The 48,942-nt window shown below is 41.8% G+C and carries 56 protein-coding genes and 3 tRNA genes; 17 read left to right on the forward strand and 42 right to left on the reverse strand.

What is annotated here, in order from left to right; all coding sequences use genetic code 11:
* Positions 1–244: 244 nt before the first annotated feature.
* On the reverse strand, positions 245–856 hold the full coding sequence (locus RH40_RS06455; protein ID WP_009600617.1) for a DUF2913 family protein: 612 nt from the start codon (positions 854–856) through the stop codon (positions 245–247).
* 328 nt (positions 857–1,184) lie between these two features.
* Between RH40_RS06455 and RH40_RS06460 the strand changes: the two genes are divergently transcribed.
* Positions 1,185–2,816, forward strand: coding sequence for a methyl-accepting chemotaxis protein (locus RH40_RS06460; protein WP_039954376.1), 1,632 nt, complete (start codon positions 1,185–1,187; stop codon positions 2,814–2,816).
* 50 nt (positions 2,817–2,866) lie between these two features.
* Positions 2,867–4,090: an alanine racemase gene (gene alr / locus RH40_RS06465; protein WP_009600619.1), complete on the forward strand. Its 1,224-nt coding sequence runs from the start codon at positions 2,867–2,869 to the stop codon at positions 4,088–4,090.
* Positions 4,091–4,164: 74 nt separating this feature from the next.
* On the opposite strand, the gene RH40_RS06470 is transcribed toward alr, so the two are convergent.
* Positions 4,165–4,241: transfer RNA gene (locus RH40_RS06470), tRNA-Arg, on the reverse strand.
* 206 nt (positions 4,242–4,447) lie between these two features.
* Between RH40_RS06470 and folD the strand changes: the two genes are divergently transcribed.
* The gene (gene folD, locus RH40_RS06475) at positions 4,448–5,308 is read left to right on the forward strand and encodes a bifunctional methylenetetrahydrofolate dehydrogenase/methenyltetrahydrofolate cyclohydrolase FolD (protein ID WP_009600620.1); all 861 of its coding nucleotides are present in this window, start codon (positions 4,448–4,450) and stop codon (positions 5,306–5,308) included.
* A gap of 456 nt (positions 5,309–5,764) precedes the next feature.
* On the opposite strand, the gene RH40_RS20880 is transcribed toward folD, so the two are convergent.
* The 14 genes from RH40_RS20880 to RH40_RS06535 all read right to left on the reverse strand — a co-directional run bounded on the left by RH40_RS20880 (position 5,765) and on the right by RH40_RS06535 (position 12,124).
* The gene (locus RH40_RS20880; protein WP_009600622.1) at positions 5,765–5,917 is read right to left on the reverse strand and encodes a hypothetical protein; all 153 of its coding nucleotides are present in this window, start codon (positions 5,915–5,917) and stop codon (positions 5,765–5,767) included.
* A complete protein-coding gene (locus tag RH40_RS06480) occupies positions 5,910–6,329 on the reverse strand; it encodes a hypothetical protein (RefSeq protein WP_009600623.1) in 420 nt (139 codons plus the stop codon). The genes RH40_RS20880 and RH40_RS06480 overlap by 8 nt, the downstream gene beginning before the upstream one ends.
* A gap of 91 nt (positions 6,330–6,420) precedes the next feature.
* A complete protein-coding gene (locus RH40_RS06485; RefSeq protein WP_009600625.1) occupies positions 6,421–6,828 on the reverse strand; it encodes a hypothetical protein in 408 nt (135 codons plus the stop codon).
* Between the two features lie 17 nt (positions 6,829–6,845).
* Positions 6,846–7,085, reverse strand: coding sequence for a phage tail assembly chaperone (locus RH40_RS06490; RefSeq protein WP_009600626.1), 240 nt, complete (start codon positions 7,083–7,085; stop codon positions 6,846–6,848).
* Entirely contained in the window at positions 7,085–7,912 is an 828-nt protein-coding gene (locus RH40_RS06495) for a hypothetical protein (protein ID WP_009600627.1), read from the reverse strand. Before RH40_RS06495 ends, RH40_RS06490 begins: the two co-directional genes overlap by 1 nt.
* Entirely contained in the window at positions 7,909–8,178 is a 270-nt protein-coding gene (locus RH40_RS06500) for a hypothetical protein (RefSeq protein ID WP_009600628.1), read from the reverse strand. Before RH40_RS06500 ends, RH40_RS06495 begins: the two co-directional genes overlap by 4 nt.
* Complete coding sequence (locus tag RH40_RS06505) at positions 8,175–8,780, reverse strand: hypothetical protein (protein WP_009600629.1); 606 nt, start codon at positions 8,778–8,780, stop codon at positions 8,175–8,177. Before RH40_RS06505 ends, RH40_RS06500 begins: the two co-directional genes overlap by 4 nt.
* Complete coding sequence (locus RH40_RS06510; RefSeq protein ID WP_009600630.1) at positions 8,780–9,352, reverse strand: hypothetical protein; 573 nt, start codon at positions 9,350–9,352, stop codon at positions 8,780–8,782. Before RH40_RS06510 ends, RH40_RS06505 begins: the two co-directional genes overlap by 1 nt.
* On the reverse strand, positions 9,352–9,768 hold the full coding sequence (locus RH40_RS06515; protein ID WP_039954377.1) for a hypothetical protein: 417 nt from the start codon (positions 9,766–9,768) through the stop codon (positions 9,352–9,354). Before RH40_RS06515 ends, RH40_RS06510 begins: the two co-directional genes overlap by 1 nt.
* Positions 9,765–9,974, reverse strand: a complete 210-nt coding sequence (locus RH40_RS06520; RefSeq protein WP_009600632.1) for a hypothetical protein — start codon at positions 9,972–9,974, stop codon at positions 9,765–9,767. The genes RH40_RS06515 and RH40_RS06520 overlap by 4 nt, the downstream gene beginning before the upstream one ends.
* Positions 9,971–10,123 carry a hypothetical protein gene (locus RH40_RS20885; RefSeq protein WP_009600633.1) on the reverse strand — a complete coding sequence of 51 codons (153 nt, stop codon included), beginning with the start codon at positions 10,121–10,123 and terminating at the stop codon, positions 9,971–9,973. Before RH40_RS20885 ends, RH40_RS06520 begins: the two co-directional genes overlap by 4 nt.
* 9 nt (positions 10,124–10,132) lie before the next feature.
* Positions 10,133–10,402, reverse strand: coding sequence for a hypothetical protein (locus tag RH40_RS06525; protein WP_009600634.1), 270 nt, complete (start codon positions 10,400–10,402; stop codon positions 10,133–10,135).
* Between the two features lie 11 nt (positions 10,403–10,413).
* Positions 10,414–11,217, reverse strand: coding sequence for a major capsid protein P2 (locus tag RH40_RS06530; RefSeq protein ID WP_009600635.1), 804 nt, complete (start codon positions 11,215–11,217; stop codon positions 10,414–10,416).
* 247 nt (positions 11,218–11,464) lie between these two features.
* Positions 11,465–12,124 (reverse strand): hypothetical protein, encoded by a 660-nt coding sequence (locus RH40_RS06535; protein ID WP_009600637.1) that lies wholly within the window; start codon positions 12,122–12,124, stop codon positions 11,465–11,467.
* A gap of 159 nt (positions 12,125–12,283) precedes the next feature.
* On the opposite strand from RH40_RS06535, the gene RH40_RS06540 reads away from it, so the two are divergent.
* A complete protein-coding gene (locus RH40_RS06540; protein WP_009600638.1) occupies positions 12,284–12,937 on the forward strand; it encodes a hypothetical protein in 654 nt (217 codons plus the stop codon).
* A 52-nt stretch (positions 12,938–12,989) separates the two neighbouring features.
* Here RH40_RS06540 and RH40_RS06545 read toward each other — a convergent pair whose 3' ends face one another.
* The 9 genes from RH40_RS06545 to RH40_RS06580 all read right to left on the reverse strand — a co-directional run bounded on the left by RH40_RS06545 (position 12,990) and on the right by RH40_RS06580 (position 17,114).
* Positions 12,990–13,217 (reverse strand): hypothetical protein, encoded by a 228-nt coding sequence (locus tag RH40_RS06545; protein WP_009600639.1) that lies wholly within the window; start codon positions 13,215–13,217, stop codon positions 12,990–12,992.
* Positions 13,198–13,683 carry a hypothetical protein gene (locus RH40_RS06550; RefSeq protein WP_009600640.1) on the reverse strand — a complete coding sequence of 162 codons (486 nt, stop codon included), beginning with the start codon at positions 13,681–13,683 and terminating at the stop codon, positions 13,198–13,200. Before RH40_RS06550 ends, RH40_RS06545 begins: the two co-directional genes overlap by 20 nt.
* On the reverse strand, positions 13,683–14,060 hold the full coding sequence (locus RH40_RS06555) for a hypothetical protein (protein ID WP_009600641.1): 378 nt from the start codon (positions 14,058–14,060) through the stop codon (positions 13,683–13,685). The genes RH40_RS06550 and RH40_RS06555 overlap by 1 nt, the downstream gene beginning before the upstream one ends.
* A complete protein-coding gene (locus RH40_RS06560) occupies positions 14,060–14,239 on the reverse strand; it encodes a hypothetical protein (RefSeq protein WP_009600642.1) in 180 nt (59 codons plus the stop codon). The genes RH40_RS06555 and RH40_RS06560 overlap by 1 nt, the downstream gene beginning before the upstream one ends.
* A gap of 11 nt (positions 14,240–14,250) precedes the next feature.
* Positions 14,251–16,086, reverse strand: coding sequence for a replication endonuclease (locus RH40_RS06565; protein WP_009600643.1), 1,836 nt, complete (start codon positions 16,084–16,086; stop codon positions 14,251–14,253).
* Positions 16,087–16,305 (reverse strand): hypothetical protein, encoded by a 219-nt coding sequence (locus tag RH40_RS20300; RefSeq protein ID WP_081454981.1) that lies wholly within the window; start codon positions 16,303–16,305, stop codon positions 16,087–16,089. It lies immediately after the preceding gene.
* An 18-nt stretch (positions 16,306–16,323) separates the two neighbouring features.
* The gene (locus RH40_RS06570; RefSeq protein ID WP_009600644.1) at positions 16,324–16,515 is read right to left on the reverse strand and encodes a hypothetical protein; all 192 of its coding nucleotides are present in this window, start codon (positions 16,513–16,515) and stop codon (positions 16,324–16,326) included.
* Positions 16,515–16,697: a hypothetical protein gene (locus RH40_RS06575; RefSeq protein ID WP_009600645.1), complete on the reverse strand. Its 183-nt coding sequence runs from the start codon at positions 16,695–16,697 to the stop codon at positions 16,515–16,517. The genes RH40_RS06570 and RH40_RS06575 overlap by 1 nt, the downstream gene beginning before the upstream one ends.
* Positions 16,698–16,859: 162 nt before the next feature.
* The gene (locus tag RH40_RS06580; protein ID WP_009600646.1) at positions 16,860–17,114 is read right to left on the reverse strand and encodes a hypothetical protein; all 255 of its coding nucleotides are present in this window, start codon (positions 17,112–17,114) and stop codon (positions 16,860–16,862) included.
* A 118-nt stretch (positions 17,115–17,232) separates the two neighbouring features.
* On the opposite strand from RH40_RS06580, the gene RH40_RS06585 reads away from it, so the two are divergent.
* Together RH40_RS06585 and RH40_RS06590 are read left to right on the forward strand one after the other, a co-directional pair.
* Positions 17,233–17,943 carry a peptidase gene (locus tag RH40_RS06585; RefSeq protein ID WP_009600647.1) on the forward strand — a complete coding sequence of 237 codons (711 nt, stop codon included), beginning with the start codon at positions 17,233–17,235 and terminating at the stop codon, positions 17,941–17,943.
* Positions 17,940–18,968: a phage integrase gene (locus tag RH40_RS06590; RefSeq protein WP_009600648.1), complete on the forward strand. Its 1,029-nt coding sequence runs from the start codon at positions 17,940–17,942 to the stop codon at positions 18,966–18,968. The genes RH40_RS06585 and RH40_RS06590 overlap by 4 nt, the downstream gene beginning before the upstream one ends.
* Before the next feature lie 212 nt (positions 18,969–19,180).
* Here the strand turns inward: RH40_RS06590 and RH40_RS06595 are convergent, their stop codons facing one another.
* From RH40_RS06595 to RH40_RS06625, 7 genes are all read right to left on the reverse strand, one after another.
* Positions 19,181–20,380, reverse strand: coding sequence for a NupC/NupG family nucleoside CNT transporter (locus tag RH40_RS06595; RefSeq protein WP_009600649.1), 1,200 nt, complete (start codon positions 20,378–20,380; stop codon positions 19,181–19,183).
* Positions 20,381–20,606: 226 nt separating this feature from the next.
* Positions 20,607–21,536 carry a LysR family transcriptional regulator gene (locus tag RH40_RS06600; protein ID WP_009600650.1) on the reverse strand — a complete coding sequence of 310 codons (930 nt, stop codon included), beginning with the start codon at positions 21,534–21,536 and terminating at the stop codon, positions 20,607–20,609.
* Positions 21,537–21,630: 94 nt separating this feature from the next.
* The gene (locus RH40_RS06605) at positions 21,631–23,130 is read right to left on the reverse strand and encodes a hypothetical protein (protein ID WP_009600651.1); all 1,500 of its coding nucleotides are present in this window, start codon (positions 23,128–23,130) and stop codon (positions 21,631–21,633) included.
* 784 nt (positions 23,131–23,914) lie between these two features.
* On the reverse strand, positions 23,915–24,853 hold the full coding sequence (locus RH40_RS06610; RefSeq protein WP_009600652.1) for a LysR family transcriptional regulator: 939 nt from the start codon (positions 24,851–24,853) through the stop codon (positions 23,915–23,917).
* Between the two features lie 623 nt (positions 24,854–25,476).
* Entirely contained in the window at positions 25,477–26,421 is a 945-nt protein-coding gene (locus tag RH40_RS06615) for a LysR family transcriptional regulator (RefSeq protein ID WP_009600653.1), read from the reverse strand.
* A 42-nt stretch (positions 26,422–26,463) separates the two neighbouring features.
* Positions 26,464–27,435 (reverse strand): lytic murein transglycosylase, encoded by a 972-nt coding sequence (locus tag RH40_RS06620; RefSeq protein ID WP_009600654.1) that lies wholly within the window; start codon positions 27,433–27,435, stop codon positions 26,464–26,466.
* Between the two features lie 44 nt (positions 27,436–27,479).
* Positions 27,480–27,767, reverse strand: a complete 288-nt coding sequence (locus tag RH40_RS06625) for a YcgL domain-containing protein (RefSeq protein WP_009600655.1) — start codon at positions 27,765–27,767, stop codon at positions 27,480–27,482.
* 158 nt (positions 27,768–27,925) lie between these two features.
* Between RH40_RS06625 and minC the strand changes: the two genes are divergently transcribed.
* The 5 genes from minC to RH40_RS06650 all read left to right on the forward strand — a co-directional run bounded on the left by minC (position 27,926) and on the right by RH40_RS06650 (position 31,659).
* Positions 27,926–28,588, forward strand: coding sequence for a septum site-determining protein MinC (gene minC, locus RH40_RS06630; RefSeq protein ID WP_009600656.1), 663 nt, complete (start codon positions 27,926–27,928; stop codon positions 28,586–28,588).
* 18 nt (positions 28,589–28,606) lie between these two features.
* Positions 28,607–29,419: a septum site-determining protein MinD gene (gene minD, locus RH40_RS06635; RefSeq protein WP_009600657.1), complete on the forward strand. Its 813-nt coding sequence runs from the start codon at positions 28,607–28,609 to the stop codon at positions 29,417–29,419.
* The gene (minE, locus tag RH40_RS06640) at positions 29,420–29,683 is read left to right on the forward strand and encodes a cell division topological specificity factor MinE (RefSeq protein ID WP_009600658.1); all 264 of its coding nucleotides are present in this window, start codon (positions 29,420–29,422) and stop codon (positions 29,681–29,683) included.
* 437 nt (positions 29,684–30,120) lie between these two features.
* Positions 30,121–30,759 carry a YchE family NAAT transporter gene (locus RH40_RS06645; RefSeq protein ID WP_009600659.1) on the forward strand — a complete coding sequence of 213 codons (639 nt, stop codon included), beginning with the start codon at positions 30,121–30,123 and terminating at the stop codon, positions 30,757–30,759.
* Positions 30,760–30,810: 51 nt separating this feature from the next.
* Positions 30,811–31,659 (forward strand): ion transporter, encoded by an 849-nt coding sequence (locus RH40_RS06650; protein ID WP_009600660.1) that lies wholly within the window; start codon positions 30,811–30,813, stop codon positions 31,657–31,659.
* 71 nt (positions 31,660–31,730) lie between these two features.
* Here RH40_RS06650 and asd read toward each other — a convergent pair whose 3' ends face one another.
* Complete coding sequence (gene asd, locus RH40_RS06655; protein ID WP_009600661.1) at positions 31,731–32,843, reverse strand: aspartate-semialdehyde dehydrogenase; 1,113 nt, start codon at positions 32,841–32,843, stop codon at positions 31,731–31,733.
* 390 nt (positions 32,844–33,233) lie between these two features.
* On the opposite strand from asd, the gene nhaC reads away from it, so the two are divergent.
* Positions 33,234–34,661, forward strand: a complete 1,428-nt coding sequence (nhaC, locus tag RH40_RS06660) for a Na+/H+ antiporter NhaC (RefSeq protein ID WP_009600662.1) — start codon at positions 33,234–33,236, stop codon at positions 34,659–34,661.
* Positions 34,662–34,703: 42 nt separating this feature from the next.
* Here nhaC and RH40_RS06665 read toward each other — a convergent pair whose 3' ends face one another.
* The 8 genes from RH40_RS06665 to RH40_RS06700 form a co-directional block, all read right to left on the reverse strand.
* The gene (locus RH40_RS06665; protein ID WP_009600663.1) at positions 34,704–35,927 is read right to left on the reverse strand and encodes an Hpt domain-containing protein; all 1,224 of its coding nucleotides are present in this window, start codon (positions 35,925–35,927) and stop codon (positions 34,704–34,706) included.
* Positions 35,928–36,020: 93 nt separating this feature from the next.
* Positions 36,021–36,371: an Hpt domain-containing protein gene (locus RH40_RS06670; protein WP_009600664.1), complete on the reverse strand. Its 351-nt coding sequence runs from the start codon at positions 36,369–36,371 to the stop codon at positions 36,021–36,023.
* A gap of 26 nt (positions 36,372–36,397) precedes the next feature.
* Positions 36,398–37,723 (reverse strand): response regulator c-di-GMP phosphodiesterase, NosR family, encoded by a 1,326-nt coding sequence (gene nosR, locus RH40_RS06675; RefSeq protein WP_009600665.1) that lies wholly within the window; start codon positions 37,721–37,723, stop codon positions 36,398–36,400.
* Positions 37,724–37,726: 3 nt separating this feature from the next.
* Positions 37,727–39,346 carry an EAL domain-containing response regulator gene (locus RH40_RS06680; protein WP_009600666.1) on the reverse strand — a complete coding sequence of 540 codons (1,620 nt, stop codon included), beginning with the start codon at positions 39,344–39,346 and terminating at the stop codon, positions 37,727–37,729.
* 19 nt (positions 39,347–39,365) lie between these two features.
* A complete protein-coding gene (locus RH40_RS06685; RefSeq protein ID WP_009600667.1) occupies positions 39,366–40,673 on the reverse strand; it encodes a PAS domain-containing sensor histidine kinase in 1,308 nt (435 codons plus the stop codon).
* Positions 40,674–40,688: 15 nt separating this feature from the next.
* The gene (locus RH40_RS06690; RefSeq protein WP_009600668.1) at positions 40,689–41,276 is read right to left on the reverse strand and encodes a chemotaxis protein CheX; all 588 of its coding nucleotides are present in this window, start codon (positions 41,274–41,276) and stop codon (positions 40,689–40,691) included.
* Positions 41,273–41,641 (reverse strand): response regulator, encoded by a 369-nt coding sequence (locus RH40_RS06695; protein WP_009600669.1) that lies wholly within the window; start codon positions 41,639–41,641, stop codon positions 41,273–41,275. The genes RH40_RS06690 and RH40_RS06695 overlap by 4 nt, the downstream gene beginning before the upstream one ends.
* A gap of 9 nt (positions 41,642–41,650) precedes the next feature.
* Positions 41,651–42,802: an HDOD domain-containing protein gene (locus RH40_RS06700; RefSeq protein ID WP_009600670.1), complete on the reverse strand. Its 1,152-nt coding sequence runs from the start codon at positions 42,800–42,802 to the stop codon at positions 41,651–41,653.
* A 369-nt stretch (positions 42,803–43,171) separates the two neighbouring features.
* Between RH40_RS06700 and RH40_RS06705 the strand changes: the two genes are divergently transcribed.
* Positions 43,172–43,250 (forward strand) — tRNA-OTHER (locus RH40_RS06705).
* 47 nt (positions 43,251–43,297) lie between these two features.
* On the opposite strand, the gene yejK is transcribed toward RH40_RS06705, so the two are convergent.
* Positions 43,298–44,302: a nucleoid-associated protein YejK gene (gene yejK, locus RH40_RS06710; protein WP_009600671.1), complete on the reverse strand. Its 1,005-nt coding sequence runs from the start codon at positions 44,300–44,302 to the stop codon at positions 43,298–43,300.
* Positions 44,303–44,386: 84 nt separating this feature from the next.
* On the opposite strand from yejK, the gene RH40_RS06715 reads away from it, so the two are divergent.
* The 4 genes from RH40_RS06715 (at position 44,387) to RH40_RS06730 (ending at position 48,927) form a co-directional block, all read left to right on the forward strand.
* Complete coding sequence (locus tag RH40_RS06715) at positions 44,387–44,602, forward strand: YejL family protein (RefSeq protein WP_009600672.1); 216 nt, start codon at positions 44,387–44,389, stop codon at positions 44,600–44,602.
* A 34-nt stretch (positions 44,603–44,636) separates the two neighbouring features.
* Complete coding sequence (locus RH40_RS06720; RefSeq protein ID WP_009600673.1) at positions 44,637–46,445, forward strand: DUF3413 domain-containing protein; 1,809 nt, start codon at positions 44,637–44,639, stop codon at positions 46,443–46,445.
* Positions 46,446–46,806: 361 nt separating this feature from the next.
* The gene (locus tag RH40_RS06725; protein WP_009600674.1) at positions 46,807–48,717 is read left to right on the forward strand and encodes a methyl-accepting chemotaxis protein; all 1,911 of its coding nucleotides are present in this window, start codon (positions 46,807–46,809) and stop codon (positions 48,715–48,717) included.
* Positions 48,718–48,850: 133 nt separating this feature from the next.
* A tRNA-Pro gene (locus RH40_RS06730) sits at positions 48,851–48,927 on the forward strand.
* Positions 48,928–48,942: the final 15 nt, after the last annotated feature.

Below are 48,942 nucleotides of genomic sequence, written 5' to 3' on the forward strand. Positions count from 1 at the left end.
GTAATATTCATTGGAGCAATAACTAAGCCAACTTTTAAATTAGTTTTAACTCAATCACTTAAATGCATTAAAAGACAAATTCTTGTTTGAGACACAGAGAGATGGGTGGGTTTCCACCCATTGTTTTTATCAATATGGGTGAATTGCCACTCAAGTAGTTAAGATAGAGTAAGATATATCGAAGCGTTGGTTTCCTTGATTGAAGAGTAATAGAAAGACACATTTCAATGGGTCTGAAAACCTCTTAGCTTTGTAGTTTTAACGTGAACCTTAAGAAATAAGAATCATCGAATTCGACCGTATAATCAAAAATTGAAGATGCATAAATTGCTCTCAATAGAGCATGCTTTTCTCCATTTGTGCCTCTAAATAACATTGATACTGATTTGACTAGCTCATTTCGGTTATTGAAATGTGCATTCAGATCACTAGCTAAAACACACAACAAACAGCTATTTGAGTTATGTTCCAAGTCCACTTTTTCCGGACTTGAAACAAGAACAGTTGTATTTAGCTCTTTTTCTAAAATATTAATCAGTAATAAGAAGCTATCCAGATTAGGTAGCTCATCTCCTTCATTGCAAATAGCTAACTCGTTTAACAGTAGCTCAATATCAAGGCGACTCGCTCGTGCTTGAGAAACAAGGGTACGTATTTTCTTTTTGAGAGGTTTATACTTTTTGCTTGAAACCGCTCTGTTTAACCAAGCAGACAGGATATCGTTTTTTTCAGCACAACTTTTACGGCTTAGTAACTTGACTGAATGAGCGGAAAAAAGATGCAGTAATGCATGCAAGGCCAGCTCATTAAGTAGTGGTTCGAATTCAGATTTTATTTTTGTATGGATACTGCGCATGGGCTTACAAGAGTACGCTAATCGAGTGCTGCTCTATTTAGTTAATGTGGCTAAAAGACGGATATGCTATCCAAAACTATCCCCTATGTACAGTGTCTTACATCACGTATTATCACACTTCCACCAGACTTCAGGTACCAATCTTTAGAACAAATAATGTAACCAAGATTCAAGGTAACTAGAGAATAAATATATTTGTTACGCTAAATCTTAATGAGCCTTCTATAATTAGGTCTATGCATTAGCCCGTTCTTCGATTTGTTGCGTTCACATAGGACACGCACGTAGTACAGAGGGTATTGCGCCCAAATTAGATATTAGGTTGTCCATAGTTATGAAAAATTTATCAATCGGTAGGAAAATTGCACTCTGCTTTTCAGTCATCGCTCTAATTAATTTGGGCTTTGCCCTGTTTCTGCTCAAAGAATTGTCCAGCATTCAGGCCGAGCTCCTCAACTATACTGATGACACACTACCTGCGGTAGAAAGCGTTGATGGCATAAGAGATAAGATGTCATATTGGCGTCGTACGCAATTCGCTGTGTTTGCGATGAGTGATCACAACAAAATTGTGTCAAAAATAAAAGTGAATGAGAAGATAAGAGAAGAGATAGGCACCGCATTGAATGCGTATGGTAAAACTGTTTGGCCTGGGGAAGAAACCGAGATTTATAATCGCTTGATCAGTAAGTGGCAAAAATACCTTGCAACTATGGATGCCTTCAATCAGGCTATGACCGACGACAACAAAACCAAAGCCTACCCCATTCTCACCCAATCACTCGCTAATTTTGAAAGCATTGAATCAGACATGAATGCACTTGTGGGTATTTTAAAAGGGGCAATGGAAAGTAATAAAAATCAGATCCTCAAATCCATACATGACCTAGATTATACAACCATTATCAGCAACGTCGTAATGCTCATTATTATGATCGCCATCGTTGTCTCCCTTACACGTATGATTTGCCGCCCACTAGCAAGGGTTGTACAACAGGCAAATGCCATTGCTGATGGTGACTTATCAAAAGAACTTGTCCGAAAAGATATCGGTAATGATGAACTGGGTGACCTCGCCGACTCTACCATCCAAATGCAATCTAACCTAAAACAATTGATTGACCAAAGTAAAGAAGTCGTCAAACAGCTTGGTGAAGCCGTTGAGCAAATGACGCATATCGCTGAAACGTCCTCTGCAGACATGCAAAAGCAACAGAGCCAGATTAGCGAAGTGGCAACTGCAATGACGCTGATGAAATCTTCAGTCGCGGATGTTGCTAAAAATACCGATGATTCGGCAGAACAAGCCAATCAGGCAAACCAGAGAACACAAGAAGGTGCTCGTGACAACCAAGCCATGGTCACATCAATTCAGAACGTTGCGCAGGTCATTGGTGACGCGGGCGACACAGTCTCTGAATTAGAGCAACAATCTAGCCAAATTAATGTTGTCGTTGACGTGATTCGTGATATCGCGGAGCAAACTAACCTGCTCGCTCTGAATGCAGCCATAGAAGCGGCAAGGGCTGGGGAATCTGGCCGCGGTTTTGCCGTGGTAGCAGATGAAGTAAGAACACTCGCCGGGCGAACTCAAGACTCGACCAGCGAAATTACGACCATCATCGAAAAGCTTCAATCTTTCTCAGCGAAAGCGAAAGAAGCAACAGAAAACTCCCGAACCAGTATCGATAAATGCGCAGAGCAAGGCCATCACTCTCAAGAGCTTATGGTGTCAATAGAGCAGGCTATTGCAAACATCGCCGATATGGGGATTCAAATCGCCAGTGCTTGCGGTGAACAAGATTCTGTCGCTGATGAGCTGAGCAGAAACATTGAAGAAATACAGGTAGCCTCGCAAGATGTCGCGAAGGGCTCTGAACAAACAGTCAAATCATGTAGGGAGTTAGCTAACCTATCATCCTCTCTTCATGAATCGATGTCGCGCTTTAAGCTCCATTAAAGGTTGTCCATAGATGCGCGTTGTTATTTTTTAATGTCTTGAGAGGTATTATGAAATTTCAAATCACATTTCTATCACTGACTATAGCGACAGTGTTGAGCAGTGCACCCGCCATAAGTGCCCCTGTATCAATAGAATATAACCCCTCAGAATCTCGCCAAGCACTTATATCGAATTCATGGCTTGAAGTAAACCTGAGTCAGTTCAGAGCCAACATCGAACAGTTCGAAACTCATCTTGCACAAGGAACTCGAATTTGTGCAGTGATGAAGGCAGATGCTTACGGTAATGGTATCTATGGCTTAATGCCGATTATTATCGAGAAAAAGATACCTTGTATTGCAATAGCAAGTAATAGTGAAGCGAAAGCAGTAAGAGAGGCAGGGTTTAAAGGTGAGTTGATTAGGGTAAGATCTGCCAACCTCAAAGAAGTAAAAGAGGGTCTTGGCCTTAATATAGAAGAGCTGGTCGGTACCGTTGATCAAATTAAAGAATTTGAGGAGTTGTCTAGAGAGCAAGCGACTCCAATCAAAATCCATCTCGCACTTAATGATGGGGGAATGGGGCGTAATGGTTTAGATATGACCACAGATGAAGGACAAGCGCATGCGGTCAGAATAATAGAAAGCCCTAACATCGAAATTGTGGGAATTATGACGCACTTCCCTAATTATGACGCTGATGAAGTCAAGCAGAAGCTCGCAAGCTTTAAAACAAATACTCAATGGATTTTTGACAATACAACGTTAGAGCGCAAGGACGTAATTTTACACGTTGCAAACTCCTATGCCTCAGTGAATGTTCCAGAATCACAACTTGATATGGTTAGACCCGGTGGCGTTTTGTACGGTGATTTGCCCACCAACCCAGAATACCCATCGATCGTTTCATTCAAAACACGAATAGCTTCTCTCCATAATCTGCCTGCAAACAGTACTGTTGGCTACGATAGCACTTATACGACAGAGAAAAAAAGCGTATTAGCCAACCTCCCTGTCGGTTACTCTGACGGTTATCCAAGAAAGATGGGTAATAGAGCGCAGGTTTTGGTTAATGGGCAGCGCGCGAAGGTCGTCGGTGTCACTTCAATGAATACGACAATGGTGGATGTGTCAAACGTCAAGGGCGTGTTACCGGGTCAAGAAGTCACCTTATTTGGACAACAAAAGCAAGAAGCGATATCCATTGGTGAAATGGAGGAACATGCCGATGTCATTTTCCCAGAACTTTATACTGTTTGGGGAAATGCGAACCCACGTTATTACGTCGAATAGCGTCTCATTTTTTAGGAAAAATTCGCTAGAGAAACGAATAGGCCCCAGTGTATTGCACTGGGGCCTTATAATAATGGCACGCCCTGTAGGATTCGAACCTACGACCACATCCTTAGAAGGGACGTGCTCTATCCAGCTGAGCTAAGGGCGCGCTACAGGAAAGAATTATACGAATTCACCGCCTGAACACAAGAGGTTTTATTAACATTATGATCTGACTGACCAAAAAAAGGACAAAGACGCCAAATCTGTTTAAAATAACCGCAAGGCAAACGTTTGCTTATAGAAGTTAATTAAAGAATCTGCGAGAATAGAAGTCAAACGTCTACTCTTTTCATTTATTTCCTAAGGAAAACCATGACTGCTCAAAATATCGATGGCACCTTAATTTCACAAACTGTCCGCTCAGAAGTGGCAGCTCGCGTGAAGGCTCGAGTTGATAATGGCCTGCGCGCCCCAGGCCTTGCAGTTGTCCTCGTGGGGGACGATCCTGCCTCACAAGTCTATGTGGGGAGCAAACGCAGAGCATGTGAGGAAGTTGGATTCATATCTAAATCTTTTGACCTTCCGCATACGACAACAGAAAAAGAGCTACTGTCGCTGATCACCGAACTCAATAACGACGATGAGATAGATGGTATCTTAGTACAGCTACCGCTACCCGCTGGTATTGACGCTACACACATACTTGAACATATTGATACCGAGAAAGATGTTGATGGCTTCCACCCCTATAATGTTGGCCGTTTAGCTCAACGTATTCCTAAACTCAGATCATGCACACCAAAAGGAATCATCACCTTACTTGAAAGGTATAATATCGAGCTGCGCAGCAAGCATGCGGTTATTGTTGGTGCTTCCAATATTGTTGGCCGGCCAATGAGCTTAGAATTACTGTTGGCAGGTTGCACAACAACCACCTGTCATCGCTTTACCAAAGATCTTGAAAGTCATGTTCGCCAGGCAGACATCGTTGTCGTTGCCGTAGGAAAACCTAATTTTATTCCTGGTCAATGGATAAAAGATGGTGCTGTCGTGATTGATGTTGGCATCAATCGACTTGAATCAGGGAAACTCATCGGTGATGTGGATTATGAAAATGCCAAAGAACGTGCAAGTTTTATTACTCCGGTTCCTGGAGGCGTTGGCCCTATGACTGTCGCAAGTTTAATCGAAAATACCATGCTCGCTTGCGAGCAATTCCATACCAAAAAATAAAAAAAGGCTCCGCAAGGAGCCTGATATCAAAACCTAAGTAATTGTTTTTGATTGCTTTAATAAAAACGCCGACCCAATAATGTCCACAAAAAATGCTTGCCGAATGGGTGAGCGTTTGTTGTATTAATTTCTAATCTGATTATTAGTTAGGTGTTGAGCGGTAGTGCTCAGGTACTTTAGTTCCATCTTTCTTCTTGTAAGCTGGAACGTGAACCTTCTTTTTTCCGCCTTTAGTTTTTGCCATAGCATTACTCTCTATTGATTAAAAGTTAATTATGATACTGGTTACTTAATGAACCAGAAAAACCATTATACGCAACAAGGTTAATATTTAAATAGTTGTACATAAAATCGTCGCAACTACCGCCTATGTGCGCTAAAGCATATTAACAAAACATTTAGGCTCATTTTATTTCGTAACCTTACGAAATAAAAAACCCGCTTTCGCGGGCTTGTTTAACTCTCATTTTCTAACCTGGTCACTCTCGAATCTATGTTTTCCATCATAAACCTGAGCCACTTGATATCGGTTTTTAGTACAGCCCCTACTCCAACGCCTGAACATAGCGAGCTGATAGCAAAAACAAGCAGTGATTGATACTCAGCCATAAGTACCCCCAAATTTACGTTGTAGCCAGCATTCGACGGCCATTCTTGCCATACGTCTAAATCCGAATGTATCGATGTAGATTAGACCGAGCGCATACCAGTAATATTCTGGGACACTTTCCAGTGCCTCAAAACCCTCTGTGACGATATACGCCCACTCAGGTATAAACGATAGACCTAACGGTAAAGTCGTTAGAATCAGGAGATATTCATCTTTCCAGCCACGATTTTTCAAGCTGATTTCATCCAGTTGCGTTGCGGATTTATCGCCCGATTCAATGCGCTTGATTTGCGCGGTGACTTTCGCCAGTTCTAGCTGTTCACTGCGTTCTTGCGCTTTGTTTTTGGCTTCCTGCTTTCGTTTGAAATAGCCAATGCCCTCAGTAAAAAGGGAGGTAATCAGTGTAATCATAACCATCCTTGTTGTTTAAGGAATTTGACGGTGTAGGCTGCGAGCACAGTCCCCACCACAGTAAGTGCAACCTTTTTTGTGTCTTGTTTGGTCATGCCATTTCTACCCCTTTGCGCGCCATTTTCAGCGTGTAATATGGGCCCACTTCCATGCGTGACATAGAATGCAGCACAGTTGCCAGTTGCGCAGAGTCGGTCACATCCACAACTTGGTTTTCACCAATACCCGACCACTTACTGACATTACGCACATAGCCTGACGTGTCATTCTCATGACTTGGCGCAAAGCGATTTATCATCTGACTCAATGTTACAAAGCCTTGGCGGTGATAACTTCTCAGCACTTTCGCACCTGCTCGAAAGCCATGCGCAGGGTTATTAAAAATCACAAAGCGACCATCTGAGCCGCGTTGACCTTTCCAATCATTTGCAGGACTGAACTCTATGTTTGTCGGGTTGTTGTTTCGCACACCGCGTGGTAAGTCTTTTTTAGATGTCATATATGCTATTCCCCCGATTATAAAGATGGCTGCAATGATGGTTTTTGAGGCCATACTACATCCTTAAGCGTTGTATAGGTTTGGGTGATATCGCGCAACTTTTGGCGATACTGACGATACGGCGCAATATCTACGCCATTATCTAGCGCAATATTGACGAGGTAGTCCGCTTCAATTAACAGCGGTTTTCGAGATTCACGAATCAAAATTAATTCACACTCAGGATTTAAGTTGTTGTAATTAAATTCCTTGTCCATTATCCAAGCTCCGGTAATGCAAATAGTTTATGTGGGTGGTCGATAAAACCAGACGCAGTAACAGGCAATGCCACTAACATTGAGCCTTGTCGAGAGGTTGCTACAGGGTGCGGGTGAACATAGTTACCAAATGATGTACTTTCGCGTTGCTGACGGGTAAAACACCATTTCCCCTCTTTAGCTCCGGCCGCAAAGCCACCATATAATGAACCTGATTCAAGTTTCACAAACGCCGCATCGCAACCAGCGCCACTAATTGGGGTAGGCCTATTGTTCACAGCATTCCCGCCACTGAATGAGGGGAATATTAACCACTCTGAACCATCAAAGGGATCTGGAAAATCCCAACTCACACGAAACACATTAAAGCTTCGAAAAAAGTATTGCTGTTCTCGGATATTGAAGTCTGGGAAGTCGAGTTTAACTCCTGACTTCATCTCGCTCAGAATCTGCATTTGATACCCTGAACGATCACGAGGACATCCACTAATTCGCTCTATAAGCTCCATAGTTACGCCACCATTCACCATGAAGCCATCAGGTATTGAGCCTGTAATTACATCCATTGTTTGATTTTTAGTAAGCGCCAGAACCGTAACTTTATCCAAGATTGGCGCAACAGCATTTTTCAATGCTTGGTCTTGCTGTGCAATTTTTGCATTAGAAACGTTTTGAAAATTACTCAATGCTTGCTGAGTATCCGTTGAAAAAGTTTGCTTAAGCGCATCAAATTGTGTTTGCATCGTGCGGATAGCACCGCCTTTAATGCTATCTAATAGGTTTCGAGCTTCCGTTACCATTTGCCCGATTGCAGTAAAATCACTCATAGAGCTTGTTTCTCCATTTCTTCCGTCACGACCTTTAGACGTGGCAGCGCATTTGCTACAACACTATCCGCCAGTTCGTAAACGTCATTATCTGAATTGAAAGCGTGACGCTGCATAGATATTACCGCCGCGCTTAATGCTACCTGATTGCTGTAAACGCCTTGCATCATCAAAAGCGCATCTACTTGCTCAGGCTGTAGGTTTTTAAGATGTTCCGTGAGCGGGTCGTATTTCACGACCACTCTACGGGGCAATAAGTGGCTCATCGGTGAACCTCCATCATTGCCAGTTTGAGAACTTCACCGGAGTTGTTGTACGCCCAGAGTTCACCGCCCCCTGTGACCGTAATTCCCGCAGGAGCTTGTCTGTCCCCCATGACAGGAAGCCCAACAACCGCACACACGTTGTAATCCCCAATCATTGCTTCCACTTCCGTATCACTAATGTTTTGGATAACCACCTCAAGCCGTGTCACAGAGGCAGTAAACAAACGCTTTTTTTCATTGGGTTTGATAAGCAAATGGTCACGACTGATAAAACGCTGCGCTGTCTCTGCCCTTGTGGTCACAGGGGAGCGAATCTCACTCACTGCAATGGAGTCAGAAAATTTCACCTGTGCGGGCGGCGTTGTTTTTAGGTCGTGTTTGGTTAACTGGTAAACAACGCGGATTGATGCCGTGTGCGGGTTAGATATTTCAAGCTCTTTAAAGCTGCGAATATCTAACGTATCCCCCGCGTCTACTCGGATTTGTTCGCCGTTGTCGCTGCGCACATAAAGGTACTCTTGTGACTCACGGACAATGAGCCACTTATCAGAACCAACACCGAAACGCTTTATTTCATTGGGCTTTAAGACAAGCTGTTTCATTATGCCCCCTTAAATACCATGGCGACGATGCTCACCGCTGAGACCACCGCAACAGCAATAGCAACTTTAGAAATTTCTCCCGCGCTGCCCGTTTGACTGCGTGACGCGGTATTTTCAGCCATTTTCAACGCGGCGCGGGCGTTTTCTCCCGATTGCACCGCCATTGATTTAATAGCAGACGTTGTATCTGCGCTGTTCATGCGCATGTTATCTATCGCCTTCTCTGTCACCTTACGATTGCTGTCCACTGAGCTTTTGCCAAAGGCTAGTGCTTTTGATAGTGATTCCTGACCATTATCAAGTGCGGCCTTAGTGACTTTCTCATTAGATTTAATCGCATCAGAGCCCAAATCAACCGCCTGTTTAATGGCAGCGCTATTACTATCTAATGCACCTTTCGCGATTTCCGAGGCTTTTTCCATTGCTCCGTGGTCGGTCATTGAAATATTGCCAAGGTTCCCATTTACGCCCGATATGACGACACCCAAGTTATCTCCAGATATAGCACTGGTGCCGCTCGTATTCGTTGTGCTCGTTGAATTACTGCTTGAACTACTGCCACCGCCGCCCATTAGCATCCCTCCAGTTGAAGTGACATTACCGTGTCATGCTGTGATTGACTCATGACTGAAAATCCAAAGCCTTTGAGAATCCGAGTCATGCCACGGCGTACAGTGTGATACTTAATTGAGCGATAACCTTGAGATTTGACTGCCTCAAGAATAACGGGCGCGGCTTTGTTTAAGCCTTTGCCCGTCATGGCCAAAATTAAGTAATCATTGTCATCAGTGACATAGCCGACAAAGCGCAAAGATACGCCCTGCTCCCTACCCATCAAGTGATAGAAACTTGCGCGTTGAGTCCTTACCGCATCGCAACAAAATTCAAACTCTGCTTTTGCACAATGCACCCCGTTAAACGCTCTTTTGATAAGGCCAAAGAGCGCGGGCAAATCAGAGCGAGTGGGACGCAGTAAAGTGAAGGTCATTTTTTCATTAGCCATACGACTGCCCCCACTCCCAATACCACCCAAGGCAACCAAGACGAAGCACCGCCGCCAAAGGTAATCGCTCCGTTACGAATACCACCTATTGAATTAGTCCCTGTCGCTTTACTTGGCCCCGCCGAACCGCCGCCCGCGTTGATTGGCATTGACCCAGAGTTTGTTAGTCCACCTCCTATATCTGGTATCATTTGCTCCCCTTAACGACTCGATAAGCCATATACGCGCCGCCCCCTAGTGCGGCGGCTTTAAAAATTTTCGTTGCACTCGAACCAGACCAAAAGCCCGTCCCGAACCCGACACCACCCGCCAAAAGCGGGAGCGCAATAATTAACGGCATTGCTCCCCCTTACTTTTTCATGGCAACAACAAGCGTAATCAATAACGCGACACCCAACCCGCCACCGACATAAATCAAAGTCTTGTCGATAGGTTGAGATTGCGGCCTTGTGACCGCATTTCCGTGATTATCTTTTACAGGCTGTTGAGGTTGTTGAGTGGTTCCCGCGTTTGTCGATGAGTCGTCACTGGTTGCGGTATCAATCAAGTTACCGATACCTTCCCCGACATCATCAAGTAGGCCACCGCCGAATTCGCTTAAATCATCCCAAAAAGCCAAAGCTCACCCCCTTACACTAAATCAGGGCGAACGACTTCCACTGACTCAACAATGATTGGAATTGAGCCTTGTGGCTGATTGGTTTTAACCGTGAACTTAAGCTCAGAGCCGTGAGCCGTAGGAAACAATTCATCAATGTAGAAACCGCGCATGATTGGGTCAAAATGAAAACAATCTGCTTGCCAGTAACGGCGGTTACGCTTTGCTCGCATCTCTTCCAGCTTGCGTGAAGAGTCATACACTTTCACAAAGTCTCGATGAATTTGTAGTGAGTGAATATCACCATTTAAGAAGTGCATACGGCGCACTAATTGAAGCGGGCCCGAAACAAGATCTAGGAATTCATTTTCTGTCGAGCTTGCTTGCATGGTTTGCTTTTTGATTTTTGGCACAACCACACGCGCCTGTTGGCGCGCTGACACAGACGCCCAAGCTTGTAGCTGCACTTTCGGGGCGTTTTCTTGTGACGCTGGCGCTATTTCCACTTCTAGCGTGATGTTGTCGCCAGATTCCGTAACAAGCCCAGTGTAACGCACCCCATTTTTGGTTTTGGCTGTGATGTCAGAAAGCGGGATAGTGAAAAAACCCTCTGTTGAAGCGAGACCTTTATATGCTTCAAGCTTTTTGATGAGTTCACCATCAAGCACAATGATTTCATCTGCATTAAGTGAAATCGTGACGCGCTTAAGCTGCGCAGCAGAAAGGTTTGTTTCTAAGAACAGCTCTTCGTAAGTGGGGCCGATTGGAATAGTCAGCGTTGCTTTTTCGCCGTAATCCGCACCTGTAAAAGAGTTCAATTTAGTAGGAGTAGACATAAATAACCCCCTTAACCGATTTTATCTTCAACAGCGTCAACGTTGTTTGACGCCCAAACTACGCCAGCCGCGACGATTGCCGCCACAACGCCAATCATTGCTAATTTCTTTGGTGTAAATCCTGCCATTTCTTTACCTATAAAAAAACCGCCCAACATTAGGCGGCTTTATCAAAGCAAGGTATTCACAATCGATACCTAACGGCGATTGTGAATGAATTGGCAATAGTTTGGCTTTGGCTCACACATTACCAACGAATTGTCCCTTTTTCGTACTGTTTGCCGTTTTGCAGTAAATATTCAAGCTCGCAAAGTTGGTCGATTTCATCGGCGGGGATACCCGTCATTTTTTCTAAATAGGTCGCGCTTGCTTTGGTCTTTTGCATCATCACACATGCTCTATGGCAGTTATCGATGATGGTCTTAGACACTTCTTGGCCGCGCTGGAAAAGGTTAATCGTATGCAGGTTAAACTTTCGCCCTAAGCGCAATATTTTGCCATGATAGCCAGTAGCCTTCCCTGCGTGTTCGCTGTGCTCTGCTACTTCCTCACAGATGATTTTAAGCGGTTTATTGTGCTTACCATTACCCATCGCCCAAATCACCTGACAATACTTGTCGAAGTCCTTGGGTGTGGTTTCATGAATGGGCTGATACGCAATCTTAAAGCCTTGCTTTGTCTTACGTCCTGCTATTAGTGCAGCCGCAAACTCTTTGATATTGGGATAGCCTCTTACGACTCGGCCTGCGAGCTTACCTGTGTAATCGCCAACGGGATCAAACAAGGCGACTTGGTCAGTCGCTTTAATAAAAAGTTTCTTAGCAACGGAAGTCTTACCGCTGCCGCTCATACCAACGGCAAACACATGGCCGTTCTTAAGCTTGTTATTGGGGTTAATGGGTTGCATTGATTGTGCCTCTAAATAAAAACCGCCCGATATTGGGCGGCTTTATTAAAGCAAGGTATTCACAATCGATACCTAATGATTATTGTGATCTGAACACCGACAAAATTGATAAGCATCACGTACCATATTTTCTAAATTTTAAATATCATGGTGGTCGTAATGAAACCTGATGCACTAAAGTCGGTCGGAGAAGCTCTAGCTAGCCGATTCAAGACTCCTCTTGTTAGCTCATTTATCTTTGCTTGGTTGATGGTCAATCACACTGTTGTACTTGAGTTCTTATTGACAACAGTCGACACAAAATTAGAGATGATCAAGGTTTTACAGTTTGATTGGGAAACTGATGTTCTTTTCCCATTACTATCTGCTCTTCTTTTCATTATTTTTGTCCCAGTTCTTCAACTGTCTTTGGATGTTCTAGTTTTTGTAGTTTTGGGAGATTTACGAAAAAAACTCGATGAAAAAGTTGCTAACAATGCTTTAAGATCAACCGTTGAGCATCAAGCTAAGCTAGTCGATGCTGAATTGGAAAACTGGTCAAATGAAAAGAAGTCTCTCACTGCAGAACGGGATAAACTCCAACTTGATTTACACAACATAGAGGATAAGTTTCGCGACTCAGAAAAAACTGTCAAAATTCTGAAATCAGAGATTAGAGAGTTTGAATCGGTAATAACGGATACGATCGAAATCTTGGACCGTCCAAATCAGAATATTGGTACAGAGTATGAATTTACGGGCGATATCTCAGAACTCAATTCCAGAGCATTAGACAAACTTAAATGGTCATTACCCGAACACATGCCTTTTTGATGAGGGCAATAACTAGATTTTAAAAGCCGCCTTTTCGCGGCTTTTATCATTTTCAACAATCGACATTACACCCTTCAAAAATAGGACATAGAGATCCTTGATGGCATTGCACAATGGCCCCTTTTGAAATCATTTCTCTTGCCTTCTCCTCAGTGACGGGCGTTGAATCAACAAGTGCATCTTTCAAATCTTCTTTTAAGTCGTCACGAACTAATAAAAGCAGCTCGATACCTGCAATTTTAACTAAGTAAAAAGAGGCGTTATTCTTCAGAAATAGCATGCTCTTGTTCCTTATCTTCAGGGGTAATTTCTTTCGCTCTGTCTATCGCTTTCAGTTCTTTGATTTGCTGTACTGAACTAAAACCAAGCAGGCCAGCGGCCGCAATAAAGGTCATTTCTTCTTTGTATTGTGATAGCCATGGTGGCAGCTCCCCACCGTATTTTACAAATAGAGGAGCGGCGGCCTCTGCGACGCTCTCCGCACCCTCTTTGGTAAATTCGAACTCTTTATGAGCAAACATTTTTAGACCTTGCTCAACTGCGCCCAGTAAAGCAAGTGTGGTTTGTTTGCCTGTCTCTAACGCTAAGTTTTCTTTCGGGTCTTTTCGCTTAACTACACTATCTGGGTCGAAGTCTTCACCATCCAGCTCTGCGAGTAATGCCCTCTCGTCTAACTCGCTGTGAGTCTCTAATTCCTCAATTTCTGGAATGTCTATTTGATTAATTTCTAATGCTTGTTCACTCATTAGGCCACCGCCTTTAATACTTTAAATACGCCACCCAACACAAAGCCTGTTACCGCACCAATGCCAACACACGCCGCCGTCCCCATTGGCTTTGGTTCAGTATCCGGTTGTGGTTGATTCACAACAGGCTTTGGCTCTGATTGTGGTTCCGGTTTTAGCTCTGGTTTGGGTTGGTTGAGTGCTTCAATTTCTGCTTGAATCTCTTCAATAGATTTAAAGCCTTTCATTTTGCTTTGTGCCGCTGAGCCTGTTCGATTATCAACCCCACACTCGCAGCGACCATATACATATTCTTTGCGTTTACCCGAACCCTGTATGATAGCCTTAGGCGTCATGCAGGTGCGGCAAGTGATGTAGCCTAAAATCTCTTTTTCCATTAGTCGCGCTCCTTTTCCAGTGCGTTTAGACGTTGATTAAATGCCTTAAATAGCCAAACAGTTTTGATTAGCCAATGCTTAACAAACCCAAACCCCATAGGCGGCTTATAAGCTTGCGATTCCGAATCCATCTCGTTTAACAGTCGTGTGGTTTCGGTTTGTAGTGTCTTTTGTTCCATTGGATTCCTTACTATGTAGTCATTAATCGCCCGTTTCGAAGTCGCAACGAGGTGTATTTGTCAACGGGGACGGTTGCCCCCAATGAAAGAGGTTTGAGCAAGCATTGAACCCCTTTAACGCTCCATCCGGTCACGTCCATCAAGGCTTGCTCAAGTGGTGAAATCGTTGGTTTTTCTGGTTGGTTACACTTATTTTCAGTGCTCCAAGGAGAGGCTCCGCCTCTCTTAAGGTCAAGAGCGCGACGCTTTACGTCTTTCGTTTTAACCAAACTAAAGTGCTCGCTACAGGTTTCGATAACCTTACCTAGCCAGTCGATACCAATAACGCGCTTTACCTTGTCGCCGTACTGGTTGAATTTCTCTTCATAGGCAAGCTTTGCCTTGAAACCTAATTCACAAAACCCTTTCCAGCGCGAGTTGTCCGCATGGTCGCGTAAAGCTTCTAGCTCTTCATCAAATGCCGTATCCATTGCATTAGCGCGGCGCAATTGACGCCATAAGCCCACCGATGGAGAGCCAGACTGTGAAAACTGTTTGATTCGGTGAATGCGCGCCCACGCAGTCGCAGAGAGTGCCGTTTGTTTTGCGTCACCCTCTGGCATGTGTGCGCCGTTGATGTTCTTAGAAATGTACTTAATGATGTAGCCCGTAGCCGTACCCAAGGCAGGGTCACAGGCTTTGATAGTGATACGAGGCGAAATATCGAGCTTACCGTCAATGATTAGCTCGCTCTTATCCTCTTCTGTCGCTATACCCTCAATGATGTCTATGAGATCTTGTTTCTGGTCTGGTCGCACATACAAAAACATGTGGGCGTGAGGTGTGCCGTCCTTGTGAGGCTCTGCCACACGTAGCCCAAACCACTGAATATCAATCTTTGGCTTTTTGAACCAAGCGCGTGCCAGCTTCCACTTTTCCATCATCACTTCATGGGCTTCTTTTGGCGTGCAGCCGTTCCACTTGTCAGAATTGCGGTGATACTTACTTGGCAGCGTCCAGTTAACAAACAAACCCTCATAGCCAAGCTCAATGGCGCGCTCTTCATCACCACGACTACGCACAACCAACTCAATACGGCGGTTTTCTGGGTTAGCCGTGGTGCGCTTGACCACTTCGGCAAGGTCAAAGGCTTGCCCTGACTCTTCACTTAGCACCGACATAGAATTTACAAATTGCTCTGCCTCAATTTGCTTCTTTTCCCAACGGGCATAAGAGCGACTCGATACGTATTTGCGCTGACCTTTTTGACCACCAACGCGCCCCAAAGCAATTTGTGAATACTCGATGTACTGAGTGCGCAAAAACTTAAATTTTCGCACTAGGTAATTAACATCCAAACAACGACGAATAGCACGCTCTAGCTCGCGCTCTGCGTCTTGAATGGTTTCGTGTTTTTTCTTGATTTGCGGGGCTTTGATATACAAACGTTTCATCTCTTCACGAATGCCATAAAATGCCGCTTCTAGCGCATCAAGGTAAGCTCTCTCGCCCTCTTCAATTTCAATCATTTGAATCTGACGGGTAAACATTTCCGCTAGGTTGTTAGCTAAGTGTTCTAGTGCTTCATCACACATCAGCACGCTATGATTCAGCTCGATAGAGTTCCGTGCGCCACTGTGAAAACGCGGCTTTTCTAGTGCGCTACTACGCTCATCCACAAAGCTGTATTTGCCCTCAATGTAGGGCGACCACTTAAGCGCATGTTTCACCGCGTCATTGGTGAATCGCTCAATGTTCTCATGTGTGGCATTGGTGCGGCGTTTACGGCGGGAAACCTGAAACCTCACATCATCTTGAACAATGCGAGGTAGGCGGGGCATAAACTTACGAGCAAACAACGTATACACTTAATATTCCTTGTAACGTCTAACAGGTTTAACGGTTGGCGGGTTGTTCCAAAGGTCGATAGCAGCTTGAGCGTTAGCTGCCTCTAAGCCCTCAAAACCACAGTCATTGCAAAGCACGAAATAACGCGGCGTGTCGTCGAGTGTGGACTCACAGAAAACCGCGTTTCTGTCGCACTTGGTGCAAGCTCGGATAGATTGAATTGAAATGTGTGTACTCATAGTGTCACCAGTGACGGGTTATAAATTCTCTAGAGAAACGTACTTACCTGACTCTGTATCTCGCAGGGTGTTAAACGTTAAATGACGATAGTCACAACAGGCTTTTGCCAGCATATGGAACTCACTTTCTCTTTTCTCTGGAATCCATAGAGTGACCTTTTTCAGCCCTTGCGCTTTCTTGGCTGCTTCATATTTAGCATTGCGACTCACTATTTGTTCTCCCACTCAAGAGCATTAACGCTAAGCTGGCGTTTATGCTTGGTTCTATTCAAGCCATGCTCTTCACGCAGTTTTTTCAATTGAAGTAGAGAACGTCTTAATTTCTCTGGGTCGGGGTTCACCATACCCGCCATATCAGGGCAAGGTAGGTGAATGGGATCGGAAACCTGCATGACTACCACCTCACCTCTTTGTTAGCCTTTGCGCCAACTAAAGAGATCAAGAAAATAACAAAACTCCAAAATGCCACTCCGATGTTATCTGCAATAAGAAATAACGAAAAAGTAATGTATGAAATGATAACTAATGGTTTGAATCGCACAGTGGTGTCCCCCTTAAATCGCCGCTTTCCAATCTTGGTACCGATCTGCTTGTTCTTTTGCTAATTGGTCGATAGCTCGCATATTGATTAGCACTCGACGTGCATCACTTGAATTTTCACGTTTTAGAAGGGGTAATTGGCCGCGTTTAACTTGCATTCTCACTGCCGCAATAGAGAAGCCCGTTAACTCTGCATATTTCTCAACTGTGACAAAAGAACCGTAAAAACGATTAACACCATTCAATTCTGTTTGTTTATGACCTATCATGAACCTTTAGCTCCCTTTTTAAGATAAAAAACCCAATGCATAGTGGGTTTGCATGGGTTAATGAGGGTTTAATTTAATACTAATATGCGTCAGTGTTCAATAGGGTTTAGGTGGGTTTATGAAGGAATGGTTTTTAAGTACAGAGATAATTTCCGTTGATGGGACTCCAAACACCACTAATGGAATAAATCAAAAAGCCAGAAATAACAATTGGTTAAAGAGAAAAGCCGAAGGTAATGGTAGAGCAATGGAGTACCATATATCTAATTTTGGCCCCGACGTTAGAAAACGCCTTATTGAGACATACGTCACAGATGAGTCTGAAAGAATACAGCTTCTAGATAAATTTAAAACCCTACCTCCAAACAACGCATATGGCTTGAAACCTTTAAGTGAATTTAGTGAATGGGCAAAACTACCTGTATATGATGTTCACGCAGCCGCAGGCGCAGGAACATTGGTACAAACAGAATATCAAATAGGTGTTTTTAGCCTACCCGTTGAACTCCTTGTGGAGTATGGACTAAGACCAGAATTTAGTTCCATAATTTTCGTTGATGGTGACTCAATGGAGCCAACATTGAGCGATAGAGATAGGCTACTTGTTGATATTCGAGAGCAACAACATCCAGTAGCAAACGGTGTTTACGTTATACGCATTGATGAAGCGGTTTACGTTAAACGCTTGCATTGGGATATTGAACACAGCTTTTACAAGGTCATATCTGACAACCTTAAACACCCTGCTTTCAACATTAACCATAAGAACGGGCGCAATTTCAGAATCATAGGTAAAGCCGTTGCTCCTGTTATGAAGAAAATAATATGAGTATTAAGAAAGACGGCGAAAAGTGGCTCGTAGACTTGCGACCATCAGGAAGAAACGGCAAACGCTTCAGACGTAAGTTTGACAAGAAAGCAGAGGCACTGGCCTACGAAAAACACATACTATCTACGCACCACAACAAAGAGTGGTTGGGCTTACCCGTAGATAAACGTAACCTTTCTGAGCTTATAGATATTTGGTGGATTAAGTCCGGTCAACTTAAGCGAACCGCAACCAACTATCGCCAAAAGTTAGAGCTTATCTGCCGTGAATTGGGAGATCCAACTGTAAACAATATTGACGCAACTTTAATTAATAACTGGCAATTAGAACGCATGGCGAAAGGACAAAAGGCAAACACAGTTAGACGCCTATCCTCATGCTTAAGTAATGTCTTTTCAGTGCTAATTGAGACAGGTGATTTTACTGGTGCACATCCACTTAGAGGCTTAAAGAAACCCACACCCGAAAAATCAGAGATGACCTACTTAACTCTTATGCAAGCCCAATGTCTTTTGGACTATCTGAAAAATGATTGGGAGTTGTTAAAAATCGTAGAGGTTAGTTTGGCTACTGGTTCACGGTGGAGAGAAACGGTCACGCTAAAGTCAAGTAACCTCAGTCCCTACCGCATCAGATTTACTAACACTAAGACTGGTAAACCAAGAACAGTCCCCATCAGTAAACAGCTATATGATGATATTTACCCTGAAATTGGCGGCAAACTGTTTAGTGAAGATCCACAGAAAAGGCTAGTCAAAGTATTTAATGAACTAAAGTTTGATTTGCCAAAAGGGCAAAAGGTACATGTTTTGCGCCATACATTTGCAAGTCACTTCATAATGAATGGTGGAGACATCTTAACGCTTAAAGAAATACTTGGACATTGTAGTATTAATCAAACCATGACATATGCGCACTTGGCTCCTGATCACTTGGTTGATGCGATTAAACTCAACCCACTAAGCAAATTAAGAGATCCACAAAATGACCACATTTATGACCCAGAGTGCCCCATAATGGTATAAGAAAAAATTTAAATTATTGTTTTTAATAGAAATGAACCACTTTCACCTATCAAAAACAATAACAAATAGGCCCCGCAAGGAGCCTTTTTTCTCAAGTCTGTTGACCTTTCGAAATACTTTTTATTGCAAGGTATTTACTAATACCCTTGCATCGCGACTAGAACGCATTGAGCTCGAACATAATTTAACCACGAAAGATCAACAGCTCCTATTTAGATACTTAAAATTACACCGACAATGGCGGCACTCATTAAGTTCGCCATTACACCTGAGGTAATCGCACGAAACCCATATTTTGATATAAACGCTCGTCTCTCGGGAACCAGCGAACCCAGCCCACCGATGAGCATTGCCATGGTCGAGATATTAGCAAAACCACACAGAGCAAAGGTAACGATAGCTTGGGAATGAGCGCTGAGCTGCTGTTTTACATCCATAAATTGAATAAAGGCAACAAATTCATTTACCACCACTTTATTACCAATCAAAGAGCCCGCCACCATGGCTTCGCTCCAAGGAATACCAAGCAACCAAGCTACAGGTGCAAAAAGGTAACCTAAAATCAATTCAAAGCTCAGTGAGATATTAAACACATCACCAATTTTGCCCAATATGCCATTCAACATGGCAATGATACTAATGAAAGCAAGTAAAGTTGCACCCACGGCAACAGCAATTTTGACACCAGCAATCGCACCATCAGCCATCGCCTCTACCACGTTAGTTGCCCTTGGGATCTCAACATTTTGCTCTTCAACTTGCGACTGAGCAGATTGCGTCTCAGGAACCATGATTTTCGCCATCAAAAGCCCTGCAGGTGCTGACATAAATGCAGCCGCTATGAGGTAATTAAGATCAACACCCAGAGAGGCATAACCTACTAATGTGCCGCCTGCAACAGAAGCCAATCCTCCCGTCATAACAGCGAAAAGTTGTGAGTCACTCATTGTTTTTAAGTAAGGTTTAACGACCAAAGGGGCTTCTATCATGCCAACGAAAATATTAGCGGTCGCTGATAAAGACTCAGCTCGACCTGTACCAAGCAGTTTTTGCAGAGCACCGCCAATGCAATTGATGACTTTAGGCATGAGTCCTATATGGTATAAACCGGAGATAAGAGCAGAGAAAAAAATGATGATGCACAGGACGTGAATAGCAAAGGTAAACCCACCTGTTGCTAAACCACCAAATAAGAAATTGATTCCCTCTTTACCATAATCAATCAAGCTGGAGACAGCTTGGGTCGCTTCATTTAATGCCACCTTCCCTGCTGGGATGTAGAGGACTAAAGTTGCAAACACAACCTGCAACAAAAAAGCGAAGGAAACAGTTTTAACATTAATATTTTTTCTATCTGAAGAAAATAGAATGGCGATCAGCAAGATCGAGACGATACCAATCATCGAGTGCATAGGTGGAACCAGTTTTACAATAAAATAGGCGCCGGAGTTTAATTATAATATTTGATCAAGCAAGGCGAGATTGTTACATCTTTGTTTATTGTCTTTTCTCGTCTAAAATTAAGATTTTAAGTTTCTGATTTTTAATCATTTAAACGTTTGCCCAGAAAGATAAATTCCATATGGAATTTATCTTTCTTCATTTGGAAATAATTATGCTCAGTGGGGAGAAAAAATCTCAGCCTAAACGGTCGGGGTTACACGCTTTAACTAAGACTTCTTTTATGAATTCAACAACGACTTTAGTTTTGTTAGGTAAATAGCGTCGACTGGGGTAAATACCATAAAAAGGTAAATCCAATGCGACATGCCAGTCTGATAAAACCTGAATCAGCTTTCGGTCCTTAAACTGGTCATCTATTAGAAAGGTCGGCACGAGGCTGATACCCCATCCAGATTCGGCCGCATCGCAAAGAGCATTCGCTGAGTTAATCATAAAATTCCCTTTGACATTTACATTTACGCTTTGACCCCCTTTTGAAAATGGCCAAGTATCAAAAATTTCATTACCTTTCTCATAAATCAGGCAATTGAGATCTTTGAGATCGTTTGGATGAGAAGGTACTTTATTGCGAATAAGATAATCAGGGGATGCAACTACTATCAGTTTATTATCAGCCAAACGTTGCGCCACGTATCCCTGATCAATAGAAGTGGATCTGCCCGCTGTAATCCAGAGATCAATGCCTTCTTCTAACAAATCAAGAGAGTGGTCTAGTGTTAAAACGATCTCAACTTCAAGTGCAGGGTATTGCTTTTTCAGATCATTTAGAGCAGGTATCAAAAGCGCAGTCCCAGCATTTGGCATGCAAGCAAGTCTAAACACACCACTGACTTCGTCACGCATACTTTCGATTTCGGTATACCCTTTTTCGACAGCCTTGACCAACTCGGTACAAGACTCATAAAACTGAAGGCCTGCTTGAGTCGGGGTAAAATTTCTTGTTGAGCGTTCAATCAACTTAACACCTAACGATTGCTCCAATCCAGCGAGTGTTTTACTTATGTGTGAGACTGAGACACCCAAACTCGCGGCGGCTCGACTAAAACTTTGATGCTTGACGAGTGCAGCAAATATAACCATGTTAACGGCTTTTTTCGACAGCATAATAAATCCGTGTAGACTTGATGATTTGCCTGTAAGGTTATGAAAAAGCGGTGACAGAGACAACTTTCATGTCTCTGTCTGTATATATTATAGTCTAAAACTCTTCCGTGCCGATCTGCCAGTTGACCTCTCTTTCCTGGGGTTTATAGGAGCCAAAAGGAATACGAGTGATAAATCCGCTGGCGCTCTCTTTAAGGAGACGATTCAATTCATTGTCTTGGAGGGCAGCAAGGTCAGGATTTATCTTTTCTTCATCGCTTCCCAATTCTTCATCGCTTCCGAATATTTTTTCGAGAGGTTTTTGAAGACCCCACATATTCGTCAACATATCATCGCGTACATATGAGTCTTTAATTGCAGAATGTATCTTCTTTTTATCGTATCCCATTGTTTCGATATATCCGACAAGACCCTGCCAACGGACAGTGGGTACACCATAATACATTTCCGAATACTGCATCTCCAACATCTGTTTCTCACTTAAGAACCAAACATCATCTTTCATAACAGAGTTCTTTAAGCAGTAATGAACCTCGTACTTCAGTTGAAGTGTGTTTTCATCGAGAGTACACACACTTCTAGCCACATCATACAAATCTCTGAAATCTCTGTTTACTGAATAGATTTCATTGAACATGTCTAAACGTTCAGCTACCCCTAAGTAATGAAGTTTACTCATTAAAGATAATCGCTCATCATTACCAAACTGATTAGGTTGAGCAAAAGCCAGTTCTTTTTCCATTGAGCTACCCATTTCAAGAACACGTTCAACAAATTCGGCGTAAGTCTCTTTTTCTTTCCTAACGGGATCATCAATACAATCAGGACGATTTTCTATATCTTCACCGGAACAAGTTTCAAAGCCAGTTAGTCTACCCGCATAATAATCAATTGGTGTACCTGGCCCATAATAATTGGGATATGCTGGGTTATCTGTGAAACCTATATCTGCAATCATACGAAAAATTGTTTCATAACTTTTGTCATATGTTCTAGGTTCGACAGTCAATAGCTCCATAATCGGCTCTTCATCATCACTAACAACTGCGAATTCACCAAATTTTTCAACTAACTCGCCAGGGGATAGTGCTTTCAGAGCAAAACACTCGTTATAACTTTCATATCCTTTACACAAATCCATATTTGTAATTGATAGGGTTTTTAAGTTCCCGTCATTAATGATGTTATTAAATGTATGATCTTTGTTTTTTAGTTGTTCAATTACTTCATCCTTATGTTTATTATCACTCAGTAATAATAGCGTCGCTCGGTTGTCTATTAGCTGTCCGGAAAGTTTATCATTCCATTGACCGTCTTCATTATTATCCAGATAATTAGCAATAATATTTGCTACATGCTTGAGATGTTCATCGTCCACGTCTGACTCAGCATAAACCGTAATTGGGAGTTGACGGCCATCATCTACTTCAGACAACTTCTTTAATGTAATAACATCGCTATTGGGAGTGCTGCTCGGAGTGCTGCTCGGAGTGCTGCTCGGGGTGCTACTATCACCGCCACCACAACCTGTCATTATAGAGGCGGTTATTATAGCAGTAGACAATATTGGAACTTTTTTAAATGAGTTAAACATCTAATACACCTTAATTTTATATCTAATTTAATAAGTTAAATATCTAAATTAATCCCTTAAAAGATATCTTTTTTAAAAATTATAAGATAACATTTTTCGTTAATATTATTGTTATATTTATATATTAATTATTCAACCCACAAATGTTAAAAGCATGTTATACTGACTTTTGTTTAATAATAATAAAAATAATAAACTTGCTTTAATTCATAGTCTTATAAGTATTTTTCTAATGGCAATTTCATGTAGGAAAAACTCATTTTCCTATCAGTTTAATTTTAATAAAACATCATGTAACTATGTAATAGTATATTTTATTTTTTGGTGAAAGAATTATTTAAATAATGATTAAATGATTTATTATATAACTTAAATTAGTTAAATTAACGTATAATTTTAGTATAAAATAGAGAAAATTTAACAAGGTGGAATTTATGGTATAAAGTAATTTTTCATTTATATGAAAATAACTTTCAAAAACAATCTGTAAAATAACCAAATTTTAGTATAATTTATTGGGGAGATATATTTTCTTGATGTATTATGATTAATAAAAAATCTATACGTTCGTCAATTGTTAAAGCGCAGAGTAATTGACTAGAGTTTTATATCTTATCAAGGTAGGGACGTACTATCATTTAGTGTTTGTAAATGGAGTCTAAGATAAGATCCTATGGATCTTAGTTTTCTGATGAAGAGCATCCTCTCATACTTACACTAAATAAATATCGAGGAGAATATGGAATTTATTTTAAATAAATTTGAGCGTTTTATCTAAGATAATCTAAGAATAGAGGCCAACTCCCAAACGAGTAACATGGCAGGCTTTAGTCACCACTTCTTTCATATATTCAATGATAATTTTGGTCTTTTGTGGCAGATAACGTCTACTTGGATAGACACCATAAAAAGGCATAACGTATGATGCACGCCAGTCTGGTAAAACCTGAATTAACTGACCCTCTTTTAGCTCATTACCGAATAATATGGAAGGAAGATAACTTATACCCCAACCAGCCAAACTAGCATCACGAAGAGCGTAACCCATATTGACTGTATAGTCTCCTGATACTTTGATATTGAGATCTTGTCCATCTTTCGAAAAAGACCACACATTATAATGTGTGTCCCATCCTTGATATATCAGACAATTGTGATCTTGGAGTTCATCAGGATGAGAAGGTGCTTTATTCTTCATAAGGTAGGCAGGCGATGCCACCGCCAAAAACGTGTTATCTGCAAAACGCTGCGCTACGTATCCCTCGGCAATTGAGCCGCTAATCGTGATCCAAAGATCAATACCAGTTTCCAATAAATCAAGATTTTGATCTGTTGTGAGATAAACTTCAATCTCAATATCAGGATATTGCTGCTTAAAGTCGCTCAAAGATGGGATCACAAACTTCGTTCCCATATGAGGCGTACAAGCAATTTTAAATACCCCACTTACCTCATCACGCAGGCTATTAATTTCTGCATAACCCTGTTCGATGTTACTGACTAAATCTGTACAGTGTTTACTAAACTTCAATCCTGCTTGAGTCAAAGTAAAATTTCGTGTCGACCTTTCAATCAGCTTGACACCTACCGATTGTTCCAAAGCGGCTAATTTCTTGCTTATATGTGAAACAGAAACGTTTAGGCTCTCCGCCGCTCTGCTGAAGCTTCTACACTTCACTAATGCCGAAAATACAACCATTTGTACGGCTTTTTCTAACTGCATAATAACTCCGCAAAACTCGAAATCGTTTGTTTTTTCACCACCGAGCAGAAAATAACACAGGGAATACTGTCTAACTTCTTAGTTATAAATAACACCCTTGAGCTTTTCTTTTAAAATCTGTTGCACAGATGGAACTCTTATATTGGTTTTGTTTAATAAGTAAATCTTATTGTGTAAACCAAAGAAAACAAAGAAATATCAATGTAGTACATCGACCGAATAAAAAGTAATCCATCATTAATTAAACGCTATAATCAAGCGTTATTAAGGATATTGCTTTTCCAAACTGCTCATTCTCTGGTATCTCAAAGGTCAACTTATACAAAGCTAGCGCTCTAGATATAACTATCTTCATCTATAAGAATTCATGGTGCAAACTGCAGTTGTTAATGGTTTGTATAAATAAAAGTCCAAGATAAAAGAAAATTTAAATAACCACTAAATATCATGGTGTTAGGAAAATTATACTTTTAGCTTTTCCTCAAAGAAAAAGTCATTATCCTCACACACTGGTATAACAACGAAAGCATCTAGCCTGACATTCGCAACTATTGATAATGGAGGTAAATTTTCGTGGCCTGTCACAACTAGGGTTACAGCTGTTTTTATAAAATAATAAGCGTTTATTCTGGATAGTTGATATGGGGGGCTAAGTACTCATCCCAATAACAAGGAGTACCGATTTTTTCTTTGATGAATTCGATAACCGCTTGAGTCTTTTTAGGTAGGTAGCGCCTGCTGGGGTAAACCGCATAAAAAGGCATGTTTTGCGAAGCTTGCCAATCGGGCAGCAATTGGATTAATTGACCATTTTTAAACTCGTCTTTTAAAAGATATGTGGCCAAATAAGCGATACCCCATCCTGCTATTGCCGCGTCTCGGATAGCTTCGGCAAGATCAACCGTATAATTCCCCGAGACTTTAATATTAAGATGTTGACTACTTTTTGAAAAAGCCCAACTATTGTAGTGTCTTTGCCATCCTCGATAAATCAGGCAGTTATGATGTTTTAAATCATTAGGTTCACAAGGTGCTTTATGGTTAACAAGGTATTCAGGAGAAGCAACTGCAACGAATTTAGAATCTGCGACTCGTTGAGCCACATACCCTTGAGGAATACACTCATTATTGGTCACCCAAAGATCTAAGCCCTCTTCCAACATATCTACTTGGTAATCAAATAAGTGTACCTCGACATCAAGCTTGGGATACCGCTGTCTTAGTGTTTCAATGGCAGGAATGATATGTAAGGTTCCAAAAGACTGTGACAACCCTAACCGCATAACACCGCTCACTTCATCACGCTGGCTCTCAACTTCAAGCTCAGCATTACTGACAATCGTCAGCAAATCAGCACAGTGATCATAAAATCTGAGCCCGGCGAGAGTAGGTGTAAATGCTCTTGTTGTTCTCTCGATAAGTTTAATCCCAAGCGACGTTTCTAATTGCGCCAACTTTTTACTCACATGCGAAGCAGAAACTCCCAAGCTCTTTGCAGCAAGTGAGAAATTTTTATGTTTGACCAATGCTGCAAAGACGACCATTTGTGAGGCTCGTTCTGAAAGCATAACTACTCCAAAAAAAAGGAGCTCTTAGAGCTCCTAAACTATTTACAACACAATTCTATCAGCTAAATGGCTGACCGCGAGAGCGAAATAATAGGAGCGGTTCCATTTCATTAGCACATTGTAGTTGTTATAGACCAAATACACTCGACCATTGGCATCGTCTGGTGCAATCAGCCAAGCTTTGATGTCGTGCTTTAATTTAGGTAGAGGTTTACCGTCATACCGGGTGATACCCATCTTATTCCACTCTGATAGATATTTACCCTGAGCCTCACCACGGCCTTGTACGCTGGTATCAAAGCCCTTGGGCAATTTGACTTGTCGACCCCAGGTGAAACTATCGTTCCAGCCCGATTGATGTAAGTAGTTAGCTGCTGATGCGAACACATCAGCTTCAGAGTTCCATATGTCCTTTCTGCCATCTCCACTTCCATCTTTGGCAAAAGAAAGAAACGAGCTTGGCATAAACTGGCACTGCCCCATTGCTCCGGCCCAAGAACCTTTGAAGTCCTCAACTTTTATATGCCCCTGATCCAAAATTTCCAGAGCCGCCATCGTTTCTTTACGAAAAAATGCTTCCCTTCTGCCATCAAACGCCAAGGTTGAAAGAGCGTCAATTACCTTGTAGTTGCCCGTGAATTTGCCAAAGTTACTTTCAACCCCCCACAAAGCAACGATAAAACGAGGCTGTACTCCATAGGCCAAACCGATACTTTGTAATTCTTGGTAGTGTTTTTCATAAAGCGCTTTCGCTTGTTTAACTTTCCAGTCAGGCACAGCGCGAGGAATATACTCATCCAATGTCAGTCGTTTTTCCGGCTGATTTTTATCTGCGGTGACCGCCTTGGGGCGGTGGGAAACACCAGCAAAAGCTTCTTGGATTGTTCTCTCGGAGATACCATTGGAGCGAGCTTCTTTCTTTAAGCCCTCAATATAACTGTTAAAGCTTGCATCATTTGCAAATGCCGAAGAAGCGATGGTAAAGCTTAAAGCAACCGACCATATTTTTTTCACGTTTGCCCTCCTTGAACAAGTGACCATACATCCCTATCAGGTAATTAATGAGAAGAACGTTGGTGAGCTTGTTTTTGTTCTTTATATTCATCAAGTAAATTTTTCGGCGGTGGAGGGAGTTGTAAGAAAAAGCCATCATCTGTTAAGGATTGCTTTACTTTTTCTACATCTACCTGAGCCAATTGCCGTCCTTCGAGTTTGACCACCATTACCATAATTGGTTTACCAAACATTTGCAGTAATGTGTCAGGAACCTGTGAAAAGTCATCTTTTTTAGGGATATATAAGTATGCTCCCTCTTTTTTAGAGCTTTTATAAATTGCACAAAACATGGGAAACCTTTTGTCAGTCTAGATGATGAAATGTTAATGTTTCGCTCTTTTGCGAGAAAAACCGTCAATTGTTCGCAAACTCGCTTGCTGAGCTTATGTTGTGAATATACCATGATACCCTAAGCCAAGAGAATAATATCAATCAGTGGTATCTAAAGATGTCTAATGCTCCAGATTTAAAAGGTAGTAGCTTTACTCTGTCTGTTTTGCACCTTTCTGATAATGATATTGATAAGACAAGTCAATTTCTTCAGGAAAAAGTGGAACAAGCACCCGCTTTTTTTGCGAGTGCCCCTATTGTCATTAACGTTGCCAAAACAGAGGGTGATATTGATTTTTTTGATCTGAAAGAGAGAATCTCACTCTCTGGTATGATACCTGTCGGGATCACTGGTTGCCAAAATAAACGTATCGAAAACTTAGCATCCGAGGCTAACTTCGCTGTTTTATCGACGAGTCGTCCTACAAACCAAGCTCCCGCTCAAATGAAGCCGACCAAGATCATAAGAAGCCCTGTTAGATCAGGACAGCAAATATACGCGAAAGATTGCGACCTTGTGGTGTTGAATCATGTTAGCGAGGGAGCCGAAGTCATCGCAGATGGCTCGATACATATTCATGGAACCCTTCGTGGTCGAGCAATCGCTGGAGCAAATGGTAACACTGGCTCAGTAATTATTTGTAACAAACTTAATGCGGAATTAATGTCGATTGCGGGCCACTATTGGCTAACCGAGCAGTTCGCAGAGCAATTTTGGCAGCAAAAAGTTATGTTTAGTTTAAATAGTGGCTCACTTGAGTTTGAGCTATTAACGGTTTAATTTTATAAGGAACAAATGATGGCACGCGTTATAGTTGTCACTTCAGGAAAAGGTGGCGTTGGTAAAACCACATCAAGTGCTGCAATTGCATCTGGCCTTGCAGTGAAAGGTAAGAAAACTGCCGTTATCGACTTCGATATTGGCCTACGAAACCTAGATCTCATCATGGGTTGTGAGCGCCGTGTCGTGTATGACTTTGTAAATGTCATTAATGGTGAAGCCAATCTCAACCAAGCCATGATCAAAGATAAAAGGACAGATAACCTATTTATCCTCCCGGCCTCCCAAACCCGAGATAAAGACGCTCTCTCAAAAGAAGGTGTGCGTCGTGTGTTCGATGAATTGGATGAAATGGGCTTTGACTTCATTATCTGTGATTCCCCAGCGGGCATAGAACAAGGAGCACTTATGGCGTTATACTTTGCTGATGAAGCAATTGTAACGACGAATCCGGAAGTCTCATCTGTCAGAGATTCTGACCGCATACTGGGTATTTTAGATTCTAAATCTCGTCGAGCCGAAGACGGGCTTGAGCCTGTGAAACAACATCTACTTCTTACTCGCTATAACCCAGCTAGAGTCGCTCAGGGTGAGATGCTTAGTGTCGAAGATGTTGAAGAAATCCTGCACATTTCATTGCTTGGCGTCATCCCTGAGAGCCAAGCAGTTTTGAATGCATCAAATAAAGGTGTCCCTGTTATCTTTGATGAGCAATCTGATGCGGGTATGGCATATAATGATACTGTAGAACGTTTGCTCGGAGAGCAAGTTGATTTCCGTTTTCTGAATGAGCAGAAAAAAGGCATCTTTAAAAGGCTATTTGGAGGCTAAATGTCATTACTCGAGTTTTTCCGCCCACAGAAAAAAACCTCAGCGAACTTAGCCAAAGAAAGGTTGCAAATTATCGTAGCAGAGCGCCGTAGCGAAGGTGATCCTGCTCCATCCTACCTTCCGGAACTTAAAGAGGATATCCTCAAAGTGATCGCTAAGTACGTTGCTGTAGACCCTTCAATGGTTGACCTTAGCTTTGAGCACAAAGATGACGATATTTCCGTTCTAGAGCTTAATGTAAAACTTCCCGAAGATGAGAAGTAGGCTGGCATTGGTGACAACACTCTGAATCCTGTGTCTTGAGGCCACTTGGTTACACAGCCAGTAAAGATATACTGAACATTAACAACTGCCTCGTCTTAATCATAAAGCTGACCACCCATACGGTCAGCTTTTCTTTGAATGTATCCTCTATCACGCCATACCACAGGTTAGCTTCAACACTTCGCCACTTGAAAAGCCCATAATATTGAAAATTTAACTATTAAGTTAAAAATTAAACGTTAAAATTAAGTTTTAGTATTTACTCGGATTCAATGTTGATGGCAGACTGAGTAAAAATCATACAGCGGATGCTTTTAGCCTCGTTATCGTTATCTCAACCCAAAATAGAAACGTATTTTCGATACATCAACAGTAGCCGTCTTCTTTGACACTTATGAACTTGGATCATCAGTCTATTATTTAATTGGTTTAGTACAATGCAAACATTTGATATTGCGATTTTTCTTCAATTTTTTCTCGGCCTTGTGGCTGCCGTAAATCCGATTGGAATAATGCCTGTTTTTGTATCGCTCACAGGTCATATGACCGCAGAAGAAAAACACAAAACGGCAGCAACAGCGAACATCGCTGTCGCTATTATACTTGTCGTTTCTCTACTCGCAGGGCAGATGCTTCTTGACATGTTTAGTATTTCATTAGACTCGTTTAGAGTTGCCGGAGGACTCTTACTTCTCAGTATTGCCTTTTCAATGATGAGTGGCAAACTCGGGGAGGACAAACAAAATAAACAAGAAAAGTCCGAATATGTAAGTCGTGAACAAATCGGTGTCGTACCTCTTGCAATGCCTCTTATGGCTGGCCCTGGCGCAATAAGTTCAACCATAGTTTATGGTGCTCGTTACCCGACTGCTATAGATACCGTAGGTATAAGCCTGACCGTTGCTGCATTTTGTTTGTGCTCTTGGTTACTCTTCCGTTCAGCTCCAATTATTGTAAAGGTTCTCGGCCAAACTGGTATCAATGTCATAACACGTATTATGGGGCTTATACTTGGAGCTTTAGGTATTGAGTTCATAGCAAACGGCCTTCGAAATCTATTTCCAGGTCTTGCCTAATTTTATTGATAGATGATTTAAACAAGATTTAGTTACAAGGTTACTCTCAGCATGTCACGCCGTTCCTTAAAGCATTATTTATACGTTACTATTTTTGGTACTCACACGAGAGCTGGACGTCTTTTCGATATTCTCCTTATCATTGCGATACTCTCTTCTTTACTCGTACTAACTTTAGAGTCGGTGCCCAGTATCGCGAGTGAATGGGGAAAGCAACTCAGAGCTCTAGAATATACTTTCACGTGCTTGTTCACTCTTGAGTATTTATTAAGGCTTTATTGCTCTCCAAAACCAAGTGCTTATGCCAAGAGTTTCTACGGTGTTGTTGACCTATTGGCTATTTTGCCCACCTATCTAGCCTTCCTCTTTCCCGCAGCATCATCGATGAGCGTGATCAGGTTGCTACGTGTCATGCGGATTTTCCGCATCCTGAAATTGGTACGTTACTTACAAGATTCCAACATATTGCTCAGGTCACTACTTATGGCGCGCAGGAAAATATTTATTTTCTTTAGCACAGTCGCAATCTTAGTGACTATTTTTGGCTCGCTCATTTTCATTATTGAAGGGCCAGAAAATGGCTTTACGAGTATTCCTAAAAGTATCTATTGGGCGATCGTCACCATTACCACTGTGGGTTATGGTGATTTGGTGCCACAAACACACCTTGGTAAGGCTATCGCTTCGATAACTATGCTACTAGGCTACTCTATTCTCGCGGTTCCTACTGGGATTATTACTGCGGAACTAAGCCAAGAAATGCGGACACATAAAACCTTAGTCAAATGTCCCAACTGCTCTAAATCTGGCCATGAGTCTGATGCGATACATTGTAAATACTGTGGTGGAGAGTTGGCAGAACCAAACCAAAGAGTTGTCGTGAATGAGGGGAAAAACTAAACCTTACTGTCGTTAAGATTAACTGAGTACTCACCGCAGAAAATACATTAATACTGCGGTGAGTCATATTTTTATTTCTCAGCGATTAAAATTCTTAGTGTTCGACGAAGGGGCTCAGCTGCTCCCCAAAGAAGCTGATCTCCCACGGTAAATGCGTTTAAGAAATCATCCCCCATCGACATTTTGCGTAAACGTCCAACTGGGATAGATAATGTCCCTGTGACTTTGGCAGGCGTCAGCTCCTGGGTGGTCACTTCTCGCTCATTCGGTACAACTTTAACCCAATCATTATGCGTCGCAATCATCTCTTCAATTTCATCCATGGGCACATTCCCCTTGAGCTTAAGAGTGAGAGCTTGTGAGTGACACCTCATAGCCCCAATCCGTACACAAGTGCCATCAATTGGAATGGGTTGGGTATCTAGACCAAGAATTTTGTTTGCTTCTACACCTGCTTTCCATTCTTCTTTACTCTGGCCATTATCGCGTTTGACATCAATCCAAGGGATCAGAGAACCTGCCAATGGCGCACCAAAACGATCGGTTGGAAATGCGTCGCTACGAATGCTCTCTGCGACTTTCTTGTCAATATCGAGAATAGAGCTAGACGGATCAGATAACTCAGGTAGAACTGACTGATTAATCGCACCCATCTGAGTAATCAACTCACGCATATTTTGCGCGCCCGCCCCAGAAGCGGCCTGATAGGTCATCGCACTACACCATTCAACGAGGCCTCTCTCAAATAATCCACCCAACCCCATCAACATAAGACTCACTGTGCAATTTCCACCAACGAAGGTTTTAACACCACTGTGTATACCTTTTTGGATCTGAGTAAGGTTAACAGGATCGAGTGCAATGATAGAATCGGTAGACATACGCAAAGTTGATGCAGCATCAATCCAATAACCTTGCCACCCAGACTGACGTAATTTTGGGTAGACCTTTTCTGTGTAAGAACCGCCTTGGCAAGTGATGACAATGTCCAGTTTTTTTAGGCTATCTATATCAAAAGCATCTTGAAGGATGCCCGCATCTTTACCAAAATTTGGAGCAGGAGTTCCGGTTTGAGATGTACTATAGAAAACAGGTTCAATTAGTTTAAAGTCATTCTCTTCAACCATACGCTGCATAAGTACCGAACCAACCATACCTCGCCAGCCAACTAAACCAACTCTCATACTGAACTCTCCTTGTGAAAAATAAAAAAAGTAATCCCACATAGTCAATTTTTCTTGGCCAAATCTCAAGTAAAAAATGATTTTATTTGATTAGGGCTACTCACTTCTGAATCGTTTGAGAAAAAGAAAATGGCATTCCGCAAGTAAAAGGTTTACTTACTAGGGGGCTATTTTAACTTTTACATAATGACAAAATAAAAAACTTTAAATGCCATTATTTAAAATATTTAACCAAATAAAAACATATCAATAGATACAAATCACACATGAATAGTAATTTCTCGAAATATTAATCTACGTAAGGTAAAGTGCTGCACATTCAGATTAAGCACAAAATACGTGCTGCTTTTGCTTCAATAAGCACACTTTTTACAACACCAGAGGCACTGTATGTCCCAACTCAACCCACGTCTGCCAAACTTGATTCAAGTTATCTTGGCCTTAGGCTTATTTTTATTAATGGCTTTTTCATTCACCGCACAATTAAACCTACCGATTCAGTTAGCACTCTACATCGGCTGGTTTATAATTATTGCGCTTGGAATTCATTTGGGCCATCAATACAAAGAACTTGAACAGGCAGCACTAGGCGGAATTTCAAACGGACTGGGTGCCGTATTGATTCTTCTCGCTGTTGGCGCTTTGGTAGGAACATGGATATCTGGTGGGATCGTACCTACTATCATTTATTATGGTCTAAAAGCCATCCACCCTTCTGTATTTTTATTGGCAACCATGGTGATATGTTCTTTGACTGCCCTAGCAACAGGGACATCTTGGGGTGCAGCAGGTACAGCAGGTATTGCAATGATGGGCATAGGTCAAGGGCTTGGCGTTCCGGCACCTATCACTGCTGGAGCTGTTCTATCTGGTTGTTATTTTGGTGATAAAATGTCACCCCTATCAGATTCTGTGATCTTAGCTTCATCGATGTCAAACGTAGAGGTTGTCGAACATATTAAAGGCATGCTTCCGATCGCAGCCATTAGCTATGTCATCACTGGTATCATGTTTACTGCATTTGGTTTCCACTATGCCGGCAATGTTGATATGTCACAGGTCCAATCCGTTATTCATGCAATGGAGAAACAATTTTACATAACGCCATACTCTTTCATTCCTGTCGTTATTGTTTTAGGTTTACTTGCCATGCGCATGCCTTCTTTTCCGGTGATAAGCTTTGGTTCATTACTTGGAATTATTTGGGCTGTTATGATTCAAGATGTTGACTTCTTGGTTGCTTTTAACACGGCTTGGGCACCTTTTGAAATTGACTCTGGAATAGCTTTCATAGACTCAATCCTCAATAGAGGTGGTATGTCATCTATGTTAGGCTCAGTTGCTGTTATTGTTTTTGGTCTCGGCTTCGGTGGTTTACTCGATAAAGTTGGTGTACTTGAGACGATAGCGAGGCTTTTTGAGCGCCGAATAAACAATTCTGGGTCACTGGCAACAAGCACAATTGGTACTGCATTCATGGGTAATGTGTTTGGTTCAGCGATGTACGTATCCTTGATCTTAACCCCAAAGATATGTGCTAAAAATTATGACCGTCTTGGTTATCAACGCAAGAACCTATCTAGAAATGCTGAGTTCGGTGGGACGCTTACATCAGGTATGGTACCTTGGAGCGATAACGGTATTTATATGGCAAGTATTCTGGGTGTCGCTACACTCTCCTATGCACCATTTATGTGGTTGAGTTTTGTCTGTATTGCCGTCACCATTTTCACATCATATATGGGTTGGTTCATAGATAAGGTTGACAGCCAAAAGCCACAATCCGTTGATGATGGTATGATACAAAAAGAAGTTTAAAGACATAAAAAAGCGCCCACACCAGGCGCTTTTTTTATCATGCTACGTAACTTCATCAAGGAAGTTTCTTGCTTCTATTATTGCTTGTTCCAAATGTACCGATAGCTTTTCCAAAAGAGGTGCAACAGAGGAGAGATCGGCCATCACAATCTCCTCTATCTGTCCGGATAGATTTTTAATATTAACGGCACCAAGATTACCCCCTACACCTTTTAGGCTATGCACCTTTCTATGCACCTCTTCAGCATTCCCCTTTGCAATGAGATCTCTCATAACGTCAATATCATCAGAGTGGTCTTCAATAAAGACCTCAAGTAGCATACGTACCGATCCAGTATCATTGTCGAAAGAATCCATCATTTGAGTAAAGTTAATCTCTCCCCCCATAGGAATCTTTACTTTTTTACTAGGCTCAACGTTACTCACAGCAACATTTACCTCTCTCTGTGACATACCTTCCTCTGATTCGCTTGAAGTACTTTCTGAGTCGGATACAACTCTAATCCGATGTCCCCATATCAATAACCCCATGAAAGTAGCAATGACCAGTGCTGAGACCGTACCAGAAAGCCATATGTGCATTGCAAGTAAAGAGTTGAATTGACCATTCTGTGCACTTATCTGAGCATGTACATCATGGGCAATAATATTATCTACGATGTACTGTCCTTTCGCATATGCCCCTAAAACCGCGGAAACACTCGCCAAAATTTCTTGTAAATCTTGCTGCTCTTGTTGCGGAAGTGCTGTCGAAAGTGCATAGACATTGTCTATATCGCGGAAAATCTGGGGGCTCGACTGGTTATCACCGAACAAAGCTTCGAGTACGTTAGCGCTCAAAATATAATAAAGAAAAGAAACTCTTTGATTGTCAGCATGACGCTCGCGCATTACTTTGATTTGTTCAACCAAATTCTGTAAATCTAGACTATTCTCGAGGTAAACTTTTGCTTGATCAATGAACCTGTCCGTCGTGAACAAAAGATGATTGATGTCTGGTGAAATCCAAGCCTTTTTGTACTGAGCATCAATTTGAAGTCTTAACGCGTAAATGAGCTGAAGGTCTAGGGCTTGGTCATTGGCCATCATCACTCGATAAGGCGTTTCAAAGGCAAACGAATCACGCAGTTTCTGAACGCTACTACCGAGTTCGTATATCTGCTCTTTGGTCGTTCTGGTAGAATGATAACTGGTTGCAATCACCAGCATACACAATAGCCATGCAGCAACTAGCCCCCAACCATAATTTATTATATTTCTATCCATGAATCTGCCCCAACCATTATATATTGAGTGAAATTCCACTTTGCGTGATAGCGCCTAAGTATCCATAAAAACTGCGCTTTTTTTCTATTTTCTTTACATAGATAAATAGTTCGTTACCTGACCATCAAGCTCCTTCGCATATTTTCTTACCTGAAGTGACAATGAAAGCAAACTACCGGAACAAAACTCATTTTGTTTGCACTCTGTTTCAAGCTTTAAACACAAATCTGCAAGGACAGATGCCCCTATGAACTGACTTGAAGACTTGAGAGAATGTACAGAGCGGAAAAAGGTTTCGGCAATCTCTTCACCGATACTTGGAAGGGGTAGGGCCAAGTGTTGTCTGAGTAAAATCTGATACTCACCCAATAACTCCGGTACCCCTTCCTCGCCAACAAGCTTGATAACTTCAGAGGGTGAAAACAAGTAGTCTTTATCAACCATGTTGGCCTCTTAACATACTCAGATATCTATATGTATATCGCAATAGGAACTTCTAGCGAATTCTCAATCTTCTGCAATCGCTGGAGTAAGGCTGCATTAATCTCTTGCCCAGCAGACAACATCATTTGTCCATTTGGATGATAAACATCTTGCTTGAGAATTGCGCCAACTTTGACTTCATCAAGTCCAACACACAAATCAACATCCGATCCTGCTACTTCAGTTTTGAGTATCTCAAGAAAAGTGTCAACGATCATGGGATCGTATAACTCACCGGCCTGTTGTTTGATAAACGTCCTCGCACTGCTTGGCTTTAAACGAGATGGATTTTGACTCCCCGAAACAAAGAAGTCATAGTTTTTTACGACTCTCAAAATTCTTGAACCCACAGGAATAGCATCTCCGGCTAAATGGTCTGGCTTGCCAGTCCCATCAAAGTTTTCATCTTGATGACGAATCACAGCAACAAGAGGAGCAAACCTTTTGATCTGACCTATAATAGTGGCACCAATCTCAGCATTAGCTGATGGAGCAAGCGACACGTGCGACCCCTGAGTGCTTGGAGTTTGTTCTTCATCCACCGCATTGGGATCTACAGTACCAAGCAAGCCAATTTCGTGCAGCAAGGCACTCAAGTAACAATGAGTCACTTCAGATTCAGGTAACCCCATTTTTATCGCAACCATTTTTGCGTATTCGGAGATACGTTCATTATCGGTGCTCGGCTTGCCTGTTGCATACTGAATAATGGCGGATAAGGCCGCAAGTATATCTTTAAATGTTCTTGCCCTACTACTAAGCAACATTTCCATTTTTTTATTGGATTCTAATAGCGATGCAGTCCTATCTTTTACTTTCTGCTCTAGAGCATTATTTAACTCACCAAGTTCGTCATTTTTTTTCTGGAGTTCGTCAGTTAACGCTTGCTTTTGTTTGCGTAAATCAAACAGCTCTGATGCCTTCGAAAGCGTCAGCTTAATGCCTTCGTTATCCCAAGGCTTGGCAAGATAAGTATGGATACCGCCCTCGTTAACCGCTCGAATTGTCGATTCCATATCACTGTATCCAGTCAGTAGAAACCGAATCGAATTGGGACAAAATTCTTTGGCTCTTTTGAGAAACTCTGCACCGTCCATTGTCGGCATTCTCATATCAGAAATCATAATATTAATATCATGGTCTTCCAGATACTTGAGCGCCTCATGCCCATCATTGAATGAAACAACATCATATTCGAACCTAAGTATCCGTGTTAAAGCCTTGAGGATATCCTTTTCATCATCAAGCAACAGTAACGTTTTCTTTTCACCTTCTTCAGGTACAATCGGATCTTCAGTCGCGTCATTTTCCATAAACTATTCCACACATTTGTAATTACTCAAAAAATGTAAAAACTCATCGAGAGGTTTCGGTGGACCAATTAAATGACCTTGAATACGAGAGCATCCAATCTCTTTCAAATAGTCAACTTGGCTTATATGTTCCACCCACTCAGCAACAAGTAACATATTAAGAGATTTTGCGCTATTAGTAATTGATTCTAAGATGACTTTGTCTGACGGGCAGTTGTCCATATTCTGAATAAATCGCCCGTCTATTTTTACCACATCAAAAGGTATCTCACAGAGAGACTCGAAACCAGAGTAGCCAGTACCAAAGTCATCAATGGCAACTTTTACTCCCAGCTCCTGTAGTTTTTTCACCTCAACACATGCCTCTTGATAATCACGTATACCATCTGTCTCCACAACCTCAACTTCAATGCATTGCAAAATATTTGTGTCGTTTTGCGTGACACTGCAAAGTAACTCTCGAATCTTCCCAGAAACAAGCTGCTGGGCTGTAACATTCAGACAAACAACCATTGGACAGTTTTCAGGGATCTTACCCAACAAAACTAGGGTATTCTGCAGCATGACATTGACCAAGGTGTCGTCCAATCCATACTTGTGCACAAGATGGAGAAAGTCACTGGGATTTTGATAAGAGCCATCAGGTAGCTTTCTTCTAACCAAAGCTTCACAATATTGAACTAACCCTGTCTCTAAGGTCATTTGTGGCTGGTAGAACGCTTCTAAGCGTGTCCTCTTAAAATCTGTAACAAGGGAAAAAAGTTCAATGAACTCATCTCCTCCATCGCTACCTACATCAGGTGTTAACCAAAATAAACCGTCTACAATTTTCTTGGCTTGACTTTTGGCTTGGCCAAACGCTTCTAAGCTAATGTTTTGTAGAGTTTCCGAGGCGGATACAAAAGCCTTAGACTTAACTTTCTCTCCTTGCTCCAACTCTATTGATGGCGAACGTTCAATAATATCAATTAATTGCTCGCACCCTTTCTCCGAGTGCTCAACAAAAGTGATAAATTTATCTTCAACACGGTACCATGTTGCATCAACACTATCGGACAATTTCGCCGCAAAATTTGACAAAATTTCATTACCAACTGTCTTACCATAGTTCTCATTATGTTGATTCATATCCATAATATCGACGGTAACTAATAAACGCGCTTGCTGTACCTTATTTAGCTCACAAGAAAGTTTGAGGTATTCATTTAGCGCGGGAAAGGTACCAAACCCTGTTTTTTTATCACAAGTTGGGCTGTGTTTTTCAAGTACCGATGACACAGAACTGAGTAATTTGTCCCTGTCCCAGGGCTTATCCAAATAACACCCGAGCACACCCGTGTTAATTGCGTTAGTTACACCGCTAAGGTCCGCCTGACCGGACAACATTATCGCAGGAATATCAAACCCTCTACGTTTCGCCTCAATGAGCATTTCAGCACCAGTCATATTAGGCATTTTATAATCGGTGAGGATCAGGTCTATGTTTTCTTTTTCCAATACATCTAAAGCGTCTGGCCCACTCTCCGCGGTATGAATAGCAGCAACCTTAAAGCGAAGTTCACGACTCAGTGCCTTGCGAATGTTGGCTTCATCGTCAACAATTAAGACTTCAGCAAATTCCATAACCGCTCCTTATTCCAACTCAGCCTTCCACTTTTTCGGCAACGTTGGTGGTTTGTTTGATGGGCAGTGTAATCGTAAATGTTGTGCCAACACCGAGCTCACTATCAACTTCTATCGTGCCATTGTGGGCTGTGATAATGCCATAGGAAACCGACAACCCCAGACCAGTTCCATCCCCCACAGGTTTTGTAGTAAAAAAAGGTTCGAATATGGAGGACAGGTTTTCTTCAGGGATCCCTGCACCATTATCCTTAACCGTTATCTGGACTTGCTCATCTTGCGTTTTCTTCAGGCTGACTTTAATAACGCCATTTTCCTTAATAGCCTGAGAAGCATTAACCAATAAATTTAAAATTACCTGATTGAGCTGCATCGGCTGACAATATATATTCGGAACATCATCCTCAAATTCTGTTTCAATTGTAGCGACATATTTCACCTCATTATTCACAATGCGCAGAGTAGATTCGATTCCTTTCCTCAAATCGCTCTCTATCCATTCTGAATCATCCACATGAGAGAACTCTTTTAGATTTTTAACGATATCCATTACCCGCTTCGAACCGTCGAGTGACTCAGCAATTAAATCCGATACATCTTCCATGACATAGGCCAGCTGTGAACGTTCCATCAATGCTTTCTTGTCAGCACTCAGTTTTGCATCATTGGAATCATCAATCAGTTTCTCCAAGGACGTCACGACAGTAGATATATTTCGAAAATAACTATCAAGCGTTTGGATGTTAGACGTAATAAAACCTAATGGGTTATTAATCTCATGGGCAATACCAGCAGAGAGTTGTCCAACCGATGCCATTTTTTCTGATTGTAGCAACTGGCTTTGTGCCTGCTTCAACTCGGATAACGTTTGTTTTAGTTCGATTTGATCGCGACGTAATTCTTCTGACAGTGCAGCTAACTCTTCTTGTTGGCAGGCTTGTGTCGTCATATCGTAAATACAGACGCAGACATGCTCGAGTCCACCGCCTTGGCTATGGATAGGAATGAACTCTAAATCTTGGTACATTTTCTCTTCCTCGCCCGAAACTTGGCGGGATGACTTGAAAGGTAAGGTGTGAGGAGATTGCTCCCAAGATGAGTAACAAGCAGACTCAATGACAAAAGCTGTATCAATCTTGCGCTTTACAATCCTTGCATGCTCAGGAAAAACGTCCAAGATGTTACGCCCAATGAGTTCCTCCTTACTCTTCCCCGAACGTGTTGTGAAATAAGCATTCGCCATTACAATGATGTAGTCGCTCCGCACAATAGTCACAGCAATTGATAGCTGATTTAATAGGTCTGAGAGAGCAAGCTTTGCTTTCATAGGAGGCCCTCATTATCAAATAAATTCATCAAGTGCATGCACGACGACGTTAAAACCATCTTCCGCAAAACAGATTATCGTTTTCGTCTCGAAACTTGCCGATTCAACTAAAAATGACACATGCAAGATAATCGCTTGTGACCATTTGTCACTCGGTATCGGATGGTGCTCTGGTGAGTACATAACGGGCGGCTGAGTTCTAGTATCTAACTCTATTTGTTCGCATAAACCACGCAAACTAGCACCCGATAATATATTAGAGACTTCCAGAATACTGCAATTGATGTCTACAGTATCAATACCATCCTCTTCTGCTAAATCCAATAAGTTACCAGCAATAGTTTTACCTCCCTTTTTGGTCAACTGGGTGATGACTTCTCCCGACATTTGACCAAAAAAAGGCTGACGTGTGTAATAGTACTGAGTCGCATCCCCAAACATTTCCATTAACTCTTCCGGTGACGCCATGTCGACCGCTGGTATCGTAAGAGTGACTTCATTACTCAGCATAGTTGCAAGTTTACAGGCAGCTCGACCCATGGATATGTTAAGTAATTCTTTTAGTGAATCTTTATGGTCAGCTGTTAGCTCTTCGTAATTCATATTATCCCCACCTCGTGTAACAGCACTTTTAGACTCTCTGCATCTAGTGGTTTTTTCAAAAATTTAACCGCGCCAAGCTCCATTACTTTTTGTTGTGACGCAGGTTGAATATCTGCACTGATAACAAAGACAAAATTTCGTGCTGCTTGTCTTTTTAATTCTGCCAATACCTCGAAACCATCCATTTCAGGCATCGTTAAATCTAAAAACATCACATCGGCTTTTCCTTCACTAAAGTTCTGGATAGCCTCTTTTCCATTGGTCGCTTCATGTAAATCTGCCTGTAACTCAGGCGGGATGGCTCGTATAACAGCTTTCCTAGACATTTTTGAATCATCGCAAACTGTGACCGAAATAGACGACATAAAACTCTCCTAGTTAACTGGGTTTAAAATAGCGTAAGCCAGAGAAGCTTGGCTTTCAGGTAAAAGATCTCTCCATTGATCGAGCGTACCTTTAGCCTTATTCTCCAATAAATCTTGAGCGAAGGCGGCAACATTAGGTATCGACCAATTCGCGGGATCATTATCCGTTGCTGCGTTACTCAAACACAAATTTGCCTCGGCAAGGTCCAAATCATACCCCCACAAAATCAACAGGTAGGCCGACAAAACATCGCTGTCACGCAAACCTGTCTGCAGGTTTAGGCAATCTGGGGTGCTATCGACATCTGAATATCCGAGTTCAAGTAACGTGAGCACACCAATCGATGACAATAAGCAAACCAAATAAATACGGTCTTGCATGTCGGGACTCCATGCCAGAGCCTTTGCAGCAGATACAGAAGTCTCAGCGAGTAGTTGATGCTTACCTACAATTTCTGAGTGCTGCTCTTCCGATACTCGTTTAAACGCTCTATGGCTAACCATTGCAGTCGCTAACGCAAGTATAATGTTCAATCCTAGTCTTGATACGGCATTATTCAAGGAGCTTGTTTTTGTATCAAACCCGAGGTAAGCCGAGTTAGCCACTTTAATTATCTGTGCGGCAAGTGAGGGCTCTTGAGCAATAATGTCAACGCAATCAACGCATCCACATTGCTCATCCTCAATAGAAACCCTTAGCTGGCGGATCACTTTTGGTAGCAAGGGAAGCGGCTCAATGGCAGACAATTTTTTTCTGCACTCTGCGGTGAAAGGTGAATTGCCTAGGCGTTCGGTACAATTTAAAATCTGCTGAAAGTCTTGTTCGCTAAAGGGTTTGGGTAGTATAAAGTGCGTCCACGAGTTGGTAAGCGAATCGATATCAACTGTGGTGTCTCCGGTTATGAGCGCTCGGATGCTACTGGGGTAGTACTCACTAACCTGCTCCAAAAGCATATCCCCTCTTAGCTGAGGCATGATTAGATCACTCATAACCAAGTCTGGAGGAGAATCTAACGACGCAACGAACTCACGCCAAGTTGTTGGATCTTGGATCAGGGTAATTGACCAATTAGGTTTTAGGCGTTTTAGCAAGCGACTCGCTGCCTTCAACATAAATTCATCATCGTCGATATATAGGACATTGAAACAACTTTTTACCATACTCACCCACTTTGGTTTTTGATTGCATTCTTTAAAGTCGACGCAATCTAACACCTAAATCAAGCATAGACAAAAAATAGAAACAGTGATCGAATAAATTTAGCTTTACTAGTGAGTTACACCCTAAACAAACTTTTCTTTTGTTCTTTTTCTATTGAATAAAAACACTTTATCCTGATCACCTCATTCACAAATAACTAGAAACTAAAGGCAAGTGATTAATAGCATTATGAATACGATAAATCTTCACACTTGATTAAGCCTCATCGTTATTCTATAGATATGTTAGTGAGCAATAATAGATACAACCACAATGAAAACTTCTGGTTGATAAAGGGTAAAACCGCAGTGGGAAATTATGAATCAAGCCGGACTGTAGCGCAGCTTGGTAGCGCACCGTTGCTCTGCGTAGTTTCGGGGGTCGCTGGTTCAAATCCGGCCAGTCCGTCCTTTTTAAAGCGGCCATCAAAGGATAACCGCTTTTGACATTGCTGATTAGCTCTCGTGAAGACGCGTCAATTGATCTTTGAGGTTAGGCGGGGGAGTGAGAGTCAACGTATCGGTCTGAGGATCGTAGAATATTTTTTCGCCGAGAAGGTTGCTGTCAAAGCTAATATTTATACCTCCACCAACACCAACGTACTTGGTCAATTTCCGAACCGTAGCACGGTCTCCCGGGAAACTCTGCTCTAGCTCGTAACCATGTTGCTGAGTGTAGTTAAGGAAGCTTGTGCCATCTTCTGCATTCGGGAGTTCTCCTGATAGTTCTTTCACATCAACCTCATCCCCAGACTTGATTTGCTCACTGCAGTAGCTAGCAACCTGCTTCTTAAAGTTTGATGTTTCCTCTTTCTCTAACTTAGAATCAGAACAAAAGTCTTCAATTGCTTGGACTAAAACCTGGTTTTGTTGTTTTGTGTCCAATCCAACCTCAGCTTGCAAGAAATCAAGAAAGAAATCTGCAACTTTACGACCAACTCGCCCTTTGATGTAAGCCAGATAACGGTTAGAGCTTCTATCTGTTTCATAACTAGTCAAGTCAATTCTTGCCGCGATATCCATTTTGGCAACATCAAGGTAATCAGTCGCACTGATATCGAGACCTTCCGTTACTTTTAAGCTCTTATTAGAGGGAACCATGGCAATAAATAAATAGTCTGTTGCCAATACTTGATACTGAGCGATAACCAATATGCCCTCTTCAGCAAATGGATATTTGATTAGCTCATTCTTCAAACGTTCTGCGCTTACCTGAGAAAAATCATAGAATGGCATACCATTTGACTGCAGATCTTGTAACCAAGTTTGAAATTCGCTTTCTTGTTTAAAGCTACCGAAACCTTTTCCTGCTTTGGAGTTAAAAACTCGATGAAGCTCACTGACTAGATTTTCGGACGAAGCATTTTTAGGTAATGACTCTTTACGGAAAGTAACCACCAACTCATCGGATGCGTTTTTTTTTAACTGATGTAAGATAATATTCGAAAGATTCAGGCTCATGACAAAATTTCTTGCTGCTTTAGTTTCAGTTGCGCTGCATTGTAGGTTATCATAAGTCGCTTTACTATCTCCATTAGGGTCTTTATGCCAATTACATCAAAATACAGCGATACCGAAGTTGAAAAAATCCTTGCTGAGGTTGCAGCAGTTTTAGAAAAGCACGCTGTTGGCCCAGAGCTTGCACTGATGATTGCGGGAAATATCGCAACCAATGTCTTAAATCAGGATGTTGCTGCTTCACAAAGAGCCGTTATTGCTGAAAAATTTACCCAAGCATTAATCTCTTCTATTGATGAATAACATTAATACAATCAACGGAAATTAGAACGAATACATGGTCGACGACGTAACTAAATACGGTGATAGAGTATCACGCTTAGTGGGATGGGGGCACTGGTTTGCCTTCTTCAATATTATTGCGGCAATGTTGATAGGTACTCGCTACATAACCCAGTCACCGTGGCCAGAAACTCTGTTGGGGCAATTCTATCTACTCATCTCTTGGGTTGGGCACTTTGCATTTCTAGTTTTTGCTCTCTACCTCTTGGTTTTGTTCCCACTCACATTTATATTGCCGTCCCGTAAGCTATTTCGCTTAGTATCTGTGTGTTTTGCAACCGTCGGCCTAACACTTCTTCTCATTGATACTCAGGCCTACCAAACGATCAATCTACACCTAAACCCATTAGTCTGGGAGGTGTTGTTTGACGACGAGAGTACGCTAGTCAATAATGATTTACAGCATCTTTTTGTCGTCTTACCCTTTATTTTCTTGATAGAAATTGCATTATCCGAGTGGGTTTGGCGTAAGCAGCGCAAACTTTCCCACAAACAAATAGGTAAACCAATTGGCAGCTTATTTTTTATTAGCTTCATAGCCAGCCACCTTATCTACGTTTGGGCTGATGCATATTTTTACAATCCAATTACTATTCAAAGAGCAAATTTTCCGCTTTCCTATCCAATGACTGCGAAGTCTTTCATGGAGAAACATGGGTTACTTGATAAAGCGGAATATCTGAAGAGATTAGAACAGAATCAGAGCAACAGCGACATCGTTCGCTATCCATTAGAGACCATGGATTTTGGTCGTCGTGCTAATCCACTTAATATCTTAGTTGTGAGTGTGAATAATCTTCGCGCCGATATGCTCAGTGAAGAAACGATGCCTTCGGCCTATAAATTTGCCCAAGACAATCTCAACTTCACCAATCATTACAGCTCAAGCAATGACGCCTTTGGTGTCTTTGGACTCTTTTATGGTTTACCGAGTAGTTATGCCAGCAGTATAAAAGCACAAGGGTCGAAGCCCATTTTGATCGATACTCTGGTCAGTAAAGGCTATGAGTTCGGTTTATTTAGTGGTGATAATTTTGATGATGACCTCTATGGAGAAACCGTCTTTAGAGGAATGAATTTTAATGGTATCGCTTTCAATGAAAGCCAATCAAAAGATATACAAGCAATTGATGCATGGACACAATGGGCGAAACAAAGAACAAACAAACCTTGGTTTAGTTTTATTGAACTTACTACTGTCGACAACTTCAAAGCTTCTACATCAACCAATAAAAAAATATCAGCCAGTGATCGACTTCGTTCAAGTTATATTAGTTCCGTTGAGCAAGCAGATCTTGAGATAGAGCGTCTCTTGAGTGTCATTCAAAGTCTGGAGTTAGACAAATCAACCGTAATAGTTATTACATCAAATCACGCGACAGAGTTTAACGAAACTAACACCAATAGCTGGGGCTCAAACAGTAATTACAGCCAATATCAACTCAAAGTCCCTATGCTCATTCACTGGCCCGGGAAAGTCGCTGGTATCTATCCACATAGAACGAGTCATCTTGACTTCTCTGTAACCCTACTTCAGGAGTTACTCGGAGTGACTTCTAACCCTAGTGATTTTAGTAGCGGTGAAAGTCTATTTGACGAGCACAAGCGACGCTGGATACTAGCTGGAGATTCTAGAGAGCTCGCACTCATCACCAAAGACACAACTACCGTGATTGACAAGTTTGGTAACTACAAACTATTTGATGAAAATTATCAAAGAGTAAAAGATGACAACCCAACTTTACCAATTTTGATGCAAGGGTTGACTGAACTGCAACGATTCTATGCAAAAAATGGTCAGTAAAAGCCCTATCCTGTACTTATCATCAATTACGTTATAACAGCAGCCCCTCTCCATAGAGGGGCATTTTTTATACCAAAAAAGCAACTAATAGTATCGATAAGCATACATCTACGTCCCACCTCACCAGAAGTTAACAAACCTGTTCATTTCGAAATTCCGTTACCAAGCTCAAAAATTACTCAAAATTACCAAGTTTTCTATAACCAAGCCTATATTATTGGTATCTTCTCTAATGTTAATTTGGTCAATAAATGGACTTTTATTATAAAAGACCCACAATTTAATGGCGGTCAAGTCTTCATTGCTCAGCGAAATAAAAATACCTGCTGCAATTTACTGCTCAACAAGGAGGTAATGTATTATGAGAAATTTAGGGTTTCAAAAACTTCTGCTCATTTCAATATGCGCTTTGGTCATCATCTCTGTGTCTATTTCTAGCTACATTGCCTACATCAAGCAAGAGAAAGCACTCTACAGCCTGATCATCAACGCCAACCAAGAATACGTATATAACCAAGCAAAACAAATAGCCGCGAAGCTCAATGAAAAAGTAGCAGGGCTTGATAAACTTGGTAAACAGTTTGAAAGTAAACCAATAGAAGGTAGTCCCCAAGATTTTATTGATTTAACAAAGATTATTGCAGGGGGCATGAATCTTAATAGTTCGGTTGTCGCATTCACCAATGGGGATGCCTATTGGAATCAAACGGGAAAGACTTGGCCCAATCACAAATACAGCGGTGATGTGACGACAAGAGGTTGGTATCAATTAGGAAGAGAGAGTTCATCTACGGGTATGACCGAACCTTACCCCAGTAGTGATGGTAACGCCTATTGGGTTTCCATGGTAAGAAAGACACTCAATGGTATGATTTCTGTTGATATGAAATTAGGGTTTTTAAACGATATTGTAAAAGATTCGAATGACATCCCTGGTGCTTTTGCCATGATCATCAATCACGATGAAACGGTACTCGCCTCATCGATAGAAGAGGTCAAATCCGGGCAAAAGGCACAAGAGTACCCTTGGCTGAGCAAAGTGGTCAAAGATACCATAGGTCAAGAGAAAGTCATCATCGAAGGACAGAAAGGAGAAGTCGAAAAGCTCTTTTTCTCACACCGTATTAATGTCGCAGGAAAAAGCTGGTACTTTTTAGCAGGACTTGAAAAAGATATCATATTCTCAGATTTAGCTTCAGCGAAACAAACCGCTATCACAACTGCCCTAATCGTTACCATAATGAGCGTGATCGTCTCACTCATCATTATGAAAATACTGTATCGCCCTATTTTAGTTTTGAAAGAGACGATTGCTGGGCTGAGTCAAGGTGAAGGTGACCTAACACAACGCATCGCAATAAAAACCAAAGATGATTTGGGTCAAATCTCAGAGGGCGTTAATGCCTTCATCGCTAATCTACAAAGTATGATGCTTGAGATAAGTCAAGTCAGCAACCACTTAATCGAAAATGTAGACCGATTAAAAGACCAAAGTCAGCGGACAAATGTGATTTTACAAAATCATGTACAAGAAACCGAGCAAATCGTAACCGCTATCGAGGAAATGAATGCAACAGCCGATTCAATGGCAACAGATGCAGCCAATACCGCTCAGCTTACACACAAGGCAAATGAAGCAAGTTCTACCTCAAAAAATACCGTTACCGAAGCCCAACGTAACGTTCAAGAGCTCGTTGAAGATGTCAGTTCAGCTTCCGAAAATGTTAATACTATGGCTTCACAAACCGATGGTATCAATACCATACTTGGCGTCATTGGCGATATTGCAGAGCAAACGAACTTACTAGCTTTGAATGCAGCGATAGAAGCCGCTCGCGCTGGCGATCAAGGTCGAGGGTTTGCCGTCGTAGCTGATGAAGTGAGAAACTTGGCCAGCCGAACTAAAACAAGCACAGAAGAAATCGAAGCAGCTCTGGCAAGTTTGTTAGAAGGAAGCCAATCTGTAGTGTCGTCAATGGAATCAACCAAACAAAAATGTTCACAAACGGCTGAAGGAGCTGGAGAGGTAGCGGGCAGCCTGGACGTGATGACTCAATTTGTGACAGACATTAATGACCTCAGTACTCAAATTGCAACAGCGGCCGAAGAACAAAGCAGTGTAACTCAAGAGCTTAGCAGAAACATGACCGCGATAAGTGATATTGTTGGGGAACTGGACAGTAATGGTAAGTATGCACTTGAAGAAGCACAAAACATCGCTGATATGAATCAGAAACTGACCGAAATCGTTAATCGCTTTAAACTCTCTTAAATGAAGTTTTGATGAAAAGTTAATCAGCTTTTGGCGGCTATACAGAACTCTCTTTTCCCTTTGCTCTAAAAGTAAGCAAATCATCGTTTTAGGGTATTGACGGCAGAGTTATTTTATATAGAATAGTCGCCATCGGACTGTAGCGCAGCTTGGTAGCGCACCGTCATGGGGTGTCGGGGGTCGTAGGTTCAAATCCTATCAGTCCGACCATTACACCTACAAAAA

This window comes from Vibrio caribbeanicus ATCC BAA-2122 (assembly GCF_000165125.1).
Lineage (GTDB): Bacteria > Pseudomonadota > Gammaproteobacteria > Enterobacterales > Vibrionaceae > Vibrio > Vibrio caribbeanicus.

Coding starts and splice junctions, on each gene's coding strand:
- RH40_RS06545 (WP_009600639.1), bottom strand. CDS start 13,217: ATGCTATTTCTGAAGAATAACGCCTCTTTTTACTTAGTTAAAATTGCA.
- RH40_RS06575 (WP_009600645.1), bottom strand. CDS start 16,697: ATGCAGGTTTCCGATCCCATTCACCTACCTTGCCCTGATATGGCGGGT.
- alr (WP_009600619.1), top strand. CDS start 2,867: ATGAAATTTCAAATCACATTTCTATCACTGACTATAGCGACAGTGTTG.
- RH40_RS06480 (WP_009600623.1), bottom strand. CDS start 6,329: ATGATTACACTGATTACCTCCCTTTTTACTGAGGGCATTGGCTATTTC.
- RH40_RS06485 (WP_009600625.1), bottom strand. CDS start 6,828: ATGACATCTAAAAAAGACTTACCACGCGGTGTGCGAAACAACAACCCG.
- RH40_RS06595 (WP_009600649.1), bottom strand. CDS start 20,380: ATGCACTCGATGATTGGTATCGTCTCGATCTTGCTGATCGCCATTCTA.
- RH40_RS06615 (WP_009600653.1), bottom strand. CDS start 26,421: ATGCTTTCAGAACGAGCCTCACAAATGGTCGTCTTTGCAGCATTGGTC.
- RH40_RS20300 (WP_081454981.1), bottom strand. CDS start 16,305: ATGAGTACACACATTTCAATTCAATCTATCCGAGCTTGCACCAAGTGC.
- minD (WP_009600657.1), top strand. CDS start 28,607: ATGGCACGCGTTATAGTTGTCACTTCAGGAAAAGGTGGCGTTGGTAAA.
- RH40_RS06560 (WP_009600642.1), bottom strand. CDS start 14,239: ATGGAACAAAAGACACTACAAACCGAAACCACACGACTGTTAAACGAG.
- RH40_RS06590 (WP_009600648.1), top strand. CDS start 17,940: ATGAGTATTAAGAAAGACGGCGAAAAGTGGCTCGTAGACTTGCGACCA.
- RH40_RS06455 (WP_009600617.1), bottom strand. CDS start 856: ATGCGCAGTATCCATACAAAAATAAAATCTGAATTCGAACCACTACTT.
- RH40_RS06490 (WP_009600626.1), bottom strand. CDS start 7,085: ATGGACAAGGAATTTAATTACAACAACTTAAATCCTGAGTGTGAATTA.
- RH40_RS06500 (WP_009600628.1), bottom strand. CDS start 8,178: ATGAGCCACTTATTGCCCCGTAGAGTGGTCGTGAAATACGACCCGCTC.
- minE (WP_009600658.1), top strand. CDS start 29,420: ATGTCATTACTCGAGTTTTTCCGCCCACAGAAAAAAACCTCAGCGAAC.
- RH40_RS06555 (WP_009600641.1), bottom strand. CDS start 14,060: ATGGAAAAAGAGATTTTAGGCTACATCACTTGCCGCACCTGCATGACG.
- RH40_RS06550 (WP_009600640.1), bottom strand. CDS start 13,683: ATGAGTGAACAAGCATTAGAAATTAATCAAATAGACATTCCAGAAATT.
- nhaC (WP_009600662.1), top strand. CDS start 33,234: ATGTCCCAACTCAACCCACGTCTGCCAAACTTGATTCAAGTTATCTTG.
- asd (WP_009600661.1), bottom strand. CDS start 32,843: ATGAGAGTTGGTTTAGTTGGCTGGCGAGGTATGGTTGGTTCGGTACTT.
- RH40_RS06515 (WP_039954377.1), bottom strand. CDS start 9,768: ATGACCTTCACTTTACTGCGTCCCACTCGCTCTGATTTGCCCGCGCTC.
- RH40_RS06585 (WP_009600647.1), top strand. CDS start 17,233: ATGAAGGAATGGTTTTTAAGTACAGAGATAATTTCCGTTGATGGGACT.
- RH40_RS20885 (WP_009600633.1), bottom strand. CDS start 10,123: ATGCCGTTAATTATTGCGCTCCCGCTTTTGGCGGGTGGTGTCGGGTTC.
- RH40_RS06725 (WP_009600674.1), top strand. CDS start 46,807: ATGAGAAATTTAGGGTTTCAAAAACTTCTGCTCATTTCAATATGCGCT.
- RH40_RS06510 (WP_009600630.1), bottom strand. CDS start 9,352: ATGGGCGGCGGTGGCAGTAGTTCAAGCAGTAATTCAACGAGCACAACG.
- minC (WP_009600656.1), top strand. CDS start 27,926: ATGTCTAATGCTCCAGATTTAAAAGGTAGTAGCTTTACTCTGTCTGTT.
- RH40_RS06600 (WP_009600650.1), bottom strand. CDS start 21,536: ATGCTGTCGAAAAAAGCCGTTAACATGGTTATATTTGCTGCACTCGTC.
- RH40_RS06650 (WP_009600660.1), top strand. CDS start 30,811: ATGTCACGCCGTTCCTTAAAGCATTATTTATACGTTACTATTTTTGGT.
- RH40_RS06495 (WP_009600627.1), bottom strand. CDS start 7,912: ATGAGTGATTTTACTGCAATCGGGCAAATGGTAACGGAAGCTCGAAAC.
- RH40_RS06580 (WP_009600646.1), bottom strand. CDS start 17,114: ATGATAGGTCATAAACAAACAGAATTGAATGGTGTTAATCGTTTTTAC.
- RH40_RS06670 (WP_009600664.1), bottom strand. CDS start 36,371: ATGGTTGATAAAGACTACTTGTTTTCACCCTCTGAAGTTATCAAGCTT.
- yejK (WP_009600671.1), bottom strand. CDS start 44,302: ATGAGCCTGAATCTTTCGAATATTATCTTACATCAGTTAAAAAAAAAC.
- RH40_RS20880 (WP_009600622.1), bottom strand. CDS start 5,917: ATGGCTGAGTATCAATCACTGCTTGTTTTTGCTATCAGCTCGCTATGT.
- RH40_RS06505 (WP_009600629.1), bottom strand. CDS start 8,780: ATGAAACAGCTTGTCTTAAAGCCCAATGAAATAAAGCGTTTCGGTGTT.
- RH40_RS06680 (WP_009600666.1), bottom strand. CDS start 39,346: ATGGAATTTGCTGAAGTCTTAATTGTTGACGATGAAGCCAACATTCGC.
- RH40_RS06690 (WP_009600668.1), bottom strand. CDS start 41,276: ATGAATTACGAAGAGCTAACAGCTGACCATAAAGATTCACTAAAAGAA.
- RH40_RS06645 (WP_009600659.1), top strand. CDS start 30,121: ATGCAAACATTTGATATTGCGATTTTTCTTCAATTTTTTCTCGGCCTT.
- RH40_RS06520 (WP_009600632.1), bottom strand. CDS start 9,974: ATGATACCAGATATAGGAGGTGGACTAACAAACTCTGGGTCAATGCCA.
- RH40_RS06685 (WP_009600667.1), bottom strand. CDS start 40,673: ATGAAAGCAAAGCTTGCTCTCTCAGACCTATTAAATCAGCTATCAATT.
- RH40_RS06700 (WP_009600670.1), bottom strand. CDS start 42,802: ATGGTAAAAAGTTGTTTCAATGTCCTATATATCGACGATGATGAATTT.
- RH40_RS06540 (WP_009600638.1), top strand. CDS start 12,284: ATGAAACCTGATGCACTAAAGTCGGTCGGAGAAGCTCTAGCTAGCCGA.
- RH40_RS06625 (WP_009600655.1), bottom strand. CDS start 27,767: ATGTTTTGTGCAATTTATAAAAGCTCTAAAAAAGAGGGAGCATACTTA.
- RH40_RS06720 (WP_009600673.1), top strand. CDS start 44,637: ATGGTCGACGACGTAACTAAATACGGTGATAGAGTATCACGCTTAGTG.
- RH40_RS06530 (WP_009600635.1), bottom strand. CDS start 11,217: ATGTCTACTCCTACTAAATTGAACTCTTTTACAGGTGCGGATTACGGC.
- folD (WP_009600620.1), top strand. CDS start 4,448: ATGACTGCTCAAAATATCGATGGCACCTTAATTTCACAAACTGTCCGC.
- RH40_RS06535 (WP_009600637.1), bottom strand. CDS start 12,124: ATGCAACCCATTAACCCCAATAACAAGCTTAAGAACGGCCATGTGTTT.
- RH40_RS06605 (WP_009600651.1), bottom strand. CDS start 23,130: ATGTTTAACTCATTTAAAAAAGTTCCAATATTGTCTACTGCTATAATA.
- RH40_RS06665 (WP_009600663.1), bottom strand. CDS start 35,927: ATGGATAGAAATATAATAAATTATGGTTGGGGGCTAGTTGCTGCATGG.
- RH40_RS06695 (WP_009600669.1), bottom strand. CDS start 41,641: ATGTCGTCTATTTCGGTCACAGTTTGCGATGATTCAAAAATGTCTAGG.
- RH40_RS06715 (WP_009600672.1), top strand. CDS start 44,387: ATGCCAATTACATCAAAATACAGCGATACCGAAGTTGAAAAAATCCTT.
- RH40_RS06610 (WP_009600652.1), bottom strand. CDS start 24,853: ATGCAGTTAGAAAAAGCCGTACAAATGGTTGTATTTTCGGCATTAGTG.
- nosR (WP_009600665.1), bottom strand. CDS start 37,723: ATGGAAAATGACGCGACTGAAGATCCGATTGTACCTGAAGAAGGTGAA.